Annotated in this window: 55 protein-coding genes (1 of these 55 only partly in view); 33 read left to right on the top strand and 22 right to left on the bottom strand. The window is 63.1% G+C overall.

Annotation, left to right across the window (positions count from 1 at the left end; all coding sequences use genetic code 11):
* The 3 genes from eutC to GJ699_RS25955 form a co-directional block, all read left to right on the top strand.
* Nucleotides 1-645, top strand: a 645-nt coding sequence (gene eutC / locus GJ699_RS25965) for an ethanolamine ammonia-lyase subunit EutC (RefSeq protein WP_154381839.1), incomplete at its 5' end; no start/stop codon positions are given.
* 5 nt (nucleotides 646-650) lie between these two features.
* Nucleotides 651-1,346 (top strand): helix-turn-helix transcriptional regulator, encoded by a 696-nt coding sequence (locus tag GJ699_RS25960; RefSeq protein ID WP_195763650.1) that lies wholly within the window; start codon nucleotides 651-653, stop codon nucleotides 1,344-1,346.
* Between the two features lie 58 nt (nucleotides 1,347-1,404).
* Complete coding sequence (locus GJ699_RS25955) at nucleotides 1,405-2,022, top strand: glutathione S-transferase family protein (RefSeq protein WP_154381837.1); 618 nt, start codon at nucleotides 1,405-1,407, stop codon at nucleotides 2,020-2,022.
* A 129-nt stretch (nucleotides 2,023-2,151) separates the two neighbouring features.
* Here GJ699_RS25955 and GJ699_RS25950 read toward each other — a convergent pair whose 3' ends face one another.
* The 3 genes from GJ699_RS25950 to GJ699_RS25940 all read right to left on the bottom strand — a co-directional run bounded on the left by GJ699_RS25950 (nucleotide 2,152) and on the right by GJ699_RS25940 (nucleotide 3,847).
* Nucleotides 2,152-2,988, bottom strand: a complete 837-nt coding sequence (locus GJ699_RS25950) for an HDOD domain-containing protein (RefSeq protein ID WP_154381835.1) — start codon at nucleotides 2,986-2,988, stop codon at nucleotides 2,152-2,154.
* 96 nt (nucleotides 2,989-3,084) lie between these two features.
* Entirely contained in the window at nucleotides 3,085-3,366 is a 282-nt protein-coding gene (locus GJ699_RS25945) for a hypothetical protein (protein ID WP_154381832.1), read from the bottom strand.
* A gap of 16 nt (nucleotides 3,367-3,382) precedes the next feature.
* Nucleotides 3,383-3,847: a MarR family winged helix-turn-helix transcriptional regulator gene (locus tag GJ699_RS25940; protein ID WP_154381830.1), complete on the bottom strand. Its 465-nt coding sequence runs from the start codon at nucleotides 3,845-3,847 to the stop codon at nucleotides 3,383-3,385.
* A 76-nt stretch (nucleotides 3,848-3,923) separates the two neighbouring features.
* On the opposite strand from GJ699_RS25940, the gene GJ699_RS25935 reads away from it, so the two are divergent.
* The gene (locus GJ699_RS25935; RefSeq protein WP_154381828.1) at nucleotides 3,924-4,838 is read left to right on the top strand and encodes a DMT family transporter; all 915 of its coding nucleotides are present in this window, start codon (nucleotides 3,924-3,926) and stop codon (nucleotides 4,836-4,838) included.
* Nucleotides 4,839-4,842: 4 nt separating this feature from the next.
* Nucleotides 4,843-5,787, top strand: coding sequence for a GlxA family transcriptional regulator (locus GJ699_RS25930; protein WP_154381826.1), 945 nt, complete (start codon nucleotides 4,843-4,845; stop codon nucleotides 5,785-5,787).
* Nucleotide 5,788: 1 nt separating this feature from the next.
* Here GJ699_RS25930 and GJ699_RS25925 read toward each other — a convergent pair whose 3' ends face one another.
* Complete coding sequence (locus GJ699_RS25925; RefSeq protein ID WP_195763649.1) at nucleotides 5,789-7,621, bottom strand: ATP-binding protein; 1,833 nt, start codon at nucleotides 7,619-7,621, stop codon at nucleotides 5,789-5,791.
* Nucleotides 7,622-7,678: 57 nt separating this feature from the next.
* The gene (locus tag GJ699_RS25920) at nucleotides 7,679-7,879 is read right to left on the bottom strand and encodes a hypothetical protein (protein ID WP_154381822.1); all 201 of its coding nucleotides are present in this window, start codon (nucleotides 7,877-7,879) and stop codon (nucleotides 7,679-7,681) included.
* Between GJ699_RS25920 and GJ699_RS25915 the strand changes: the two genes are divergently transcribed.
* The 10 genes from GJ699_RS25915 (at nucleotide 7,878) to GJ699_RS25870 (ending at nucleotide 22,782) form a co-directional block, all read left to right on the top strand.
* On the top strand, nucleotides 7,878-9,116 hold the full coding sequence (locus GJ699_RS25915) for an acetylornithine/succinyldiaminopimelate transaminase (RefSeq protein ID WP_154381820.1): 1,239 nt from the start codon (nucleotides 7,878-7,880) through the stop codon (nucleotides 9,114-9,116). The genes GJ699_RS25920 and GJ699_RS25915 overlap by 2 nt on opposite strands.
* A 94-nt stretch (nucleotides 9,117-9,210) precedes the next feature.
* Nucleotides 9,211-10,245 (top strand): arginine N-succinyltransferase, encoded by a 1,035-nt coding sequence (locus tag GJ699_RS25910; RefSeq protein ID WP_154381818.1) that lies wholly within the window; start codon nucleotides 9,211-9,213, stop codon nucleotides 10,243-10,245.
* Nucleotides 10,246-10,261: 16 nt separating this feature from the next.
* Nucleotides 10,262-11,314 (top strand): arginine N-succinyltransferase, encoded by a 1,053-nt coding sequence (gene astA / locus GJ699_RS25905; protein ID WP_154381816.1) that lies wholly within the window; start codon nucleotides 10,262-10,264, stop codon nucleotides 11,312-11,314.
* The gene (gene astD, locus GJ699_RS25900; protein ID WP_154381814.1) at nucleotides 11,307-12,788 is read left to right on the top strand and encodes a succinylglutamate-semialdehyde dehydrogenase; all 1,482 of its coding nucleotides are present in this window, start codon (nucleotides 11,307-11,309) and stop codon (nucleotides 12,786-12,788) included. Before astA ends, astD begins: the two co-directional genes overlap by 8 nt.
* A gap of 11 nt (nucleotides 12,789-12,799) precedes the next feature.
* Nucleotides 12,800-14,137: an N-succinylarginine dihydrolase gene (gene astB, locus GJ699_RS25895; RefSeq protein WP_154381812.1), complete on the top strand. Its 1,338-nt coding sequence runs from the start codon at nucleotides 12,800-12,802 to the stop codon at nucleotides 14,135-14,137.
* A gap of 98 nt (nucleotides 14,138-14,235) precedes the next feature.
* The gene (locus GJ699_RS25890) at nucleotides 14,236-18,939 is read left to right on the top strand and encodes an NAD-glutamate dehydrogenase domain-containing protein (protein ID WP_154381810.1); all 4,704 of its coding nucleotides are present in this window, start codon (nucleotides 14,236-14,238) and stop codon (nucleotides 18,937-18,939) included.
* A 4-nt stretch (nucleotides 18,940-18,943) separates the two neighbouring features.
* Entirely contained in the window at nucleotides 18,944-19,939 is a 996-nt protein-coding gene (locus GJ699_RS25885) for a succinylglutamate desuccinylase (protein ID WP_154381808.1), read from the top strand.
* Nucleotides 19,940-20,031: 92 nt separating this feature from the next.
* On the top strand, nucleotides 20,032-20,586 hold the full coding sequence (locus tag GJ699_RS25880; RefSeq protein WP_154381806.1) for an EF-hand domain-containing protein: 555 nt from the start codon (nucleotides 20,032-20,034) through the stop codon (nucleotides 20,584-20,586).
* Between the two features lie 308 nt (nucleotides 20,587-20,894).
* Nucleotides 20,895-20,978, top strand: a complete 84-nt coding sequence (locus tag GJ699_RS35355; protein ID WP_371867672.1) for a putative PEP-binding protein — start codon at nucleotides 20,895-20,897, stop codon at nucleotides 20,976-20,978.
* A gap of 343 nt (nucleotides 20,979-21,321) precedes the next feature.
* Nucleotides 21,322-22,782, top strand: coding sequence for an APC family permease (locus tag GJ699_RS25870; RefSeq protein ID WP_371867671.1), 1,461 nt, complete (start codon nucleotides 21,322-21,324; stop codon nucleotides 22,780-22,782).
* Nucleotides 22,783-23,012: 230 nt separating this feature from the next.
* On the opposite strand, the gene GJ699_RS25865 is transcribed toward GJ699_RS25870, so the two are convergent.
* Nucleotides 23,013-23,234, bottom strand: coding sequence for a hypothetical protein (locus GJ699_RS25865; RefSeq protein WP_154381802.1), 222 nt, complete (start codon nucleotides 23,232-23,234; stop codon nucleotides 23,013-23,015).
* A gap of 246 nt (nucleotides 23,235-23,480) precedes the next feature.
* Between GJ699_RS25865 and GJ699_RS25860 the strand changes: the two genes are divergently transcribed.
* A complete protein-coding gene (locus tag GJ699_RS25860; protein WP_229262297.1) occupies nucleotides 23,481-24,800 on the top strand; it encodes a GGDEF domain-containing protein in 1,320 nt (439 codons plus the stop codon).
* On the opposite strand, the gene GJ699_RS25855 is transcribed toward GJ699_RS25860, so the two are convergent.
* The 3 genes from GJ699_RS25855 to GJ699_RS25845 form a co-directional block, all read right to left on the bottom strand.
* Complete coding sequence (locus GJ699_RS25855) at nucleotides 24,801-25,727, bottom strand: EamA family transporter (RefSeq protein ID WP_154381798.1); 927 nt, start codon at nucleotides 25,725-25,727, stop codon at nucleotides 24,801-24,803.
* Nucleotides 25,728-25,762: 35 nt separating this feature from the next.
* Complete coding sequence (locus GJ699_RS25850; RefSeq protein ID WP_154381857.1) at nucleotides 25,763-27,943, bottom strand: FUSC family protein; 2,181 nt, start codon at nucleotides 27,941-27,943, stop codon at nucleotides 25,763-25,765.
* Nucleotides 27,944-28,030: 87 nt separating this feature from the next.
* Nucleotides 28,031-29,707, bottom strand: coding sequence for a M14 family zinc carboxypeptidase (locus GJ699_RS25845; protein ID WP_229262296.1), 1,677 nt, complete (start codon nucleotides 29,705-29,707; stop codon nucleotides 28,031-28,033).
* Between the two features lie 192 nt (nucleotides 29,708-29,899).
* Here GJ699_RS25845 and GJ699_RS25840 point away from each other — a divergent pair, with 192 nt between their 5' ends.
* A complete protein-coding gene (locus GJ699_RS25840; RefSeq protein WP_154381794.1) occupies nucleotides 29,900-30,658 on the top strand; it encodes a hypothetical protein in 759 nt (252 codons plus the stop codon).
* On the opposite strand, the gene GJ699_RS25835 is transcribed toward GJ699_RS25840, so the two are convergent.
* From GJ699_RS25835 to purB, 5 genes are all read right to left on the bottom strand, one after another.
* Nucleotides 30,659-31,225: an NADPH-dependent FMN reductase gene (locus GJ699_RS25835; protein ID WP_154381792.1), complete on the bottom strand. Its 567-nt coding sequence runs from the start codon at nucleotides 31,223-31,225 to the stop codon at nucleotides 30,659-30,661. It abuts the gene before it with no gap.
* 182 nt (nucleotides 31,226-31,407) lie between these two features.
* Nucleotides 31,408-31,974: a YceI family protein gene (locus GJ699_RS25830; protein ID WP_154381790.1), complete on the bottom strand. Its 567-nt coding sequence runs from the start codon at nucleotides 31,972-31,974 to the stop codon at nucleotides 31,408-31,410.
* A 22-nt stretch (nucleotides 31,975-31,996) separates the two neighbouring features.
* Entirely contained in the window at nucleotides 31,997-32,548 is a 552-nt protein-coding gene (locus GJ699_RS25825; RefSeq protein ID WP_154381788.1) for a YceI family protein, read from the bottom strand.
* A 21-nt stretch (nucleotides 32,549-32,569) separates the two neighbouring features.
* Nucleotides 32,570-33,097, bottom strand: coding sequence for a cytochrome b (locus GJ699_RS25820; RefSeq protein ID WP_154381786.1), 528 nt, complete (start codon nucleotides 33,095-33,097; stop codon nucleotides 32,570-32,572).
* 133 nt (nucleotides 33,098-33,230) lie between these two features.
* On the bottom strand, nucleotides 33,231-34,607 hold the full coding sequence (gene purB, locus GJ699_RS25815) for an adenylosuccinate lyase (RefSeq protein ID WP_154381784.1): 1,377 nt from the start codon (nucleotides 34,605-34,607) through the stop codon (nucleotides 33,231-33,233).
* A gap of 104 nt (nucleotides 34,608-34,711) precedes the next feature.
* Here purB and GJ699_RS25810 point away from each other — a divergent pair, with 104 nt between their 5' ends.
* The 6 genes from GJ699_RS25810 (at nucleotide 34,712) to GJ699_RS25785 (ending at nucleotide 42,903) form a co-directional block, all read left to right on the top strand.
* Nucleotides 34,712-35,320, top strand: a complete 609-nt coding sequence (locus GJ699_RS25810) for a glutathione S-transferase N-terminal domain-containing protein (protein WP_154381782.1) — start codon at nucleotides 34,712-34,714, stop codon at nucleotides 35,318-35,320.
* Entirely contained in the window at nucleotides 35,320-36,348 is a 1,029-nt protein-coding gene (locus GJ699_RS25805; RefSeq protein WP_154381780.1) for a LacI family DNA-binding transcriptional regulator, read from the top strand. Before GJ699_RS25810 ends, GJ699_RS25805 begins: the two co-directional genes overlap by 1 nt.
* Nucleotides 36,349-36,478: 130 nt before the next feature.
* Nucleotides 36,479-38,767, top strand: a complete 2,289-nt coding sequence (locus GJ699_RS25800) for a TonB-dependent receptor (RefSeq protein WP_154381778.1) — start codon at nucleotides 36,479-36,481, stop codon at nucleotides 38,765-38,767.
* The gene (locus GJ699_RS25795; protein WP_154381776.1) at nucleotides 38,757-40,640 is read left to right on the top strand and encodes an alpha-amylase family glycosyl hydrolase; all 1,884 of its coding nucleotides are present in this window, start codon (nucleotides 38,757-38,759) and stop codon (nucleotides 40,638-40,640) included. Before GJ699_RS25800 ends, GJ699_RS25795 begins: the two co-directional genes overlap by 11 nt.
* Nucleotides 40,637-41,572 carry a PfkB family carbohydrate kinase gene (locus GJ699_RS25790; protein WP_154381774.1) on the top strand — a complete coding sequence of 312 codons (936 nt, stop codon included), beginning with the start codon at nucleotides 40,637-40,639 and terminating at the stop codon, nucleotides 41,570-41,572. Before GJ699_RS25795 ends, GJ699_RS25790 begins: the two co-directional genes overlap by 4 nt.
* Nucleotides 41,569-42,903, top strand: a complete 1,335-nt coding sequence (locus GJ699_RS25785) for an MFS transporter (protein ID WP_154381772.1) — start codon at nucleotides 41,569-41,571, stop codon at nucleotides 42,901-42,903. Before GJ699_RS25790 ends, GJ699_RS25785 begins: the two co-directional genes overlap by 4 nt.
* 3 nt (nucleotides 42,904-42,906) lie before the next feature.
* On the opposite strand, the gene bfr is transcribed toward GJ699_RS25785, so the two are convergent.
* Nucleotides 42,907-43,383 (bottom strand): bacterioferritin, encoded by a 477-nt coding sequence (gene bfr, locus GJ699_RS25780; RefSeq protein WP_154381770.1) that lies wholly within the window; start codon nucleotides 43,381-43,383, stop codon nucleotides 42,907-42,909.
* 226 nt (nucleotides 43,384-43,609) lie between these two features.
* On the opposite strand from bfr, the gene GJ699_RS25775 reads away from it, so the two are divergent.
* Nucleotides 43,610-44,146: a pyridoxamine 5'-phosphate oxidase family protein gene (locus GJ699_RS25775; protein ID WP_154381768.1), complete on the top strand. Its 537-nt coding sequence runs from the start codon at nucleotides 43,610-43,612 to the stop codon at nucleotides 44,144-44,146.
* 6 nt (nucleotides 44,147-44,152) lie between these two features.
* On the opposite strand, the gene GJ699_RS25770 is transcribed toward GJ699_RS25775, so the two are convergent.
* Nucleotides 44,153-44,845, bottom strand: a complete 693-nt coding sequence (locus GJ699_RS25770) for an energy transducer TonB (protein WP_154381766.1) — start codon at nucleotides 44,843-44,845, stop codon at nucleotides 44,153-44,155.
* A gap of 1 nt (nucleotide 44,846) precedes the next feature.
* Complete coding sequence (locus tag GJ699_RS25765) at nucleotides 44,847-45,068, bottom strand: (2Fe-2S)-binding protein (RefSeq protein WP_154381764.1); 222 nt, start codon at nucleotides 45,066-45,068, stop codon at nucleotides 44,847-44,849.
* 240 nt (nucleotides 45,069-45,308) lie between these two features.
* Between GJ699_RS25765 and GJ699_RS25760 the strand changes: the two genes are divergently transcribed.
* The 5 genes from GJ699_RS25760 to GJ699_RS25740 all read left to right on the top strand — a co-directional run bounded on the left by GJ699_RS25760 (nucleotide 45,309) and on the right by GJ699_RS25740 (nucleotide 48,406).
* Nucleotides 45,309-45,575, top strand: a complete 267-nt coding sequence (locus tag GJ699_RS25760) for a FeoA family protein (protein WP_154381762.1) — start codon at nucleotides 45,309-45,311, stop codon at nucleotides 45,573-45,575.
* Nucleotides 45,576-45,578: 3 nt separating this feature from the next.
* On the top strand, nucleotides 45,579-47,483 hold the full coding sequence (gene feoB, locus GJ699_RS25755; RefSeq protein WP_154381760.1) for a ferrous iron transporter B: 1,905 nt from the start codon (nucleotides 45,579-45,581) through the stop codon (nucleotides 47,481-47,483).
* Nucleotide 47,484: 1 nt separating this feature from the next.
* Entirely contained in the window at nucleotides 47,485-47,760 is a 276-nt protein-coding gene (locus GJ699_RS25750; RefSeq protein ID WP_154381758.1) for a DUF6587 family protein, read from the top strand.
* Between the two features lie 96 nt (nucleotides 47,761-47,856).
* Nucleotides 47,857-48,126 carry a BrnT family toxin gene (locus GJ699_RS25745; protein ID WP_154381756.1) on the top strand — a complete coding sequence of 90 codons (270 nt, stop codon included), beginning with the start codon at nucleotides 47,857-47,859 and terminating at the stop codon, nucleotides 48,124-48,126.
* A complete protein-coding gene (locus GJ699_RS25740) occupies nucleotides 48,110-48,406 on the top strand; it encodes a BrnA antitoxin family protein (RefSeq protein WP_154381754.1) in 297 nt (98 codons plus the stop codon). Before GJ699_RS25745 ends, GJ699_RS25740 begins: the two co-directional genes overlap by 17 nt.
* Nucleotides 48,407-48,409: 3 nt before the next feature.
* On the opposite strand, the gene GJ699_RS25735 is transcribed toward GJ699_RS25740, so the two are convergent.
* On the bottom strand, nucleotides 48,410-50,017 hold the full coding sequence (locus GJ699_RS25735) for an FMN-binding glutamate synthase family protein (protein WP_154381855.1): 1,608 nt from the start codon (nucleotides 50,015-50,017) through the stop codon (nucleotides 48,410-48,412).
* Between the two features lie 155 nt (nucleotides 50,018-50,172).
* Between GJ699_RS25735 and GJ699_RS25730 the strand changes: the two genes are divergently transcribed.
* Together GJ699_RS25730 and GJ699_RS35020 are read left to right on the top strand one after the other, a co-directional pair.
* Entirely contained in the window at nucleotides 50,173-50,844 is a 672-nt protein-coding gene (locus GJ699_RS25730; RefSeq protein WP_154381752.1) for a glutathione S-transferase, read from the top strand.
* A gap of 16 nt (nucleotides 50,845-50,860) precedes the next feature.
* Complete coding sequence (locus GJ699_RS35020) at nucleotides 50,861-50,989, top strand: hypothetical protein (protein ID WP_267877742.1); 129 nt, start codon at nucleotides 50,861-50,863, stop codon at nucleotides 50,987-50,989.
* A 15-nt stretch (nucleotides 50,990-51,004) separates the two neighbouring features.
* On the opposite strand, the gene GJ699_RS25725 is transcribed toward GJ699_RS35020, so the two are convergent.
* Both GJ699_RS25725 and GJ699_RS25720 read right to left on the bottom strand, forming a co-directional pair.
* On the bottom strand, nucleotides 51,005-51,157 hold the full coding sequence (locus GJ699_RS25725; RefSeq protein ID WP_195763648.1) for a PIN domain-containing protein: 153 nt from the start codon (nucleotides 51,155-51,157) through the stop codon (nucleotides 51,005-51,007).
* The gene (locus GJ699_RS25720; RefSeq protein ID WP_154381750.1) at nucleotides 51,114-51,488 is read right to left on the bottom strand and encodes a hypothetical protein; all 375 of its coding nucleotides are present in this window, start codon (nucleotides 51,486-51,488) and stop codon (nucleotides 51,114-51,116) included. The genes GJ699_RS25725 and GJ699_RS25720 overlap by 44 nt, the downstream gene beginning before the upstream one ends.
* Between GJ699_RS25720 and GJ699_RS25715 the strand changes: the two genes are divergently transcribed.
* Together GJ699_RS25715 and GJ699_RS25710 are read left to right on the top strand one after the other, a co-directional pair.
* Complete coding sequence (locus GJ699_RS25715) at nucleotides 51,487-52,260, top strand: 5'-3' exonuclease (protein WP_154381748.1); 774 nt, start codon at nucleotides 51,487-51,489, stop codon at nucleotides 52,258-52,260. The two genes, GJ699_RS25720 and GJ699_RS25715, sit on opposite strands and share 2 nt — an antisense overlap.
* Nucleotides 52,261-52,276: 16 nt before the next feature.
* The gene (locus tag GJ699_RS25710) at nucleotides 52,277-52,726 is read left to right on the top strand and encodes an ANTAR domain-containing protein (RefSeq protein WP_154381746.1); all 450 of its coding nucleotides are present in this window, start codon (nucleotides 52,277-52,279) and stop codon (nucleotides 52,724-52,726) included.
* Here GJ699_RS25710 and mnmA read toward each other — a convergent pair whose 3' ends face one another.
* Both mnmA and GJ699_RS25700 read right to left on the bottom strand, forming a co-directional pair.
* Nucleotides 52,727-53,845 carry a tRNA 2-thiouridine(34) synthase MnmA gene (gene mnmA / locus GJ699_RS25705; protein WP_154381744.1) on the bottom strand — a complete coding sequence of 373 codons (1,119 nt, stop codon included), beginning with the start codon at nucleotides 53,843-53,845 and terminating at the stop codon, nucleotides 52,727-52,729.
* Between the two features lie 3 nt (nucleotides 53,846-53,848).
* Nucleotides 53,849-54,036 carry the end of an NUDIX hydrolase gene (locus tag GJ699_RS25700; protein ID WP_154381742.1) on the bottom strand. 310 nt of this gene lie beyond the right edge of the window, so 188 of the gene's 498 nt are visible here — the last part of the coding sequence; its start codon lies beyond the right edge, outside the window; its stop codon occupies nucleotides 53,849-53,851.

Genomic DNA, 54,036 nt, shown 5'->3' with positions numbered 1-54,036 from the left:
CAGCCGTCCGCCGCCGGCGGGAGCGCCGCCGCGCCGGCCGTGCACCTGCACAGCGCCGCCGACAGCCGCGCCGTCTACCTGCAGCGCCCCGACCTCGGCCGCCGCCTGAACGACGCCTCGCGCCAGCAGCTGCAAGCACTCCCGCGCGACCAGGCCGGCTACGATCTCGCCTTCGTGCTGGCCGACGGCCTGTCGTCGCTGGCGCTGGCGCAAAACGCCGCGCCCCTGCTGCAAGCCCTGCAAGCCCGCCTGGCCGCCGCCACCGACGCCGGTGACGGGCCGTGGCGCATCGCCCCGCTGAGCATCGTCCAGCAAGGCCGGGTCGCCATCGGCGACGACATCGCCCACCTGCTGAACGCGCGCTGCGTGGTGGTGCTGATCGGCGAACGCCCCGGCCTCAGCTCGCCCGACAGCCTGGGCCTGTACCTGACCTGGGCACCACAACCCGGCCTCAGCGACGCCGCCCGCAACTGCATCTCCAACGTCCGCCCGGCGGGCTTGACCTACGACGCCGCAGCGTTCAAGCTGCACTACCTGCTCAGTGAAGCCCGACGCCGCCAGTTATCCGGCGTCGCCCTGAAAGACGAAACCGCCGACCAAGGCGCCAACCTGGAGGCGCCACAGCGCAACTTCCTGTTGGAGTAACACCGATGAGCCGTACCGGCCGCCTCTTCATGCTGATGGACGCCATGCGCGGCTATCGCCGTCCTGTCACCGCCGCCCGCCTGGCTGAACAGCTGGGCGTGTCCGAACGCACCATCTACCGCGACATCCAGACCCTGTCCGGGCTCGGCGCCCCGCTCGAAGGCGAGGCCGGCGTCGGCTACATGCTCAAAGCCGGCTTCTTCCTGCCGCCGCTGATGTTCGGCGCCGACGAACTGGAAGCGCTGGTGCTGGGCGCGCGCTGGGTGCGCCGCCAGGGCGACGAGGCGCTGGCCGCCGCCGCCAACAGCGCGCTGGCCAAAATCGCCGCCGCCACCCCCAAGGACCTGCGCGACGACATGGCCGAAACCAGCCTGTGGGTGCCGATCGGCCAGGACCAGGGCGACGCCAGCGAAATCCACGTCCGCCCGGTGCGCGAGGCGATCCGCTACCAGCACCGGCTGCGCATGTCCTATCGCGACGAGCACGGCACGCCATCCGACCGCATCGTCTGGCCGTTCGCGCTGGCCTACTTCGACGGCAAGCGCCTGCTGGCCGCCTGGTGCGAGATGCGCATGGCGTTCCGCCACTTCCGCATCGACCGCATCGCCGGCGTCGAATCGTTGCAGCAGCGTTACCCGGCGCGCCGCCACGACCTGCTGAAAACCTGGCGCCAGGAAAACGGCTTGCGCGAAGACTCCTGACAAAAACTGTCGCGCCCCGCGCCTACGATGACAGCACCCACTTCATCGGAGACCGACCATGCGCCTGTACCACCATCCCGCTTCCTCCAGCTCGCGCCGCGTGACGCTGGCCGCCCTGCACATGGGCACGCCGCTGGAACTGACCGAAGTCAATCTGATGAGCCAGGAAGACCGCCGCCGGCTGGTACTGCTCAATCCCAACAACAAAGTGCCGGTGCTGCAGGATGGCGACTTCACGCTGTGGGAATCCTGCGCCATCATGCAATACCTGGCCGACCGTACCCACGGGCAAACTCTATATCCCGACAACATCCTGATCCGGGCCGACATCAACCGCTGGATGCTGTGGACAGCGCAGCACTTCGCACCGCCGCTGGGCGTCATCGTCTACGAGCGCATCTGGAAAGGACTGACCGGCAATGGCGGCCCCGACGAGCAGGCCATCGCCCGCGCCGGCCAGCAGGTGGCACAGTTCGCGGCGGTGCTGGAACAGCATCTGGCCGGCCGCGACTGGATCGTCGGCGAGCAGCTGACACTGGCCGACCTGGCGATCGCCCCGTCGCTGACCTACATCGAGCAAGCGCAGCTGCCGGTCATGCAATATCCCAAGCTGAAGGCCTGGCTGGGCCGGGTGGCGCAGCTGGACGCCTGGCGGCAAACCACACCAGTCTGGTGATTGCATAAAACACACGTATATGTGAACTGGCGCACAGAGCGGGAGGGCGGGGCGCGGTATTCTGGCCTCGTCTCCTCTGGAGGAGATCCCTAGTTTTGGACTTTGCCCGCTGCCCAGCGGGCTTTTTTTTTATAGCATCAAGACGGCGTAGAGGGATTGCACTTCGTGCGCGGATTCGCTCATGATGGCGTGCAACGTGCCTTCGCCCACCACGAAGTCGATGGTGCGCGCGCCCTGCAGCGTGGTGGCGCCCGGCCGCTGGTGCAGCGGCGAATGCACCGGCGCCAGATCGTTGGCCAACAATAGCGTGTCGCCCAGCGTTTCCGGCGGCAGCGCCCGCAAGCCCACCCACGTCGATTCGATCGCCTTGAAGACCGCTTCCGGTACCCCCAGCCGGGTCATGACGCCACGCCCGATGTCGATCTCGCCATGCTCGACCCAGTCCTCCGGTTCGCCATCCATCACGGCCGGATAGTCGCCGGCGCAAGCCAGCATGTAGAAGCCGGCCACCTCATGGACGATGCCGGCGAACAGCGCTGTGTCGGGATCGACATGGGTCACGCGCCGCGCGATCACCTGCGCCAGCGCCGCCACGTGGGCGGTGTGTTCCCATAATTGGTTGATTTTGGCGGCCAGCCCCGGATCGGTGACCTGACTGCCGATCTGGCGCACGATCAGCGCCGCCACCAGCGATTGCAGGGTGCGCACGCCGAGCCGCTGCACCGCCGCCCGCACGCTGGCAATTTCAGTGCCGGAACGGTTGTAGGCGACCGAGTTGGCGATCGCCACGCTGCGCGCCGCCAGCAAGGGATCGGCCTGGATCAGCTTGGCCGCCGCCTCGACGTGGCAATCGGGATCGCTCAGCGCCTGTTGCAGGCGCAGCGAGGCGTTGACGTTGGCCGGGAACGTGAGTTCGCCCCGGCTCGCTTGAGCTGCTATCGTCCTGAAGGCGTCGAGTCTGTCCATTGCCAAAAATTATACTCTCGAATATTGCCTTGCGGCATTTTTCTAGAAAATACTTTTGGCGCCGTCTCGTTCCGCCCACACGGGCCGGGTGGGCGCTTATTGCTCGCTGAAGATGGCGTCGCAGCCTTCCACCGTTTCGTCGGTGTCTTGCAGCTCGTCGGTCAGTTCGAGGTCGAACAGCTCTTCCACCGCGTTCATGAAGCTTTTGTGGGTGGAGGCGCCGATCAGGCGGTAGATTTCGCCGTCTTCATTGCGCACGCCGACGATCAGCGCTTCCTGGCGCACTTCGTCGGCTGGCGCCACGTCCAGCAGCAGGTTACCGATGATGTGTTTGTCGAATTTGGCAGGCTTTTTGCCTTCCAGCAGAGAGGTTTTCAAATTTATTTCCTTGGTGTTAATCGCAGTCGCGGGTGGACGGGCATTCGGTGCTGTGGCCAGCCATGATCACAGTTTTAAGCTCGGTCAGGGTTTTTTCAAGGCGCGCGAAGTCGTCTTCGGTGTAAGCCGCAAACACTTTACCGCTTTGTGAGATGACTTCCGGAAACACGGTGCAGAATGTCCGCTCGCCTTCCGCCGTCAGCCGCACAAAGAACGAACGCTTGTCGCAATCGCTGCGCTGGCGTTCCACCAGCCCCTTTTGCTCCAGCCGTTCGATCACGCCGGTCAGCGTGCCCTTGGTGATCAGTGTCTTGTCGCCCAGTTCCTTGTACGACATGCCGGCGGTGTTGCCCAGCGTGGCGATAATGTCGAACTGGGCGTGCGTCAAACCGCTCCGGCGCACGTGTTCGCCGGAGAGCCGTTCGTAACCTTGCATGCATTCCGCCAGCAGCCGGATGCTTTTCAAGTATCGTTCACCCATAAGGCGTGATTATAGCCGCTTCGCATCCGCCTTTCCGCCGGGGTACACTATGCGAAATTACAAATCATAAACAACGATGCCTTTACACCTGCGCGGCGTGCTCGCCCTGCTGCTCGTGACCCTGGTTTGGGGCACGACTTTCCCTGCGATGAAGAATATGACCGGCTACCTGTCGGCCAGCTGGATCGTGCTGTGCCGCTTCGCGCTGGCCAGCGTGCTGTTGCTGCCCTTCCTGTGGCGGGCGCGCTGGCGCGACTTGCGCTGGGGCGTGCTGGCCGGCGCGCTGTTGTTCCTGTGCTACGTGTCGCAGATCGAAGGGCTGGCGCTGACCAGCTCCAACCGCAACGCCTTCATCACCGGCCTCAACGTGCTGGTGCCGCCGCTGCTGGGCGTGCTGCTGGGCGCGCGCCTGGAGCGCCGCATCGTGCTGGCGCTGGTGATGTCGGTGGCCGGCCTGTTCGCGCTGTGCTGGGATGGCAGCTTCAGCTGGGGACGCGGCGACACGCTGGCGCTGCTGTGCGCGCTGTTGTTCGGCCTGTACGTTAAGCTGATGGAGTCGGTGACGCGCAAGGTCGAGCAACTGATGGCGCTGATCGCGTCGCAAATCCTGACGGTGGCGTTGTGCGCGGCGTTGTGGCTGCTGGTCACCGAGGTGCCGCTGGGCATCGTCGAACGCGGCCAGGATTTGCCGCACTACCTCGCCTATATCAGCAAGGGATTGCAGATGTACAGCGTCAACCTGATTTACCTGGGCGTGGTGGCCACCGCCGCCATCATCTCGCTGCAAACCTGGGGCCAGCGCCACAGCAGCGCCAACGAGGCGGCGGTGATCTATGCGTTTGAGCCGGGCTGCGCAGCCATCTTCGCCTTCCTCTGGCTGGGCGAGACGCTGGCCTGGAACGGCTTGCTGGGCGCGGCGCTGCTGATCGGCGGCATGATCGTCAGCCAGTGGAGCAGCGTGCGCCCCGCCGCCGCGCTGGCGCCGGAGTAGCGCGATGTCCGTCGAAACCCTGGCCTCCCTCGCCCGGCAGCGGCCGCTGCGGCTGCTGCTGGTCAATGCCGGCGAGGCCGATACCCTCACCTGGGCCGGCCTGGTGCAGCCGCTGCGGCTGGCCGCCGCCCAGCTCGGCCGCGAGGTGCTGCAACTGGAAACCATGACGCCGGCCCAGGTGGTGCTGGCCCAGCCCGGCTGGCACATTGCCTTGCTGGTGGCCGACGAGCAGCAAGCGCCGCTGCCGCCCGAGCTGGCGCGCGCCGTCATCCAGCGCTGCCGCTCGGCGGAGTACTGGGGCGGCGTGGGCGCCGGTGTGCTGTGGCTGGCCATGGCCGGACTGATGGCGGGCGTGCGCATCGCGCTGCCGTGGGCGCTGTACGCCGAGACCGAAGACATCACCGAGCGCGCCATCCTGACTCCGCATTTGTTCGAGCTGGACGGCCGTCACCTGAGCTGTTGCGGCGGCGCCGCCTCGATCGACTTCGCGCTGACCTTGATTGAGCAGCTGTTCGGCGCCAACGTCCAGGCCGCCATCAAGGAAAGCCTGTGCGTGGAGCGCGTGCGTGGGCCGGAGGAGCGGCAGCGGGTGGCGCTGCAGGCGCGCTTTGGCGCCTTGCAGCCGCGCCTGTCGGAAGCGGTGACGCTGATGGAAAACAATATCGAAGAGCCGCTGTCGACCGACGACATCGCCAATCTGGTCGGCCTGTCGCGGCGCCAGCTGGAGCGGCTGTTCAAGCAATACCTGGGCAGCCTGCCGTCGCGCTATTACCTGGAGCTACGCCTGCAGCGGGCGCGCCAACTGCTGCTGGAAACCAACCACTCGATCGTGCAGGTGGGGCTGATGTGCGGCTTCTCGTCCGGCTCGCATTTTTCAACCGCGTTTGGCGCGCTGTTCGGCAACACGCCGCGCGAGGAACGCCAGCGCAAGCTGATGCCGCCGGCCTGATTTATTCCGCCGGCAGCGGCGCCATGCCGTGCGCGCCGGCCGCCGTATTCTCGGTCAGGTGTGGCGCCACCAGCGGCAGCACGATCTGGAAGGTGACGCCCTGGCTGGGCCGGCTCTCGACCGCGATCTGGCCGCCCAGCACCCCGGTGACCATGGTTTGCACGATGTACAAGCCGAGCCCGGAACCGCCCTGGCCCATGCGGGTGGTGAAGAAGGGGTCATAAATCTTGCCACGATGCTCGGGCGCGATACCGCAGCCATCGTCGGTGTACCGCAGGTCCAGGTGCTGCTCGTCGTGCAGCCGGGCGCCGATCCGCACCAGCCCGGCCTGATGCCCGACAAAGCCGTGGATCAGGGTATTTTCCAGCAGATTGCTCAGCACCTGCGCCAGCGGGCCGGGGAAGCTGTCCATTTGCAACGCGTCGTCGATGTCCAGCTCGATGCGGTGGCCGGACGCCTTCCACGCGTTGTGATGGCTGGCCAGCACTTCCTCCACCGTGCGCCGCACTTGGAAGCGACGGCGCCGGGCGCTGGCCTGGTCCACCGCCAGTTCCTTGAAATTGTCGATCAGCCCGGCGGCGCGCTGGGCGTTGCGCTCGATGATCTCGCACGCCAGCCCGCTCTGGCTGACGAAGTCGTCCACCGACGAGCGCTTCAGCTTGCCTTCGAGCGCGGCGCGGCCAAAGCTGGTCAGGTGCGCCTTCAGCGTGGTGGAGGCGGTCAGCGTGCTGCCCAGCGGCGTGTTCAGCTCGTGTGCGATGCCGGCCACCAGTCGCCCCAGCGACGCCACTTTCTCGGTCTGCACCAGCTGGTCGGCGGCGGTGCGCAAATCGTTGTTGGCCTGACGCAGCTCGGCGGTGCGCTGCTCGACGCGCGCCTCCAGCGCCGCGTTCAACTGCTGGATCTCCGCCTCGCGCGCGCGCCGCACCAGCACTTCCTCGTGCAGCTCGGCGGTGCGGCGCCGTACCATCACCCGCAGCTGGACGATGAAGGCCACCGCGATCGCCACCGCCAGCAGCAGCGCCCACACCGGGCGGTAATCGATTTCACGTTCGAGCCGCACCACGGTCCATTTCTGGCGGAAGCTGTCGCGTTCGGGCTTGGGGATTTCCGCCAGCGCGCGGTTCAGAATCGGCACCAGCTCCGGCCAGTCGTTGCGCACGCCAAAGCCGACCAAATAGGTGTACTCGGTTTCGCCGGACACGCGCACATCGTTGGCGCCGATCGCCGCCATCTGATGGGTGCCGGTCAGCAGCGGCGCCACCAGCGCCTGCACCTGATCGCGGCGCAACATGTCGAGCGCGATCTTGAAATTCTCCGCCTTCACCGGCTCCACCAGCGGCCATTCGCGCGGCAGCAACTCGGTGATGCCGGCGCGGGTGCTGGACGCCACTTTTTTGCCGCTCAGCTGGCCCAGGCTGGAGATCGGCGGCGCGCTGGCCAGCGTGTAGATCACGATCGGTGTGTTGATGAAGGGTTCGCTGAGGGTCATGAAGCGGCGTCGGCTATCGGTCTGCGAGGTGGCCGACAGTATGTCGACCTGGCGCGTTTCCAGCGCCTGCAGCACATTGGCTGCGCCCTGGATCGGCACCAGCTCGAAGCGAACGCCGAGCATCCGCTCGACGCGGTGCAGGAATTCCAGCGAAATGCCGCCTGGCTTGCCATCCTCGCCCACCGACTCGATCGGCGTGCGCGCGTTGTCGACGCCGACCCGTATCACCGGATGGGCCGCCAGCCAGGCATGTTGTTGCGCCGACAAGGACAGCGTTTCCGGCGCGGCCGACAATGGCGCAGCCAGCAGCGCCAGCCACAGCGTGCAGACTATCTTCGTCATCCGGGACCAGCCATCCTGTCGCATAGTGCACCTGGTTAAGTCGCAAGCCGTGTTCAGCTAGGATAAGGTTTCATCCTGGCGAAGACAAGCTGGTTGTTCGTTGTTGCTTGTTGGTGTGAGTGTTATGTCAATCTTACTTTGTGGCCAAATATAAAAATTCTTGTCGCCATTTGAAAAGAGTTTTAGCATGCCGCTTTTTATAATGGGTCCCATGCGGCGTTGTGCCGCGCCTGACCCACCATTGATAGGGAATGCCATGAACGCCAAAGATACGACCGTAACCACCCGTCCTGTGACTCGTCAGACGTTTGATGAAGTCCTGGTGCCAACTTACGCACCGGCAGCGATGGTTCCGGTCCGAGGCGCGGGCCTGGACCTGTGGGACCAGGCTGGCAAGCATTATCTGGATTTCACCTCCGGCATCGCGGTGGCCGCGCTGGGCCACTGCCACCCGGCCGTGGTGGACGCGCTGACCCGTCAGGCCAACACCCTGTGGCACCTGGGCAACGGCTACACCAATGAGCCGGTGCTGCGTCTGGGCCTGGCCCTGACCGAAGCCACCTTCGCGGATCGCGCTTTCTTCTGCAATTCCGGCGCCGAAGCCAACGAAGCGGCGCTGAAGCTGGCGCGCAAACACGCGCACACCAAGTTCGGTGCGCACAAATCGCGCATCATCTCGTGCTACCAGTCGTTCCACGGCCGCACCCTGTTCACCGTGTCGGTGGGCGGCCAGTCGAAATACACCGAAGGTTTCGAGCCACTGCCACCGTCGATCGACCACATCACCTACAACGACATTGAACAAGCGCGCGCCGCGATTGGCGATGACGTGTGCGCGGTGATCGTCGAGCCGCTGCAAGGCGAGGGTGGCGTGGTGCCGGGCGACAAGGCCTACCTGCAAGAGCTGCGCGACCTGTGCACCAAGACCGGCGCACTGCTGATCTTCGACGAAGTTCAGTGCGGCATGGGCCGTACCGGTGACCTGTTCCACTACATGAGCTACGGCATCACCCCGGACATCCTGACCTCGGCCAAGGCGCTGGGCAACGGCTACCCGGTGGCGGCGATGCTGACCACCAACGAACTGGCGCAGACCCTGAGCGTGGGTACCCACGGCACTACCTACGGCGGCAACCCGCTGGCCGCGACCGTGGCGCTGACCGTGCTGGACACCATCAACCAGCCGGCCTTCCTGGCGCGCGTGAAGGAAGCCGGCGCCAAGCTGCGTTCGACCATGGAAAAACTGATCGGCGATTACCCGCAGGTGTTCCAGCAAGCGCGTGGCGCCGGTCTGTTGCTGGGCCTGGTGGTGACCGATGCCTGGAAAGGCCGTTCCAAGGATATCCAGAAGGCCGCTGAAAACAATGGCCTGATGGTGCTGATCGCCGGCATGGACGTGGTGCGCCTGGCGCCAGCGCTGATCGTCTCCGACGCCCAGATCGCCGACGCCGACCGCATCCTGCGTCAATCGCTGGACGGCCTGCTGGCAGCGTAAGACGGCAGCACGCGGCGGACCGGATGTCCGCCGCTTTTCCATCAGCCCAGCGCGTGCGCGTGCCGGGCGTATTCGCATTCTCTGAGGAGTTCTCATGTATGTAGTCCGTCCGGTCGAACTTGCGGATATCGCAGCCCTGGAAGCGCTGGCCGCGGTGCCCATGCCGGGAGTGCATACCCTGCCCAAGACGCGCGAAAAAATCCGCGCCATGGTCGAACTGTCGATCGCCTCGTTTGGCGCGCATGTCGACATCCCCAGCGAAGAGGGCTACCTGCTGGTGCTGGAGTCGCAAGACCGGCACATCGTCGGTACCGCCGCCATGTTCGCGGCGGCCGGCTCCAACGGCACCTACTTCTCATTCCGTAACGACGTCATTCAACAAGTTTCGCGCGACCTGAATATCAGCCACAGCGTGCACGCGCTGACGCTGTGCTCCGAGCTGACCGGCTATTCGCAACTGTCCTCGTTCTACGTCGGCGAGCGCGAACACGGCACGCCGGAAGCGGCGCTGCTATCGCGCGCGCGCCTGATGTTCGCCGTGCTGGCGCCGCACCGCTTCTCGGACCGCTTCTTCGTGCCGCTGGCCGGCGTCACCGACAGCGAAGGCGGCTCGCCGTTCTGGGATGCGCTGGGCCGCAAATTCTTCAAGATGGACTTCCTCGACGCAGAACGCACCATCGGCGGCGCCCGTAACCGCACGCTGATCGTCGAGCTGATGCCGCACTATCCGGTCTACGTGCCGCTGCTGCCGGGCGACGCCCAGGCGGCCATGGGCCAGATCCACCCATCCGGCGAACTGGCGTTCAACCTGCTGACCGCCGAAGGCTTCGAGGCCGACGATTACATCGACATCTTCGACGGCGGCCCGATCCTGCAAGCGCATAAAAACTCGCTGCGTACCTACACCGGCGCGCTGCAGCGCCGCGTCGCCACCTCGGTCGACACGCCGGACCGTGGCCGCGAGCCGCAGCTGCGCTATGCCGTGTCGTCCGGCTCCGAACACGACTTCCGCGCCGTCATCACGCATTGCCCGGCGCTGGATTCGCAACTCAGCGTGGCGCTGTCCGTCGAGGTACAGGAAGCGCTGCACGTCGCTGAAGGCGACACCGTCATCTGCGTCAGAATATAAAAAGAACGGACCACCTATGCTAGTAGTACGCGCTATCCAAGCCACCGACCTCGATGCCCTGTACGTGATGGCCACCCAGGTTGGCAGCGGCATGACCACGCTCAAGCCGGACATGAAGATGATGGGCGACCGCGTGGCGATCGCCGTGGCCTCGTTCGCAGAAACCATCCCGCCCGAACAGCGCGACTACATGTTCGTGATGGAGGATACCGACACTGGCCGCCTGGCCGGCGTGTGCGCCATCAAGGGCGCGGTCGGCCTGACCGAACCGTTTTACAACTACCGCATCGGCACCCTGGTGCACTCCAGCCGCGAGCTGGAGGTGTTCACCCGCATGGACACGCTGTACCTGTCCAACGACCTGACCGGCAGCACCGAACTGTGCTCGCTGTTCCTGCATCCGGACTACCGTACCGGCAACAACGGCAAGCTGCTGTCCAAGAGCCGCTTCCTGTTCATCGCCCAGTTCCCGCATCTGTTCACCGAAAAGCTGATCGCGGAGATGCGCGGCTACCAGGAGGAGAGTGGCCGCTCGCCGTTTTACGAAGGGCTGGGCCGCCACTTCTTCAAGATGGAATTCGACCATGTCGACGCGCTGACCGCAGTCGGCAAGAAGTCCTTCATCGCGGAGCTGATGCCGCGCCAGCCGCTGTACGTGGCCTATCTGCCGGATGATGCGCAGGAAGTGATCGGCAAGGTCCACATCTCCACCGCACCGGCGCGCCGCCTGCTGGAGCAGGAGGGCATGTACTTCGAAGGCTATGTCGACATCTTCGACGCCGGCCCGGTGCTGCAGGCGCGCGTGTCCGAACTGCGGGCGCTGCGCGACAGCACGCTGGCCGACATCGGCCCCACCACCGACTGGGATTCCGCCTGCGCGCCGGAATCGAGCGGCGAGCCGGTACTGGTCTCCAACACCACACTCAAGGATTTCCGCATGATCCTGTCGCAGGCGATTCCGGTCAATGGCGCCATCGCCTTGCCGGAAGCGGAGCAGCAACTGCTGCACTGCCACAGCGGCGACAGCGTGCGCACCCTGACTCTCAACCCGAGGAAGAACAATGGCTAACTCAGTACCGAACATCAGCAATTTCATCAACGGCGAATGGCTGCATGGCAGCGGCGTAGAACTGGTCACCATCAACCCGGCCAACGGCAAGCAGACCTGGAGCAGCAACGAATCCACCGCGCAGGACGTGGCACAAGCCACCACCGCCGCCCGCGCCGCCTTCGACGCGTGGGCACTGACGCCGCTGGAGCAGCGCATCGCCATCTGCACCCGCTTCCGCGATCTGCTGAAGCAGGACGCCGAGGAGCTGGCGCAACTGATTTCCGAGGAAGTGGGCAAACCGCTGTGGGAGGCACGCACCGAAGTGGCCACCATGGCCAACAAGATCGATATCTCGGTGCAGGCTTACAGCGCGCGCACCGGCGAGTCGCACAACAAGGTGGCCGATGGCGAGGCGGTGCTGCGTCACCGTCCGCACGGCGTGTTCGGCGTGTTCGGTCCTTACAACTTCCCCGGCCACCTGCCGAATGGCCATATCGTGCCGGCGCTGATCGCCGGGAACACGTTAGTGTTCAAGCCAAGCGAATACGCGCCGCGCACCGCCGTCAAGACCGTCGAGTTGTGGCAGCAAGCCGGCCTGCCGTATGGCGTGCTGAATCTGGTCAACGGCGGCCGCGAGACCGGCATCGCGCTGGGCCGGAGCAAGCTGCTGGACGGCGTGCTGTTCACCGGCAGCTGCCAGACCGGCACCGCGCTGCATAAACAGTTCGGCGGCCAGCCGGGCAAGATGCTGGCGCTGGAAATGGGCGGCAACAATCCGCTGGTGATCTGGGATGCGAAAGAGATCGATGCCGCCGTGTTCATGGCGGTATCGTCGGCCTTCATCTCGGCCGGTCAGCGCTGCACCTGCGCGCGCCGTTTGATTCTGCCAACCGGTGCCGCCGGCGACGCCATCGTTGCGCGCCTGGTCGATGTCGCCAGTCGTCTGACCCTCGGCGCGCCAGCCGACGAGCCGGCGCCATTCATGGGCCCCGTGGTGTCAGCCGCCGTGGCGCGTAAGTTGGTGCAAGCGCAGGCCGACATGGTGGCGCGTGGCGGCAAGCTGCTGCTGGAGATGAAGCACCTGGAAGCCAATAGCGGCTTCGTCTCGGCCGGCATCGTCGATGTCACCGACGCCAAAGACATTCCGGATGAAGAGTGGTTTGGTCCGCTGCTGCAGGTGATCCGCGTGCCGGACTTCGACAGCGCCATCGACGCAGCCAACAACACCGCCTTCGGCCTGGCCTCGGCGCTGATCTCCAACGATGAAAACCTGTGGAAGATCTTCCAGGTGCGCGCCCGCGCCGGTATCGTCAACTGGAACCGTCCGACCACCGGTGCCGCCAGCACCGCGCCGTTCGGCGGCGTGGGTCAGTCGGGCAATCATCGCCCGAGCGCCTATTACGCGGCGGACTACTGCGCCTATCCGGTCGCATCGATTGAAAACAACGTACTTGAAATGCCGGCCAAGCTGTCGCCCGGCATGCACTTCTGAAGGTAGCGCCCATGTCTGCACGCGAATTCAACTTCGACGGTCTTGTCGGCCCATCGCACAACTACGCCGGCCTGTCGTTCGGCAACGTGGCCTCGTTCAGCAACGTCAAGAGCGCGTCGAACCCGCGCCTGGCCGCGCTGCAAGGACTGGCCAAGATGCGCGCGCTGGCGGCACGCGGCTTCGGCCAGGCGTTGTTGCCGCCGCAGGATCGCCCGAACTTCCGCCTGCTGCGCAGCGTGGGTTTCACTGGCAGCGATGCCGAAGTGCTGGCGCGCGCGGCCAAGGAAGCGCCGGTGATCCTGGCCTGCGCGTATTCGGCCTCGCCGATGTGGACCGCCAACGCCGCCACCGTCAGCCCATCGGCCGACAGCGCCGATGGCCGCTTGCACTTCACCGCCGCCAATCTGAATAACAAACTGCACCGCGCTTTCGAACACACGCAGTCGGCCCGCGCGCTACGCGCCATCTTTAAAGATGAGAAGCACTTCGCCGTGCACGACGCCTTGCCCGGCACGCCGGCGTTTGGCGACGAGGGCGCGGCCAATCACACCCGCTTGTGCAAGGATCACGGCAGCGCCGGCGTCGAAGTATTCGTCTACGGCCGCACCGAGTTTGACGCCGCCGCGTCGGCGCCCAAAAAATACCCGGCGCGCCAGACGCTGGAAGCCTCGCAGGCCGTGGCACGACTGCACGGCCTGTCGGCTGAACGCACAGTCTACGTTCAGCAGAATCCCGACGTCATCGATCAGGGCGTGTTCCATAACGACGTGATCGCGGTCGGTAACGCCAATGCGCTGTTCTACCACGAGCAGGCATTCGCCGACGAAGCCGGCGCGCTCGATCAGCTGCGCCGCGCGCTCGCCGGCGTGGACACGGACCTGAAAGCGATCCGCGTCGATACCGATCGCGTGCCGGTGGCGGACGCCGTGGCCAGCTATCTGTTCAACAGCCAGCTGCTGAGCAAGGATAACGGTAAGATGGCGCTGGTGATTCCGCAGGAATGCCAGGAAGTCGCCTCGGTTGCCAACTACCTCGAAGGATTGGTGGCCGGCGGCAGCGTGATCGACGAGCTGATTCACTTCGACCTTCGCCAATCGATGCGCAACGGCGGCGGCCCGGCGTGCCTGCGTCTGCGCGTGGCGCTGACCGATGCCGAAGCGGCGGCCATGCACCAGGGCGTGGTGATGACCGAAGCGCTGTATCACACGCTGGTGGTGTGGGTGGAAAAACATTATCGTGATCGTCTGGGGCCTGCCGACCTGGCGGATCCGCAGTTGGCGATCGAAGTGCACACCGCACTGGAAGAATTAAGCCGCATACTGGGCCTGCCGGGACTCTACGACTTGTAATTCGAACGGTTGGCCTACATCTATCCGGATAGCGCGCAGCCACAAGCCGGCGCGCTTCCAGCAACACAAAATACCTATAACGTATTGGAGAAGCGAAGATGAAACAAACACCACAAGACCTGCGCAAACAGACGCTGGATCTGGTCCAGGCCAGCAAGCCTGCCAACGAAGTCTCTGCGCTGATCGGCGCCTGGCTAACAGCCATCGATGATGACGACCTGTCAGGCACCGCGCCCGACAGCCTGGCGCCGGTACTGTGGGACGGTTTCACCCAAGCCTCCAAGCGTAAAGGCAGCGGCGCGCAGATCGCCCGCCTGCACTACGACGACGGCCGTGGCGGTAAAGCCACTGCGCTGTTGATCCTGAATGACGACATGCCGTATCTGGTCGACTCCATCGTCATGGCCATGCGCAAATTGCGCGTCAGCGCCAACAGCGTGCTGAATGCCGTGCTGCCGGTGGCGCGCAACGCCGAAGGTGCCGTCACCACGGTCGGCACGGCCGGCGACAAGCTCGAATCCTATGTGCTGGTGCTGCTGTCCGAAGATCTGCCGGACGCGGAAATCGGCATGCTGTCCGAACGTATCGAGATGGTATCGCGCGACGCCGCCATGGTGCGCCGCGACCGTCCAGCCATGCTGGAACACTTCAGCCGCATCGGCGCCGAAGCCGCCACCCATGGCGAAGAGGGCAAGGAAGTCGCCGCCTTCCTCGACTGGGCACGCAACGAAGGCTTCGAACCATTCGGCTACGCCTACTACGCCGTCAAGCCGGGCGTGCGCGAGCTGGAACGCGATATCCCGAGCCGCATTGGCGTGCTGCAGGATACCTCGCATCCAGTGTACGGTACCTGCCTGGCCAATATCCCCGGCGATTTCGATACGCTGTCCAAACGCGGCCACACGCTGTCCATCGTCAAGGCCGACGTGGAAGGTACGCTGCACCGCGATCAACAGCTGGACTTCATCGGCATCCGCCGCACCGATGCGCAGGGCGCCATCCTCGGCGAATACTGCTTCGTTGGTCTGTTCACCCGTGCCGCCACTGCCACGCCGCTGAACCGCCTGCCATTCGCGCGTGGTCGCGTTACGCGCGTGCTGAGCATCGCCGGCGTGCGCCAGGAAGGCTTCCGCGCCGAGAAATTCGTCGAGATCCTGGAATCGCTGCCGCGCACCGAGGCGCTGGAAGCGGAACCGGAATGGCTGGCCGAAGTGTGCGGTGCCGTGGTCTCGCTGTACAAGCAGCCGCGCGCCAAAGTGTTCGCTCGCCGCGACGTCTATGCGCGTCATCTGAACGTGTTGGTCTACCTGCCGCGCGAGCGTTATAGCGCAAGCGTTGGTTCGGCGCTGGCCAAGGCGCTGCAAGCCAGCTCCGGCGCGCACCACGTCAGCTCGCAGACGCTGGTGGCCGATGGTCCGCTGGCGCGTGTGTACCTGATCGCGCATGGCGCGCGCTATCCGCTGGATCTGGAAACCGACATCCAGCAACCGCTGCTGGCCGTGCTGGATGGCTGGCACGACCAGTTCTCCGTGCTGGCCGATGCCGTGAGCGACGTAACGCTGCGCGCCAGCCTGCGCAAGATGTGCGCCACGCTGCCGCCGGATTACGTGGCCGCCACCAAACCGTCCGCCGCCTTCCACGACCTGGGCGCGATTCTGCGCAACGCCGACAAGTCGCGCGTCAGCGTGCGGGTGGAAGCCGACAATGGTTCCAGCACCATCCGCCTGTATTCGGTCGACCGCGTGCCGTCGCTGTCGACCATTCTGCCGGCGCTGCATAACGCCGGCGTGGCGATTGACCGCGAACAGGCGCACTCGCTGCGCGTCAACGGCGAGCGTCACTACGTCACCAGCCTGTCGCTGGATGCCGCCAGCGCGGCCAAGCTGGTCAAGCCGGAAGTGGTGCACGTGGCGGAAGAGCTGTTCGCCGCACTGTTCAACAACGAGGCCGAAGACGGCCGCCTGAATGGCCTGGTGGTCGAAGGCGGCCTGAGTGTGCGCGAAGTACAACTGGTGCGCGCCTACATGAGCTACTGGAAGCAGGCCAGCCCGCGCTTCTCGGTGCGCTACATGGCGGAGACGCTGCGCAAGCAGCCCGCCATCGTCAAGGAACTGGTGGACGCTTTCCTGCAGCGCTTCAACCCCGCACATGACGAAGCCACCCGCGCCGCCGCGCTGGAAAAGATCGCCGATATCCGGAGCCGCCTGCCGGCCATCAATCACGCCGACAGCGAAGAAGTGCTGGGCGCGATGGCCACGCTGATTAGCGCCACGCTGCGCACCAACTACTTCCAGAACGATCAGAAGGGCGACAAGATCATCTTCAAGTTCGACACCAGCAACCTGACGCTGGTGCCGGAGCCGCGTCCGTTCCGCGAGATCTTCGTGTTCTCGCGCCGCTTCGAAGGCGTGCACCTGCGCGGCGGCCCGGTTGCGCGCGGTGGCCTGCGCTGGTCGGACCGCATGGAAGACTACCGCACCGAAGTGCTTGGCCTGGTCAAGGCGCAGATGGTGAAAAACGCCGTCATCGTGCCAGCCGGCGCCAAGGGCGGTTTCGTTTGCAAGCAGATGCCGAAAGACGCCGTGCGCGAAACCATCGCGGCCGAAGGCGAAGCGGTGTACCGCCTGTTCATTTCCAGCCTGCTGGAAGTGACCGACAACCGCGTGCTGGGTAATATCGTCTCACCGGCCGACACGGTCTGCTACGACGGCAATGACCCGTATCTGGTGGTGGCGGCCGACAAGGGCACCGCGACCTTCTCCGACATCGCCAACGGCATCGCCGTGCAGCGCGGCTTCTGGCTGGGCGACGCGTTTGCATCGGGCGGCTCCAATGGCTATGACCACAAGAAGATGGGCATCACCGCCAAGGGCGCGTTCGAGGCGGTCAAGCGCCACTTCTACGAAATGGATCACGACATCCACGCGCAGCCGGTGACCATGGTGGGCGTGGGCGATATGTCGGGCGACGTGTTCGGCAATGGCGCGCTGTTGTCGCGCAAGCTGAAGATCGTGGCGGCGTTCGACCATCGTCACATCTTCCTCGATCCGAATCCGGACATGGAAGCCTCGTTCAAGGAACGGGAGCGCATGTTCGCGCTGACGCGCTCCTCGTGGGAGGACTACAACAAGGAACTGATCTCGCAAGGCGGTGGTGTATTTGTGCGCAGCGCGCGTTCGATCGCGCTGTCGCCGGAAATCCGCGCCGTGCTGGATATCGAGGAAAGCGCGCTGGCGCCGGAAGAGCTGATGCATCGCATCCTGCTGGCGCCGGTGGACCTGTTCTACAACGGCGGTATCGGCACCTACATCAAGGCGTCCACCGAGACGCATGCGCAGGTCAAGGACCGCGCCAACGACAACATCCGCGTCAACGGCAATGAATTGCGCTGCAAGGTGGTGACCGAAGGTGGCAATCTGGGCGCGACCCAGGCGGGCCGGATTGAATTCGCGCTGTCGGGCGGCCGTATCTTCACCGATGCGATCGACAACTCGGCCGGCGTGGATTGCTCGGACCACGAGGTCAACGCCAAGATGTGGCTGGACGTGGAAATGAACGCCGGCCAGTTGAGCGAAGCGGATCGTAACCGCACGCTGAACGAAATGACCGGCGATATCGAACGTCTGGTCCTGCGCGACAACACGCTGCAAACCCAGTTGCTGGTGCGCGAACTGCAGGCACAGACCGATCCGGCGGTGCAGGATGGTTATGCGGCGCTGATCGCATCGCTGGAAGAAGAGGGCGCGCTGTCGCGCGAACTGGAACAGCTGCCGTCGGTGGCCGAACTGGCGCGCCGCAAGGCCGATGGTCGCGGCTTGACCACGCCGGAACTGGCGGTGGTGATCGCCAACGTCAAGAACCGCTACAAGCGCATGTTGTCGGCTTTGCCGCTGACCGGCAATAGCTGGGCCGAGTCCATCCTCAAACCATACTTCCCTGATCTGCTGGTGGCCACCCGACCAGCGCTGGCGCACCCGCTGGCGAATGCGATTCTGGCCACCGTGCTGGCCAACGAATCGGTCAACCGCTGCGGCCCGCTGATGCTGCGCCAACTGGCCGGCGAACATGGCGTCGATGAATCTGACGTGATTCTGGCCTGGGGCCAGGCATGGTCGGCGCTGAATCTGGCGCCGGTGTTCAACACGCTGGATGCCGAGGCGCTGAAGGTGCCGCGCGCGGTGTCGATCAAGGTGGATGCGCACACCCGTGTGCTGCAGAAGGCGGTGATTGAAGGCGTGCTGTCGGTGCCTGGCGATCAACTGCGCGCTGGTGTGGACGAGTTGACGCGTTTGTTCGCCAATCCGGAAACGCTGGCGCAACTGACGCCGGCCAGTGGCCAGTCGGAAGCCGAGCTGACCGCCGGCCTGCACGCCGAGTTTGTGCGTGCGTGGATGGCGGTGGATGCGATCGAAGCGGTGGCGGTGTTTGTGTTTGCGGCGCTGTCGGTGCAGCGTCCGGCGGGCATGGATTTGCCGGCCTTCCTGCAAGTGGGCCTGGCGCTGCGCGCGCAGGTTGGCATCGATACGCTGGAGCGCGGTCTCAAGCTGCCGGCGACGAATCGTTCGCAGGAACAGCTGCGCAGCTACGCGCAGAACGCGCTGCGCCGCACGCAGCAACGCTTGCTGTCGCAGGTGTTGAAGCATGCGACCGGCGACCATTCGGCGCTGGAGGCGGTGGAAGTGGTGGCCAACACGCTGGGCCTGTCCGGCTATGCGCTGGCCACCGATCTTGAACAAGCGATGCTGGATGTGTGGGCGCTGTCCGAAGCGACCAACGCCGGCATGCAGTTAGCGGCAGCATAAAACGATGAGTGATTTACCAGCAGCTTTGCCGCCCGCCGTGCGGGCACTGGCCGAGGCGGATTTCAGCGCCGTGGCGCAGCGCTTCACGGCAGCCGGCTTCGCGGTCGATGAGCCGGCCGACGGCATCATCACGATCAAGGCGCGGCCTTCTGCCGCGCGCCCTGCGGTGCTGATTTCGGTCGGCGTGCATGGCGACGAAACCGGGCCGATCGAAGTGGTGGCTTATCTGCTGGACGCTTTGTCGCATCAGGCTTCCGCGCTGGCGGTGGACCTGATGCTGTGTGTCGGAAACATCGGCGCCATCCGTGCTGGGAAACGTTTCATCGATGCGGATTTGAACCGCATGTTCCGCGAACAGCGCGGCACGCTGGAAGGCACGGCGGAAGCGGCGCGCGCCGATGTGATGATCGCCGCCACCGCGGCCTTCTTCAAGGACGCCGGGCCGCAGCGCTGGCATCTGGACCTGCACACAGCGATCCGTCCATCGGTGTATCCAACCTTTGCGATCGTGCCGGAGCTGATTGCCGAGCAGCCGCGCCGCGCGCTGATCGATTGGCTTGGTTATGCGGGCATTGGCGCCATTATCATGAATCCGGCCTCGGTGGGGACTTACAGCTACTACGCGGCCGAGCATCACGCGGCGGCCGGCACCACGATAGAACTGGGCCGTATCGGCACGTTGGGACAGAACGATCTGACGCAGTTCAAGGCCGCGTCGCAGGCGCTGGACGACTTGCTGCGTGGCGTGCCGTTGCGCGCGGATGCGCCCAAGCCGCATGTGTTCAACACCGCGCGTCAGATCATCAAACTCAGTGACCAGTTCCGCATGGCCTTCGGCAAAGAGACCCATAACTTCACCGCGATGAAACAAGGTGAAGAAATCGCGCGCGATGGCGATACGGTCTACACGGTGCAGCATCCGGAGGAGTTGGTGGTGTTTCCGAATCCGGATGTGCGAGTTGGTTTGCGAGCGGGCTTGATGGTGGTACGGGTCGAATAGTCTTTACTCGCCTTTACACTTGGTGGGGTCATAGTTACACGGAATAGTTCGTTAATAGGAGCAACATTGTCCTTAACCACGGAGTAAGAGCCATGACCTCAGCCATCAGCAGCCTCAGCAGCAGCACCACGACCAGCGCCACCAGCTTCGACCCATCGAAAGGCGCAGCGCGCTTTGCTTCCAAGATTTTCAGCGACATGGATACCGACACCGATGGTTCGGTGACCAAGGACGAATTCGTCAAAGGGCTGGAATCCAAAGGCGTATCGTCGGACGACGCGGCCAAGCAGTACGATGCCATCGACACCGAAGGCACCGGCTCGATCACCAAGGACGATCTGCAATCGGCGATTGAAAGCGGCACCTTCAAACCGCCACGTCCACAAGGCGGCCAGCCACCGAGCGGCGGCGAGAGCGGCGGCACCAGCGGCGTGAGCGGCACCAGCAGCTCCTCCAGCAGCGCCAGCGCGGTGGCATCGAGCAGCAGCACCACCAAAACCTACGAAGCTGCCGATACCAACGAGGACGGCACCGTCACCCAGCAAGAACAGCTGGTCTACGACCTGTCGCAAGCCCAATCGTCGTCGTCTTCTTCGTCCTCGTCCAGCTCCTCCAAAGTCGGCACCAACATCGACGCCATGGCTTAAGCTCAGCGCGCATCGATAGCAGCAGCACTGCTATCGATGCCTGCCCCTGCCAGCATCTTGTTTGATGCCTCTCAATTGAGAACCACGCGCGCTTGCATTCTGTTGGCGGCAGCCTATCTTGCTCAGTCGAAGAAATGGTAGAGCTTGCCGCCAGGCGGGCCGTGGCTGCAAGCAAATGATAGGGTTGCTTAGGTGCGGACCGGCAGCGGCGAGCGTGTCATCGCTACCACGTGGTCGTCTCGGTCGGCGCGGTATAGGATTCGGTCAGTTCCAGCGGCCGGCCTTCGGCGGAGAATGAGCGGCGCTCGATATGCAGCACCGGCTCGCCGCATGCGGATTTCCTCTCGGTCGGCACCAATGACCTGACCCAATACCAACGGGCCGTAGAGTAAGCGATCAGGCGCGGATGATCAGCGCGGTGATGGTGATGGCCAGGCCGACCAGGACCATGGCTGCACCAGTCACGGCGGCGGGATGGAGGCGGCGGGAGACGGTAGGAATTTTCTTGATCGGCATGGCTTATCTCTCTTTATTGGCTACGGGTAATACTTGCCTCAAGCGTAACCCGCTCGCTGTTTCCAATCTATACACGCCGCTGTATCAAAAGTAAGCACTTGTAACGTCTTGGTAAGGCAGGTTGTATTTCTGGCACAAAAAACCGTTACCGGCGGTGGCCCGGATGGCCCTATAATCGCTGTGTTTTTGCCCGAACATATACTCCCACAAGGAATGCCTGTGAACCAAACGCTGGTCCAGAAACTGACCCGTACCAAGTCGGTCGACACACATAAAAACGCAGAACACGCTAACAACAGCAACAGCCTGCACCGTTCAGTAGGCTTGTTTCCCCTGACAATGATCGGGGTCGGCGCCACCATCGGCACCGGTATCTTCTTCACCATGGTCGAAGCCGTACCCAAGGCTGGCCCGTCGGTGATTCTGTCCTTCCTGATCGCGGCGATCACCGCTGGCCTGACCGCGCTGTGCTATGCCGAATTGTCGTTCCGCATTCCTGCTTCCGGCTCGTCCTACTCGTTCGCCTACGCCACTGTGGGCGAATTCCTGGCCTTCATCATGGCCGCCTGTTTGTTGCTGGAATATGGCCTGGCCGCCAGCGCGGTGGCGATCGGCTGGTCGGACTATCTGAATAATTTTTTAAATAACGCCTTTGGCTGGCACATCCCCGAGATGCTGCGTACGCCGAGCATCGTTTCCACTGCGCATGGCATCGAATTCCATGGCGGCCACATCAATCTGCCGCCGATCATCCTGGTCTGCCTGTGCTGCCTGCTGCTGATACGTGGTGCCAAGGAATCGGCGCGTACCAACGCCATCATGGTGATGATCAAGCTGGCGATTCTGATCTTTTTCGTGGCGATCGCCTTCACCGGCTTTGATATAAACAATTTCCATCCATTCTTTAGCCCGGACGGCGGCACCCACTTCACCGGCATGACTGGCGTCACCGCCGCCGCCGCCACCGTGTTCTTCTCCTTCATCGGCCTGGACACTGTGGCCACCGCCGGCGAAGAAGTGCAGAATCCGAAACGCAATGTGCCGATCGGCATCCTGGCCGCGCTGGGCATCGTTACCGTGTTCTACATGCTGGTGGCGGTGGCGGCGATGGGTGCGCAGCCGGCCGCCAAGTTCGCCGGCCAGGAAGCTGGCCTGGCCGTGATCCTGCAAAACGTCACCGGCCAGACCTGGCCGGCACTGGTGCTGGCGGTCGGCGCGGTGATTTCGGTATTCAGCGTGACGCTGGTGACCATCTATGGACAGACCCGCATCCTGTACGCGATCTCCAAGGATGGCCTGATTTCGCCGGCGTTCCAGAAGGTCAGCCCGCGCACCGGTTCGCCGGTGCAGAACACCCTGATCGTTTGCATCGTGGTCGGCCTGGTGGCTGGTTTCGTCGACGCCACCTTCCTGTGGGATATGGTAAGCATGGGCACGCTGACCGCGTTCAGCGTGGTGTCGCTGGCGGTGCCGGTGATGCGCCACAAAGCCGGTCCGACGGCGGAGAAGGGTTTCCGCGTTCCAGGCGGACCGTATCTGGTGCCCGGCCTTAGCGTCGCGGCCTGCGTTTATCTGATGTTCGGCCTGTCGCTGACCACCTACACGGTGTTCGGTATCTGGATGGCGGCGGCGATTCTGACCTATCTGCTGTACGGCATGCGCCATTCGCGCCTGAACTGATCCAGGCTGCAGACGTTAAAAAGCCCCGGTCGCTTGCGCGTGCCGGGGCTTTTTGCCATTTTGCTTACTGATTGTGCAGCTTATTCCGCGCTGTCGGTTTCTGGCTTGGCACCCAGGTACAGGCGCAGTACCAGACCGGACAGGGCGATAGCGGCAGGCAGGTTTTCGATGATGGTCAGCATGGTTTTCTCCTAGAGGTAGATTCAGTAAATTTGTTTCAGTAAATTCGATTAGCCGCGGAAGGCGATCACGCGCAGCTCTGCAGCCAGGCTAGGCGAGTGGCTTTCGCAGTCCTTGGCCATTTGGCGCAGTTCCGATGCGGTTTCTTCCTTGTTGCACTGCGCAACGGCTGGCTGGACGGCAAACACAGCGGCGATCAGCTGGCGTGCAGCGTTGGCAATGTTGGTGAAGTAGCCAGTAGTAGCAGTATTGGTGTAAGTCAGTGCGCTCATCGGAAGCTCCATAATTCGTCGTTTGTTGCGTTGCAGTATGCGCCGCTTTCAGTAATAAGAAAACTTTTGATTTGTGATACGTGCGATAAATTATCAATATAACTCTATGTTTCTCCTATGAAGAAACGCTGCTCAGGGGCAACAGAAAGCCTGGAATTTTTAGCGCAATGAAACTTCATTCAGGTATCATCCCTGTCCATTTGGCAATGTTCTAACGGGGTTGGAATGTCTTTGCGCACGAAATTCATGCTTGCGTTGTTGTTGACCGGATTGGCGGCGGTAGCCATGGTCGGTGGTCTGGCCTATGTGGGCATGACCAAGAAGGTGGACGGGCTGCGGCGCGAGCGGGCGGCGGAACAGTTCCACGAGGCCGTCACCGCCTATATGCAAAAGTATGGCGACTGGCAGGCCAGTCCCGGCAAGGATGGCTTCGACCAGTTCATGGCGGAGCGCCAGGTCGGCAGCCGGCCGGTGTTGTCGGATGGCGCCCAGGACGAGCAGCGCCGCCCGGAGGACGAGCGTCGCGCGCGCGAGGAAGGCCGCCGGCCGCCACCGCCGGGGCAAGGGCCGGCGCGACGCCTTGGCGAGCCGCCGTTCCGCTTTATTCTGGCCGATCAGGATTACCGTGTGCTGCTCGGTGCCGGCGTCTACGAACACGGTGAACCGCTGCCGGAGGCGGCGCGCAAGGATGCGCGCGTGGTCAAGGTCAATGGCCGCATCGTCGGCTATGTGTCGCCGGAGGGCGTGATCACGCCGAGCAAACAGGAGCTGCAATATCTGGCGGCGATGCGCGAGGCGCTGTGGTACGGCGTCAGTGGCGCTGCGCTATTGGCCGTGGTGCTGGGCGTGCTGCTAAGCCGGAGCCTGGGCCGCACGCTGAGTCATTTGACCGGCGCGGTGCGCGCCATGCACGGCGGCTCGCTGCTGCAGCGCGTGCCGGTCGAGGGCAAGGATGAAGTGGCCGAACTGGCCGTCGCCTTCAATGCGATGAGCGAGCAGTTGGCGCGCACGCACGAGGAACTGCAGGAGTCGCACCAGACCATATTGGTGCAGGCGGAGCAGATGCGCGAGTTGAGCGTGCGCGACGCGCTGACCAAGCTGCACAACCGCCGTCACTTCGATGAGCAGGCCAACACGCTGTTCAGCCACGCGGTGCGCCACAAGCGCCCGCTGGCGATGGTGATCGGCGATATCGACCACTTCAAGCGCATCAACGACACCTTCTCGCACGCCACCGGCGACGTGGTGCTGCGCCAGGTGGGCGAAATCCTGCGCAGCCACATGCGCCTGAGCGATCTGGTGGCGCGCTACGGTGGCGAGGAATTCGTCATCGCCTTCCCGGAGACCGAGCTGCCGCAGGCCGCCGCGCTGTGCGACAAGCTGCGCAATCTGATCGAGTCCTTCCCGTGGCACCAGGTGCATCCGGAACTGAAGGTCACCATGAGCATGGGCGTGTATGCCGACGTGGCGGCCGGCACGGCGGAAGCGATGCTGCAAAAGGCCGACGCGCTGCTGTACCGCGCCAAGGAGACGGGCCGCAATCGCGTCTGCTTCGCGGTCGCCTGATTACAAAGCGCGGCGGTCCAGCCAGCGGCCGCCGAACATGGTGCATATCAGCGCGGCGACGATTAGCGCGATGCCGGTCCACTGCCAGCCATTGATGGTGTCGCCCAGGATCAGCATGCCGGAGGTGATGCCGGCCACCGGCACGCCCAGACTGAACGGCGCCACGCGGTTGACCGGATGGCGCTTCAGCAATCGGGTCCACATGGCGTAGCCGAGGATGGTCGCCATCCATCCCAGATAGGCCACCGCGATCCAGGTGGTGAACGGTGCGCCCACCCATTGCCAGCGCGTGGCCGGATCGTCAAACGTCAGCGACAGCAGCACGAAGGGGATGATGGGCACCAGGCTGCACCACACCATGAAGCTGATGACGTCAAATCCCGGTGCGGTTTTCTGCGCCTGGCGCACCACGATGTTCGACACCGCCCACATGGCCGCACCGGTCAGGCACAGCGCGAAGCCGCCGGGCGTGATGGCGCTGGTATGGCCGCTTTCGAAGAAGTTCATGGCAAAGCAGCCCAGGCCCAGCGCGGCCAGCGTCAGGCCGGCCAGCAGCGCGCGGCTGGTGCGCTCCTTCAACAACATGAAGCCGAAGATGGCGGTGAAGAATACCTGCGTCTGCAAAATCACCGACGCCAGCGAGGCTGACATGCCGACCTTCAGCGACAGGAACAGAAAACCGAACTGGCCGACGCCCTGGCTCAGGCCATAGGCGATCACCCACTTGGCCGGCAGCTTGGGCGGCTTCACGAACAGGATCAGCGGCAGCACCGCGAACACATAACGCGCGGCGCCCATCTGGAACGGCGTCAGGTTGCGCAAGCCGACTTTCATCGCGACGAAGTTGGTGCCCCAGATGATGACTACGATGAGGGCCGATAGCAGATCGCGGGTGCTGAAGGTGGAGGTGGTGGTATTGGTCGTCATGCGACCAATGTTAGCAGGGTTCGTGCCAACACCACCTAGGCGATATCGCGCAGGATGGCGGCGCGGTGGGTGATGATCTGCACCGCGTCGGCCTGCAGCAACCGGATGCGGCGCTGGACCAGCGGCCAGCCGGACCACGGCACCAAGGCCGCCGCGCGTGCCGCCGCCGTTTGTGCCGACAGCGTGGCGGCCGACATCAGCGCATCTTCACCGGCCTGTCCTGCATCGCCATGCGGCGCCAGCGCCTGCGTCAGCACTTCCACCACCTGGTCGTGGCTCTCGGCCAGCATGGCGTTCAGCGCATCCACCGGTATCTCGTGCGGATGGCGGCGCACGATGGCGCGCAGCGCCGCCACATGCGCCATCAGCAGGTAGTTCTGCACGATGAACAGATTGATGTCTTCCACCGCGCGCTGTTTGCTGGACGGCTCGTCCAGCATGCGCATCAACGCGGAGCTGAGCGCGGCCAATGCATCCATCAGGCGCTTGCGTTCGATGCGGTAAGCGAAATCGTCCTTGCCTTTGCCTTGCAGCAGATCGAAGCTGGCCTGCATGTAGCGCAGATTCGTTTGCAGCACCTCACTCACCAGGCGCGGCAAGGTCTGATACTCCCAGTTGGCCAGCACGAAGCTGAACGCGGTGGCCACCGCCGCACCGATGAAGGTGTCGATCAGACGCTCCATGATGAGGTCATTGTTACCCGGTGCGAGCAGGTGCATTTGCAGCAGGATCATGATCGACACCGCAATCGCCGTGTAGCGATAGCGCAGGTAGATGAAGGTCGGCGTGGCGACGGTGGCCAGCACCAACACCGCCAGTATCAGCGCCGGGTAGTCGAGGTAGCGGATCACCAGCGCCGTGATGACGCAGCCGATCACGGTGCCGATGATGCGGTCGCTGCGGCGCTGCTTGGTCATGCTGAACGAGGGCTTCAGAATAATCACGATGGTCAGCACGATCCAGTAGCTGTGCGCCGCATACGGCAGCCACGCCGCCACCGCTAGCCCGGCCGATATCGCCATCGCCACCCGCAGCGCGAAGCGGAAGATCGGCGAGTCCCAGCGCAGGTGCGACAGGATCATGCGCAGTTCGTACTTCTGCTGCGACAGGAACGGCCCCATGTCGGCGTCGGCCCAGAACGGTGTGGTGTCGTAGGCTTTCTGGCTGGCGCTATGCAGCTCGCCCACCATCTTGATGATGGCGCGGATCTTGTTGCGCTGAGCGCGCAGCACCGCCAGCGCTTCGTGCTGCGGCTGCCCGGCGTCGATGCGCTGCTGCAGCGACGCCAGTTCGGCTTCGATCGCATCCAGCTCAGGTTCGTATGAAATCTCCGGCCAGGACGCCTTCTTGCGCGTGACGTCGTAAGCCACCGATTCGATATCGCGCGCCGTCTTGTAGGCCAGATCGTGCAGCGCTTTTAGCACCGGCGAATCGGCCAGGTGCAGGCGTAGCTGGGCGTAGTCGGTGTGGGTGGACAGGATCTGTTCATACAGGTCCAGCATGCAGACGTGAACCTGCACCACGATGGCGTCCTTGGCGTTGTTATGCGCGCGCAGGATCAGGTCGCGCGCAGCCTGCTGGCGATCGGCCAGCAGGCTTTGATGGCGTATCAGCCGGTTGAACTGTTCGCTGAGGTTATAGCGCGTGTCGTAGAACTGTGCCTTGATGTCGATGTAGGCCGCCAATTCGAACAGCGCTTCCGCTAGCACCTGCTGCTTGATGCGGTGGCGCAGTATCCATGATATGCCCATCGCGTACGCCAGGTAGGCTAGCGCGCCCAGCGTGAACAGACCGGTGTGGATGAAGGACTCGCGCACCGTCATCGAGTGTTCCATCGACATGGTCATGATGAACAGCGTGGCCAGTTGCAGCGGCATCGATTTGCGGCCATACACCACCATCATGCAGGCGGCAAAGCTGACCAGCACCAGTACCGTCATCAGCAGCCAGTGATAGGGCGCGCACAAAGAGACCAGCAGCGTGACGAAGCCGCACAGCAGCACCGAGGCGCTCATCTCGTTGAACTTGTGGCGCAGAGGACTGGGCATGTCCATCAGCGCGGTGCACAGCGCGCCGATACAGACCGTCATGGCGGTGGCCATGCCGGCAAATTGAAGTGTAATCAGCGTGACGCCGACCAGACCGGCGGCGAAGCGCAAGCCAAGATAAAAGTAATGGCTATAAAAGAAGGTGCGCAGATTGAGTGCGTAATGCATGGCTTGGGCCTTGTGGGCAGCTTGCATGCGCGCCGCAGGATCGCCACGGCGCGCACGTTGAATGACGCGGGAACGACTAGCTAAATTTTAGAAGACGGACAGCACCGGGTAACGGCGCCATTCCGGCTCGGCGTGGCGTTGGCCGTGGGCGAAGATGAAGCCCAGTACCGCGTCCTGATCGGACAGCAGCGCCGGATTGGCGGCCTTCCAGGCTTCGAAGCGGGTCTTCAGTTCCGGTTCGGCTTCCAGCATTTCCAGCGCCAGGTCTTCGAACACGTAGTCGGAGTAGTTTTCTTTTTTCTCCAGCACGCTGTTGAAGAAGCCCCAGCGGAAGAAGGAGTCGTGGCCTTGCGGTTCCAGCGTTTCGACCGCGTAGCGGGCGGCGGCCTGCTTCAGCGGGATGAACCAGTCGCCCGGCTGCACGGTGAAGCTGGCGGTGCGCGCTTCCAGCTGCACATCGTCGTGGTACATATGGCCTTCGTAGGCGGCCGGGCGCGAGGTCACGGAGACGATATGGTAGTACTGTGCTTCCACCGTCGAGGCTTCGTCGAAGCGGGCCATTTCAACGCCGTTCCATTGCAGGCGCTCGATGGCTTCGCGCCAGGCTTGCGGCACGATGTAGCCTTTCGGCGCGCGCACGGTGGCTGCCGGCACGAAGCTGTTGTAGTAGGCGATGTCTTTTTCCCACGGCTGGCTGCGGTCGTAGGACAGGCGCTGGTAATTGCCCAGCAGGCTGGCGCTGCGCTTGGCGGCGTAACCCTTGAAGCGGAAGGTCGATGGCTTGGTGTCGTCCAACTGCCAGGCCACGGTCCATTCCTTGGCGCTGGCGGCTTGCTCTTTCGCTTTGGCGCGCAGCTGCTGGATTTGTTCGGCGTGCTGCACGGTGAAGGCCATGGTCACGTCCAGCAGGGCGCGCATCGAATCGTAGCGGTCCTTGAAGGGCTTGAGCATATGTGTCTCCGGCATGAAGCCGATCACGTGGTGCAGGGCGGCGAAGCCGGTCGAGAAGCGTGGCACTTCGAGGAACTCGGCGATGCCGTCGTCCGGCGTGTCCTGGACCGGATTCACATACGGGCAGGTCGGCCAGCCCTTGGCTTCCATCTCTTGGTAGATGTGCGGCAGCATGGTCTCGCGCAGGAAGGGACCGAGGCCGTAGCCCAGCTTGTCCGCTTGCGTGTGGATCAGCGTCATGGTGTACGGGTAGTCGGCGCCGTTGGAGGTGTGGGTGTCGACCATCACGTCCGGGTCCCAGCTGGTCAGCAGCTGGTTGAACAGGCGGGCGTTGAGCGTATCGCACTTGATGAAGTCGCGGTTCAGGTCGAGGTGGCGGCTGTTGCCACGGAAGCCGAACTGCTCCGGGCCATCCTGGTTGACGCGCGAGGTGTTGGCGCGGTTCAGCGCGCCGTCAACGTTGTACAGCGGGACGAACAGCAGCACGGTGTTGCCGAGCGCCGCCAGCTTGGCTGGATCGAAGCACAGATCGCGCACGATGGCCATGCAGGCATCCACGCCTTCGGGTTCGCCGGGGTGGATGCCGTTGTTGTTGAAGAAGACCGGGCGGCCGGCGGCCTTGATCAGGCTGCGGTCGTGCACGCCATCGGCGCTGACCACACCGGCATGCACCGGAATGCCGCCGTCGGACACGCCGATCTGTTCAAACCGCAGCACGTGCGGGAAGCGCTGCGCCAATTCTTCGTAGAAGGCGATGCATTCGCTCCAGGTAGTGGTCTGGTTTTGATTGCCTTTTTCATAAGGCGTTGGCATGTCTGGGTGCATGGTCGTCTGGATCTCAGAGGGTATGGGTTGAAGGCGGACTGGGTAAGCCGCGCGGTCGAGGGCGAGATTGTATCACCGTGCCCGTTTTTTGAGCGCCGGCAGCCGGGGGCTTGCGTTGCTTCAAGGCAAAGGTTGGAATGCGGTGTTTTACTGGCTGTTCCATCTTGGCGGGAGGCGGCGATGCGGAACAGACACGGTTTGCGGGCGATTCTGGTGGTGCTGATGCTGGCGCTGGTGTGCCGTTGGGGCGTGGCGCAGATCGGGCCGCGCTATGTGATCGATGCCAGTGGCAATGGCAATGGCGGGCCGGCTGGGACGTCGTCGTCGACGCAGGGCCGGGTGCAGCCGATCGGCAAGGGCCTGTTGCTGATCAGCTTCCAGGGCTTGACGCTGCTGGCGGTGGATGCCGACGCCGAGGCCTACAGCCCGGAGCTGGTGCGACAATGGCCGGCGGCGGATCTGCTGCTATTGACGCCTGCCAGCGCCGGCCGCTACGACGGGCTGGCGCCGCTGTGGGCCTTGCGCGATGGCTTGCCGGTGGTGGTGACGGAGCCGGCTGGCGGCATGCCTGCGGGCGCGGCGGCAACCACCGGCGGTCCGCGCCTGTATCCGCTGCAGGTATGGAACACGCTGGACTTGCGCAAGCGCGGCACGCGGCTGCATGTGACGGCCATGCCGGGTGGCAGCGGGACGGCGGCGGTGGCGGGGTATCTGCTGGAGCTGGGTGACAGCCGCGCCTCGTACCGGCTCTACCTTGGCCGTTCCGGCGTGGTGGAAGGGGCGGTGCAGTTGGCGCAGCGGCTGCCGGGAGCGGATCTGGCGCTGTTGCCGGGACGCGAGGGCGCGCTGCTGCTGCGGCTGAATCGCGGCGCGCCCAAGCCTGTCGATCCGGTCGCGCTGACGGCGACCGGCTATGCCTTCAAGGCGATCCGGCGCTGATTACTGCTTGCCGGTTTTCTCGACCCAGGCGGCGTAGGCGTCGATGAATTTCTTCAGGAACTGCTTGGTGCTGTCGTTGTTGAGCTTGCCATCCGGACCAAGCAGATTGGCGGCACCGCCGATATACGCTTCCGGCTGCTGCAGCAGCGGCATGTCGAGGAACACCATGGTCTGGCGCAGATGGTGGTTGGCGCCGAACGCACCGGTGGCGCCGGGCGAAATGCTGACGATGCCGGCCGGCTTGCCGCTCCACACACTGCTGCCGTACGGGCGCGAGCCGACATCGATAGCGTTCTTCAGCGCGGCGGGCAGGGAGCGGTTGTATTCGGGCGTAAAGAACAGCACGCCGTCAGCTTCCTTGAGGCGCTGGCGGAACTGCGTCCACGCCTGCGGCGGCGTGGCGCCGTTCTCTTCCAGATCCTGGTTATAGATGGCCAGCTCGCCGATTTCAACGATTTCCAGTGCCAGCGACTCGGGCGCCAGCGCAATGATTTCGTGAGCAAATTTACGGTTGATCGAATCCTTGCGCAGACTGCCGATCACGACGGCAATTTTCTTGGCGGGCATGGCATCTCCTTCAGTGTGTGGGCGGAAGCAATAATGTAACCCATCCAAAGAAAAAGCCACGCCGCGTTTCCGGGGCGTGGCTGATGTCCTCACTTCGGGGTCAGTTCTAAAAATCGGACATTGCGTCGCGCGCGACGCAATGTCCGATTTTTAGAACTGACCCCGAAGTGGACACGAGCTGGTCACTCGGCTTTGATGGCTTCGATCTGGATCGCCAGTTTGACTTCAGGCGAGAAGTTCGGCAGGCCGTAGTTGAGGCCGAAGTCGCTGCGCTTGAACTCGGCGCTGGCGTCGGCGCCGCAGACTTCACGCTTCAGGCGCGGATGGATGATGCACTTGAACTTGGTCACCTTCAGCGCCACCGGCTTGGTCACGCCCAGCAAGGTCAGTTCGCCGTCCACCGCCACCAGCTTGTCACCCTCGAATTTGAAGGATTTGCTGGTGTAGGTGATGGTCGGGAACTTTTCGGCATTGAACATGTCCGGACCCTTGGCGTGGGTGTTCATCTTGTCGAAGCCGAAGTCGATCGAGGCGGCGTCGATTTTGACGTCCAGGCCACCGGTCTTGGCAGCAGTATCCAGAGTCACCGTGCCGCTGGTTTTGTCGAACTTGCCGCGCCATACCGACAGGCCCATGTGGTCGGCCTCGAAGCTCGGATAGGTGTGCGTCGGGTCGATGTTGTAGGTGGCGGCAATCGCGGACGTGGCCGAGGCGGCCAGCAGCGTGGCGATCAGGATCTGTGCTTTCATCGTGGTGTCTCCAGTGGGTTAATTATTGTGCGACGACGTGGAATTTGATGGCGACTTCGTCGGCCACCATGCTGGTGTCTTTCCATTCGCCTTCGCCGATGTTGTAGGTCAGGCGTTTGATCGGCAGCACGCCGTCAAACACTTGCGTCTTGCCGTCGGCTTTGACGGTCAGCGGGAAGCTGACGTCGCTGGCCTTGCCTTTGATGGTCAGCTTGCCGGTCACGGTCAGCTTGCCGGCGCCGGCTGGCTTGATCGAGGTCGAGACGAAGGTGGCTTTCGGGAACTGGGCGGCGTTGAACCATTCTTTCTTCGCCACTTCCTTGTTGTACTCGGCATCACCCAGGTCCATGCTGCCGGTGTCGACTTCGACGGTGGCTTTGGCGGCATCCGGCTTGGCGGCGTCGTAGTCGATGTTGGCGCTGAATTTCTTGAACTTGGCATCCACCGGCACGTTCATTTGCTTGAAGGTGGCGGTCACGGTGCTCTTGGCCGGATCGGTTTTGAGCGCGGCGGCGCTGGCGGCGAAGGCAACACCCAGCAGGGATACGAGGGCGATTTTTTTCATGGTTTTCATGTGAGGCTCCAGTGGGTGAGGTTACAGCGGCAGCATGCGTTTCAGCGTGACGTCGCGGTCGACAAAGTGATGCTTGAGTGCGGCCAGGGCGTGCGCCACCACGGCGGCGGCCATCGTCATGGTCAAAACATAATGAACAGTTTTTAAAGTTGCCTTAAGTTCAGGATCTGGCGCGAACGGCGCCGGCATTTGCCACAGGCCCAGATACACCACCGGCACGCCGGCGGCGTACGAGTACAGATAGCCGGAAATCGGCACCGCGAAGATCAGCAGGTACAGCAGGTGGTGCATGCCTTCGGCAATCTTGTGCTGCCAGGCGGGAATCGAGGCCAGCGCCGGCGGCGGTTTGTGGGTGACGCGCCACAGCACGCGCAGCACGGCCAGGAACAGCACCGTCACGCCCATCCATTTGTGCCAGGAGAAGTATTTCAGCTTGGTCGGCGAAAAGCCGGGGATGGCGACCATGGACAGCCCCAGGAAGAAAGTGGCGATGATGAGCAAGGCGACCAGCCAGTGCAGCAACATTGCGGTTTTGGTATAGCGTGGCATAAAGCGGCTCCGAAATTAGTACGTATTAGGACTAAATATAGCAAAGAAATCCCAGGCGCGCTTGCCGGAGCAAAAAAAAGCCCCGGGACGCAGGCGTCGCCGGGGCTAGTGTATTGCAAATTTCTAAATTACATCAGATGGCTTTTGCCAGAGCTGCGGCGATACCGGTGTAGTTCGCAGGGGTCATGGCCAGCATCAGGTCTTTGGCTTCCTGCGGCACGGCCAGGCCGTTGATGAACTCTTGCAGCGCGACTTTGGAGATGCCTTTGCCGCGGGTCAGCTCTTTCAACTGCTCGTATGGGTTCTCGATGCCATAGCGGCGCATCACGGTTTGCACCGGCTCGGCCAGCACTTCCCAGTTGGCGTCCAGATCGGCTTCCAGACGGGCTGGGTTGACTTCCAGCTTGTTCAGGCCGCGCAGGCAGCTGTCGTAGGCCAGCAGGGCGTAGCCGAGGCCGACGCCGATGTTGCGCAGCACGGTGGAGTCGGTCAGGTCGCGTTGCAGGCGCGAGACCGGCAGTTTTTCCGACAGGTGTTTCAGCACGGCGTTGGCCAGGCCCAGGTTGCCTTCCGAGTTTTCGAAGTCGATCGGGTTGACCTTGTGCGGCATGGTCGACGAACCGATTTCGCCGGCTTTCAGCTTTTGCTTGAAGTAGCCCAGCGAGACGTAGCTCCAGATGTCGCGGTTCAGGTCCAGCAGGATGGTGTTGACGCGGGCGAAGGCGTCGAACAGTTCAGCCATGTAGTCGTGCGGCTCGATCTGGATGGTGTATGGGTTGAACACCAGGCCCAGGCGCTGCTCGATCACGTTCTTGGAGAACGCCGGCCAGTCGAACGATGGGTAGGCCGACAGGTGGGCGTTGTAGTTGCCGACCGCGCCGTTCATCTTGCCCAGGATCTCAACTTGCTCGATACGCTTGATGGCGCGTTGCAGACGAGCGACCACGTTGGCCATTTCCTTGCCCAGGGTGGTCGGGCTGGCGGTCTGGCCGTGGGTGCGCGACAGCATCGGCAGTTCGGCGTTGACGTGGGCGATGTCGGTCAGCTTGGCGATCACGTTGCGCAGCGATGGCAGCATTACGTTGTCGCGCGCGGCCTTCAGCATCATGCCGTGCGAGGTGTTGTTGATGTCTTCCGAGGTGCAGGCGAAGTGAATGAACTCCGACGCCGCCACCAGTTCCGGCACGTCCTTGACTTGCTCCTTGAGCCAGTATTCCACGGCTTTAACGTCGTGGTTGGTTACGGCTTCGATTTCCTTGATGCGGGCGGCATCTTTTTCGGTGAAATCGGCGGCCAGCTTGTCCAGCAGGGCGGTGGCTTCGGCCGAGAACGGCTTGATTTCAGCGAAACCGGCCAGCGACAGCGCTTGCAGCCAGGAGATTTCTACTTTGACGCGGTGGTGCATGAAGCCCGATTCGGACAGGATAGGGCGCAGCAGATCGGTTTTACCGGCGTAGCGGCCATCCAGTGGCGACAGCGCCGACAGCGTGGAGTAAGGAGTAGTGGTCATGATCAAAAGAACGGAAGTTGAGAGAGCAGACCGCGATTTTACCATTGGCCGGCCGCCAACCCGCCGATGTTATACTGAGCGTTGTTCTTCCTCTATGAGCCTCTATGAAACTCATCGGTTCCCTCGCCAGCCCTTATGTCCGCAAGGTTCGTGTCGTTCTGGCGGAAAAAAAACTCGATTACCAGTTTGAACTGGAGAATGTGTGGGCCGCCGACACCACCATCAGCCAGCTGAATCCGCTCGGCAAAGTGCCCAGCCTGGTCATGGAAGATGGCACGGTGATGATCGATTCGCGCGTGATGGTGGAATACCTGGATACGCTGACCCCGGTCTGCAAGCTGCTGCCGCCCAACGGCCGCGACCGCGCCGACATCAAGTGCTGGGAAGCGCTGGCCGATGGCATGCTGGACGCCGCCGTCAGCGTGCGCCTGGAGCGCACCATGCGGCCGAAGGAACTGCAGAGCGAAGACTGGATGGCGCGCCAGATGCGCAAGGTCGACCTTGGCCTGAAGTCGCTGTCGGACCAGCTGGGCGAGCAGGCTTACTGCGCCGGCATCCATTACTCGCTGGCTGACGTCGCGGTCGGCTGCACGCTGGGCTGGCTGTCGTTCCGCTTCCCGGAAATCAGCTGGCGCGACGATTACCCCAATCTGGCCAAGCTGTACGACAAACTGTCCGAGCGCCAGTCGTTCAAGGACACGGTTCCCGCCTGATGCCCAAGTCGCCAGAAGCGGATAGCCGACGCCTGCAGATGGCCGACATTGCGCGGCTGGCGGGCGTCTCCACTTCCACCGTGTCGCGCGCGCTGGCTGGCAGCAAGCTGATCAGCGAAGAAACGCGCAGCCGCGTCATGGAACTGGCGAGATCGCTCAATTACAGCATCAATATCGGCGCGCAAAACCTGCGCATGAAGCAGAACCGCACCGTGGGCGTGGTGGTGCCGTATGACCCGGCCACGCGCCAGCATCTGTCCGATCCGTTTTTCCTGTCGATGCTGGGCAGCCTGGCCGACGCGCTGACCGAGCAGGGCTTTGACATGCTGGTGTCGCGCGTCGACGCCGGCACGCTGGACGCGGCCGCCACGCCGTTCGATACCGGCCGTGTGATCGGCATCGTGCTGATCGGCCAGTGGCGTCATCATGATCAACTGAACCAGCTGGCGGCGCGCCATGTGCCGATCGTGGTGTGGGGCGCGCAGCTGCCGCAGCAGCTGTATTGCACCGTCGGCGGCGACAACCTGGCCGGCGGCGAGCTGGCCGGCGCCCATCTGCTGGCGCAGGGCCGCAAGCGAATCGCCTTCTTTGGCGACATCAACCTGCCGGAAATTGGCCAGCGCTATCAGGGCTTGTGCCAGGCGTTGACGGCGGCCGGCATCGCCGCCGATCCGGCGCTGCTGGTGCCGGCTTCCTTTGTGCCGAACGGCGGCCGGCTGGCGGTGGATGAACTGCTGGCGCGCAAAGCGCCATTCGACGCCGTGTTCGCCGGCAGCGACCTGATGGCCATGGATGCGATCAACGCTCTGCGCCAGCATGGCCTCGATGTGCCGGGGCAGGTGGCGGTGCTTGGCTATGACGATATCCCGCTGGCCAGCTATTTCCATCCGCCACTGACCACGGTGCGCCAGCCGATGCAGGAGGCTGGCCGCGCGCTGGTCGCCGCGCTGCTGGAACTGGCCGAGGGCGGCGTCGCCCCCTCGGTGCAACTGCCTACTCAACTGATTATCCGCTCCAGTACTGTCTGATTTGTGCAACCGATTGCATTGCGATGATTAAGCATCGTAAAAAAGTATTTTGCAGTTTAATGCAATCGATTGCATAATGCGTTCCATCTGCTCAAGAAAGCAGCAACAACGACAATATTGGAGACGATTCATGCAGCCACGCACCTTTAAATTGGGCGGTATTGCCGCCGCCGTCGCAACCGCAGTTCTGCACATGGGCACTGCCGCCGCGCAGGAAGCCACCCCGGCAGACGGCTTGAACATGGAGCGCGTGGTCGTCACCGGCACCAGCACCGCCTCGTCCAAGATGAAGACCAGCGTGTCGATCTCCACCCTCGAAGGCGATGCCATCAAGAACGCCGCGCCTTTGAGCGCGGCCGAAGTGCTGCGTTCGGTGCCGGGTGTGCGTTCGGAATCGTCGGGCGGCGAGGGCAACGCCAACATCACCGTGCGCGGCGTGCCGATCTCGGCCGGCGGCGCGCGCTATGTGCAGATTCAGGAAGATGGCCTGCCGGTGCTGCAATCGGGCGACTTCAACTTCATCACGCCGGACAGCTATGTGAAAATCGACGGCACGCTGGACCACCTGGAAGTGGTGCGCGGCGGCTCGGCCTCGACGCTGGCGACCAATGCGCCGGGCGGCATCATCAACTTCATCAGCAAGACCGGCGAAGAGAAGGGCGGCCACATCGGCATCAGCCGTGGACTGGGCTATGACGAAACCCGCTACGACTTCGACTACGGCGCGCCGATCTCGGACAAGACCCGCTTCTTCATCGGCGGTAACTACCGCAGCGGCGAGGGCGTGCGTAACACCGGCATGAGCACCGAAGGTGGCGGCCAGATTCGCGGCAACATCACGCATGAGCTGGACAATGGCTGGATCCGCCTGTCCTTCAAACACGTGGACGACAAGTCGCCGACCGCGCTGCCGGTGCCGGTGCAGGTGGTGAACCAGCAGATCACCGAAATCCCGGGCATCGATCCGCGCACCGTGAGCTTCTATTCGCCGTACTGGGTGCGTGACGTGGTGCTCACCAAGAACAACACCACCGAGTCGACCAACGTCAACGACGGCCTGCACGTGAAGAGCGACAGCATCGGCCTCGAAGGCCAGCTGAATCTGGGCGATGGCTGGACCTTGAGCGACAAGTTCCGCACCTCGAACAACAGCGGCCGCTTCAGCGGCGTCTTCGCCGGCAATAACGGTACGGTTGGCACTTACACCATCGCTACCGGTCCGAATAAAGGCCAGAGCTGGACCGGCCGCGCCTTCTCGGCGGTGGTGTTCAACACCTCGATCGATGATGCCGGCAATACGCTGAACGACACCAAGCTGGCCAAGACTTTCAAGCTGGCCGATGGCAGCAAGCTGACCACCACCGCCGGCCTGTATCTGTCGAACCAGAAGCTGGGCCTGACCTGGAACTTCAACGAATATCTGATGCAGGCTACCGGCGACAAACCGGCGCTGCTGCAAACCGCCAGCGGCACGCCCGGCCTGGTCGGCCCGGCCTTCGGCGGCTGCTGCTCGCGCGCGGTGGACGTCGAGTACAAACTCACCTCGCCATATCTGAACGTCGGTTATGAAGCCGGTCCGGTCAACGTTGACGCCAGCGTGCGTAACGATCGCCAGCGCGCCAGCGGCACCGCCAATATCGCGACGCTGAGCAACGGTTCGCTGCGCTATGACGCGGCCACCCAGCAGTTTGTCGACTACAAGATCAACCACACCTCGTACTCGGTGGGCGGCAACTACGCCTTCAATAAAAACCTGTCGGCGTTTGCCCGCGTCAGCGATGGCGTGTCGTTCAATGCGGACCGCATCCTGTTCGGCACTCCGCTGGATGGCAGCGCGCCGATCAACATCAACACCGTCAAGCAGCTGGAGGGCGGCGTGAAATGGCGCAGCGGCGGCATCAGCACCTTCGTCACGCTGTTCCAGGCCAAGACCGACGAGAGCAACTACGAAGCCACCACTCAGCGCAGCACTTCCAACAAATACGACGCCAAGGGCGTGGAGCTGGAAGGCGCCTACAGCGTCGGCGGCTTCCGCATCACCGGCGGCATGACCTACACCGATGCCAAGATCGTCGGCACCGCAGCGGCCGATGTGGCCAACATCGGCAACACGCCGCGTCGCCAGGCCAAGTACATTTACCAGCTGTCGCCGAGCTATACTTTTGACGATGTGGTGGTGGGTGCGAGCCTGATCGGCACCGGCAAGTCGTGGGGCGATGATGCGCATACCATCATCCTGCCGGCGTATGAGGTGGTGAGTGCCTTCGTCAACTACAGCGTTACGCCGAAGACCACGCTGTCGCTGCGCGTGAATAATCTGTTCAACAAGATCGGTTACACCGAGGTGGAAAGCGATGGCCATGCGGCGCGTTCGATCTCCGGCCGTGCCGCACAACTCAGCCTGTCCTATGCCTTCTAAAGTAATGTCGGACCGCATGCTGGCGGTCCTGCCCGACGAGCTGCTGCCGCAAGCGGCGCAGCGCCTGGCCGCACACGCGCCGGTGCTGCGCCAGCTGCTGAGCGGCTTGTATGGCGAGCACGCCAACTTCGACGCCTGGATGGGGGAGTTGATGGCGGCGCTGGGCGAGCTGCTGGCGGCGCGTCCGGCGGCACTGCGCGCGCAGGATGAGCAGCGCGCCGCGCAGCCGGAGTGGTTCCTCAGCCAGCGCATGCTGGGCTACTGCGCTTATGTGCAGAACTTCGGCGGCAATCTGAATGGCGTGGCGGAGCGTATTCCGTATTTGCAGGAGATCGGCGTCAGCTATCTGCATCTGCTGCCGTTCCTGCGCGCGCGCGCCGGCGAGAACGATGGTGGTTTCGCCGTCTCCAACTTTGACGAAGTGGAACCGGCGTTCGGCAGCAATGCCGATCTGGAGGCGCTGACCGCGCGGCTGCGCGAGGCCGGCATCAGCCTGTGCTCGGACTTTATCCTGAATCACGTGGCGGACGATCACGCCTGGGCCGTCGCCGCCAAAGCCGGCGATGCGCAGGCGCGCGACATGTTCCTGGTTTATCCCGACCGCGAGCTGCCGGACCGCTACGAGCGCACGCTGGGCCAGGTGTTCCCGCAGGTGGCGCCGGGGAACTTCGTTCAGGTGGACGCGATGGGCGGCTGGGTGTGGAGCACCTTCTATCCGTATCAGTGGGATCTGAACTACGCCAATCCGGCGGTGTTTGCCGAAATGGCCAAGACCTTGCTGCGACTGGCGAATCGCGGCATCGAAGTATTCCGTCTCGATTCCACCGCCTTCCTGTGGAAGCGCGAAGGCACCAACAGCATGAACCAGCCGGAGGCGCATCAGATCCTGCAAGCCTTGCGCGCGATTGTCGATATCGTGGCGCCGGGCGTGCTGCTGAAAGCGGAAGCTATTGTGCCGACGCGCGAGCTGCCGGCCTATCTGGGCAGCGCCGAGGCGCGCGAGTGCCACATCGCGTATCACAGCAGCTTGATGGCCGCCAGTTGGCTAGCCTTGTCGGAGCAGGACACCAGCGCGCTGCGCGAAGTGATCCGCAACACGCCTGCCCTGCCGCCGGCCGCGACGTGGCTCAGCTACGTGCGCTGCCACGACGACATTGGCTGGAACGTGCTGCGTGCCGAAGTGGCGGCCGGCTGCGACGCCAATGCCGACGCCAGCGCCAAGGCGCGTCTGGCACGCGCCTCGCGCTTCTTCGCCGGTGGCGAAAACAGTTACGCATCGGGTGCCGCCTTCCAGAGCACCGATCCGAACGCGGCGCACGGCAGCAATGGCATGGCGGCCTCACTGGTCGGCCTGCAGACCGCCGACAATGAAGAGGCGCGCCAGCTGGCGATGCGCCGCCTGCTGCTGCTGCATGGCCTGGCGTTGAGCTTTGGCGCGCTGCCGGTGTTGTACATGGGCGACGAGCTGGCGATGGAAAACGACTACAGCTATCAGCAGCGCCCGCAGCATGCGATGGACAGCCGCTGGCTGCAGCGTCCCGTGTTCGACCGCGCGCGCTGGAAGGGCCGTGACTACACCGGCGGCAGCGCGGGTCAAATGTACCAGTCGCTGATTCGCCTGGTGCGCGCCCGTCGCCAGCACGAGGAACTGGCCGCCAACGCGCCGCGCACCTTGCTGGCTGATGCGCCGGACGCGGTGCTGGCGCTGGCGCGCGGCGAGCGTTTCCTCACCTTGATGAACTTCTCGGCCCAGCCGCAAACCTATGCGTTGCCGGGACCATGGACCGACTGTCTGGACGGGAGCATACTGAATGGCGCGCTGACGCTGGCGCCGTATGCGATGCACTGGCTGGAACGTGGAGCGACAGCATGAGCAAACAAACCATCGCCGTCTTCGGCGAGGCACTGGTGGACGACTTCATCACCGAGCAGGTGGTGGGCGGCGCACCGTTCAATGTGGCGCGCAACCTGGCGGCGTTTGGCGTCGCCACGCTGATGGTCACGCGCATCGGCGCCGACAAGAACGGCGCCAGCATCTGTGACGAGTTTGCACGCTTCCGCATGAGCGAAAGCGCCTTGCAGGTCGACGAGCATCAAGCCACCGGCCGCGTGGTGGTCGAGCGCAATGACGGCGGCCACCGCTTCATCATCCTGCCCGATCAGGCATACGATTATGTGCAGACCTCGCCGGCATTGGCGGCGTTGGCGATAACACAGCCGGCGGTGATCTACTACGGCACCATGGCGCAGCGCCATGTGCAATCGCGCGCCACCTTGCGCGCCATGCTGGAGGCCAGCGACGCGCAACGCTATCTGGACCTGAACGTGCGCGAAGGGCAGGTGACCGAGCGCATCGCCCACGAGTCGCTGAAGCTGGCGGATGTGGTCAAGGTCAACGAGGACGAGCTGCAGGACCTGTTCAAGTGGTACACCCACGCGCAGCCTTCCGACATGGAGGAAGCCTGCCTGACACTGATGCGCAGCTTCGAACTGAAACAGTTGATCGTCACGCTGGGCGAACGCGGCGCGCTGCATTTCAGCGCCGACGGCACCGTCACCGCTAACCATGAGTGCCACGCACCGGCGCGCATCGTCGACACGGTGGGCGCAGGCGATGCGTTTTCCGCAGTGTTCCTGTTCGGCCAATCGCAAGGCTGGCCATTGCCGCTGACAATGGCGCGCGCGAATGCCTTTGCCGGCGCCATTTGCGGTATCTCCGGCGCGGTGCCGGCCGATATCGGCTTCTACGCGCCGTGGCTCGACAGCTGGCAGCGCGGTGCCGTGCATCCGGGAGCGGCATCATGAAAGCGCGCCTGTCGTTCTGGCAGATCGTGAACATGAACATCGGCTTCTTCGGCATCCAGTTCAGTTTTGGTCTGCAGCAGAGCAGCATGAGCCCCATCTACAAATACCTCGGCGCCGACGAGGCCAGCTTGCCGTATCTGTGGCTGGCGGGGCCGATGACCGGGCTGCTGGTGCAGCCGCTGATCGGCGCCATGAGCGACCGCACCGTCACGCGCTGGGGGCGGCGCACGCCGTACTTCCTGATCGGCGCCATCCTGTGCAGCCTTGGGCTGCTGGCGATGCCGTTCAGTCCCACGCTGTGGATGGCGGCCAGCCTGCTGTGGATACTGGATGCGGCCAACAACGTCACCATGGAACCGTACCGCGCTTTCGTCAGTGACAAGCTGGCGCCGGAGCAGCATTCGGTCGGCTTCCTGACGCAGAGCGCTTTCACCGGACTGGGACAAACGCTGGCTTATCTGACGCCATCGCTGCTGGTCTGGCTGGGCATGAACAAGGATGCGGTCAACGGCAGTCATATTCCGCACATCGTCATCGTCGCCTTTCTGATTGGCGCGGTGTTCTCGATCAGTTCCGTGCTGTGGACCTTGAAGACCACCAAGGAAAATCCGCTCAGCGAGGAAGAGCTGCAAGCGATGCGTGAGCGGCCAGCCGGCTGGCGCCATGCGCTGGGCGATATCGTCATCGCGATACGTGAGATGCCGGCCACCATGCGCCAGCTGGCGTGGGTCAAGCTGTTCCAGTGGTATGCGATGTTCTGCTATTGGCAGTACATCATGCTGTCGCTGGCCACCACGATCTATGGCACCACCGATCAGGCTTCCGAAGGCTTCCGCGATGCTGGTCTGCTGGCAGGGCAGGTGGGCGCGTTCTACAATTTCATCGCGTTTGTCGGCGCGCTGGCGCTGGTGCCGTTCACGCGCCGCTATGGCCCCAAGCTCACGCACAGCGTGTGCCTGGCGCTGGCCGGGGTGGCCATGTTGAGCATCCCGCAGATCCATACCCCGGCGCTGCTGTATGTGCCGATGCTGGGCATCGGCCTGGCCTGGGCCAGCATCATGGGGAATCCGTATGTGATGCTGGCAGGTTGTATACCGCCGCAGCGCACCGGCGTCTACATGGGCATCTTCAATATGTTCATTGTGATTCCGATGATTATCCAGATCTTCACGCTGCCGCTGTATTACCGCAGCCTGCTGGGTGGGAATCCGGAGAACGTGATCCGGCTGGCCGGGGTGCTGATGCTGTGCGGCGCGGTGGCGGTATTGGCCGTAAAAATAAAAAAACCGCAAGCTGCGGACAGCTTGCGGCCTCTGAATGCGGCAACGTAAAACTTATTCTTCTTCGCTCATCTGGCTTTGCAGGTAGTTCTGGATGCCCACTTTGCCGATCAGGTCCAGCTGGGTTTCCAGCCAGTCGATATGTTCTTCGGTGTCTTCCAGGATCATCAGCAGCAAGTCGCGCGACACGTAGTCGGCGGCCTTCTCGGCGGCGGCGATGCCTTCCTTGACGGTGATCTGCGCGCCGCGTTCCAGTTTCAGGTCGCAGTTCAGGATCTCTTCGGTGTTTTCACCCACTAGCACCTTGTGCATGGCTTGCAGGTTAGGCAGGCCATCCAGCATCAGGATGCGGTCGATCAGTTTGTCGGCGTGCTTCATTTCGCCGATCGATTCTTCCCATTCCTTCTTGCCGATCTTCTCCAGGCCCCAGTGCTTGTACATCTTGGCGTGCAGGAAGTACTGGTTGATCGCGGTGAGTTCGTTGGTCAGCTGTGCGTTCAGCAGACGAATGACTTCTTGGTCGCCCTTCATGGGAGTCTTTCTGTGTTGGTTGCGAATGGCGCCATTGTGCCACGAATCGATAGCGGATGTGTAGCGAATGTCTGATAATTTCGTCGAAATAGTGGCTAATTTCTGTTATTGAGAGCATTGGTGCAAATGAAAACCATTAGCATTCTGACTCCGTCTGTGTGAGGCAACCCACTGTGGCCGGCGGCGCCCGGCATTACCATGAAAGCTCAACTACAGGAGCTATGCCATGGATTCCATCAACGCCCACCAACCCGAAAGCAATCACCAGGACTTGATCGGCGAGGACGCCGTGCGCAAGATCCGCGATTTCGTCGACAGCACGCCCGGCTGCTTCTTCTGCACCAATGACGCCGAGGGCGGTCCCGGCGACGCGCGGCCGATGACGGCGCTGCAGGTCGATGAGCTGGGCAATGTCTGGTTTGTCTCCGCCAGCGACAGCCTGAAGAATCAGGAGCTGGCGGCCGATCCGTCGGCCACGCTGTACTTCCAGGGCTCGGCGCATGCCGAGTTCATGCACCTGGAAGGCATCGCCACCGTGTCGCGCGACCCGGTCAAGATCAAGGAGTTGTGGAGTTTTACGATGAAGACCTGGTTCACCGGCGGCGAGGACGACCCGCGCATCACGGTGATCAAGTTTGCGCCGACGTACGGCTACTATTGGGATACCAAACACGGCAGGGCGGTGGCCAGCGTCAAGATGCTGATCGGCGCCGTAATCGGCAAAACCCTCGACGATTCGGTCGAGGGCAGGCTGGATCTGTAAGGCAGTTTAGCCGAGCTGGAAGTTAATCGGCACCAGCGCGTACACGGGGATGGCTTTGCCGTCCTCGACATGCGGCTTGTACAGTGCGCGCAGCACGGCCTGGCGGCCGGCTTCATCCAGGTTGGCCGAGCCGGACGATTTCTGCACCGTCACCTGTTCGGCCGTACCCTTTTCCCCGATCAGCACGCGCAACGTCACGGTCCCGCTCTCGCCCATGCGGCGCGAGATGCTTGGGTACACCGGTTGCGGCACGCGGATATATTCCACCCCCGATACGGTCTTCGGCGTCGACGGTTGCGGCGGCGCCGGTGGTGACACTTGCGCCGATGGCACGGCGTTGGCCGGTGCCGGTTCGCTAGGACGCGGCTGTGGCGGCGGCAACGTGATGGTCGGTTCGGTCTGAACGATGTTCAGCTGCGGCAGTGGCGGCACAAAGGTCTGCTTGGGCGTGACCAGCGGCACTTCCTTCGGTGGCGGCGGCGTCTTGAGCGGCTCCGGCGAGGCCACGAAGGTGACGTTCACCACCTGCGGCAGAATGGCATGCGTAACGGTGCGCAGCATGCCGGAATAGGCGAGATAAAACAGAACCACGTGACCTACAACAATCCCGGCAAGCGGGGCCATCTTGCGGCTGCGGCGCTTGAACGCCAGCGCCAGGCCGGCGTCGTCTACCGACGCCGTGTAGGTCATTGTATTCATATTAGTTAGTGAAAACGGGACGTTTCAGCACGGTTTCCTGAATCTCGCTGGCGGCTTGCGCGGCCAGGTGTTCGTTCAGGATCTCTTCAGCGCAGGAGAAGCATTGGCCACAGCAGGTGGCAACGCCGAGGGCGCCACGCAGCTCTTCCATGGAAGTGATGCCGAATTCCATGGCTTGACGGATTTCGCGGTCGGAAATGTTGTTGCAAACACAAACAATCATTGATGCACCTTCTGGCTGGGCTGAATAAGGCTGGATTAAGTTCTTTCTGACATGATTGATAGCTACTTAATGCGAATCATTATCATTAATCGTATACTGCCGTAAACCGCAGCGGTATGCAAGCTAAATAGTAGTCATTCGCATTACCGTTTATAATGCTACTATCTTATATCTGACGAGAATGCCTCGTTAGCCACGCCGCAGCCCGCAGCCAGCGGCGTCCACTGACCGGATTTGCTCATGACGCACGCTGTTCCCCTGATGACCCTGGATGCACTGCAAGTTGGCGCGATCGCCACCGTGGTTCATATATCCCCTGGCTCCGCCGACGAAGGCGGCCCCGCCCTGTCGCGCCGCCTGATGGAGCTGGGCTTTGTGCCCGGTGAAAAAATCCGCATGCTGAAGCGCGGCATGCCGGGCGGTGAACCGTTGGCGATCAAGGTCGGCAACTCCACCTTTGCATTGCGCCGCTTTGAAGCAGCGCTGGTCTCGATTCAACCGGAATAAATAATGGGTGCAGTAGAAAACGTGGCGCCACAAGCGCAAGTGTTGTCCCGGGCGCCGATGATGGCCTTGTTGGGTAATCCGAATTGCGGCAAGACCGCGCTGTTCAACCGTCTGACCGGCGCGCGCCAGAAGGTCGCCAACTATGCCGGCGTGACCATCGAACGCAAGGAAGGCGCGTTCACCACCGGTGGCGGCAACGCCTTCCGCGTGCTGGACCTGCCGGGCGCCTATAGTCTGAGCGCCCATACCCCGGACGAGGAAATCACCCGCGACGTGGTGGCCGGCCTGCGTGCCAACGAGGCGGCGCCGGACGTGGTGGTGTGCGTGGTTAATGCCACCAATCTGCGTCTGAATCTGCGCCTGGTGCTGGAGATTAAACGTCTGGGCCTGCCGATGATCCTGGCGCTGAATATGGTCGACGTGGCCAAGAAGCGCGGCATCATTATCGACGCCGAGCGGCTGTCCAAAGAGCTGGGCATGCCGGTGGTGGAAACCGTGGCGGTGCAGGCCGGCGGCGAGAAGTCGCTGCTGCGCGCGCTGGACCAGATGTGGCCACTGGCCGAAAGCAAACCGCATCCGCTGTCGGCCATCGACGCCGTCAGCGTGGAAGACACGCAGCGCGAAGTGCGCCGCATCCTCGACCTGGTGGTCAGCGCGCCGGCGCATACCGACGATACGCTGTCGGAAAAGATCGACAACGTGGTGCTGCATCCGGTGGTCGGCCCGATCATCCTGGCGGTGCTGATGTTCCTGGTGTTCCAGGCGGTGTTCACCTGGGCCGCGCCGCCGATGGACTTCATCAAAGACAGCGTCGACCATCTGGGCGGCGTGGTGCGCGACCTGATGCCGGACGGCGTGCTGCGCGGGCTGGTGGTGGATGGCATCCTGAGCGGCACCGGCAACGTGCTGGTGTTCCTGCCGCAGATTCTGATCCTGTTCTTCTTCATCCTGGTGCTGGAAGACTGCGGCTATCTGCCGCGCGCGGCCTTCCTGCTGGATCGTCTGATGGGTGGCGTTGGTCTGTCGGGCCGCGCCTTCATTCCGCTGCTGTCCAGCTTTGCCTGCGCGATTCCGGGCGTGATGGCGGCACGTACCATCCAGAATCCGCGCGACCGCCTGGTCACCATCATGATCGCGCCGCTGATGACGTGCTCGGCGCGGCTGCCGGTGTATGCGCTGATTATTGCCGCCTTCATTCCGGAACGCGAAGTGTATGGCTTCCTCAGCCTGCAAGGGCTGGTGCTGTTTGCGCTGTACTTCGCCGGCATCTTCTCGGCGATGGCAGTGGCTTACTTCTTCAAGCGCACGCTGGGCGCCAACCAGAAGCAGCCGCTGATGCTGGAACTGCCGGCCTATCACTGGCCGCACATGCAGAATCTGGCGCTGGGCTTGTGGGAGCGCGCGCGCATCTTCCTGACCCGCGTTGGTACCGTGATTTTGACGCTGATGGTGCTGCTGTGGTTCCTCAGCTCCTTCCCGGGCGCACCGGAAGGCGCGACCCATCCGCCGATTTACTACAGCCTGGCCGGCCTGTTGGGCCGTGGTCTGGAATACATCTTCGCGCCGATTGGTTTCAACTGGCAGATCTGCATCGCGCTGGTGCCGGGCCTGGCCGCGCGTGAAGTGGCGGTGGGCGCGCTGGGCACGGTGTACGCGCTGTCGCAGACCGGTGAAGAGCTGGCGCAGTCGCTGGAGCCGATCATCGCCTCGTCGTGGGCGCTGCCGACCGCGCTGTCGCTGCTGGCCTGGTATGTGTTTGCGCCGCAGTGCATGTCGACCTTGTCGGTGGTGCGGCGCGAGACCGGCAGCACGCGCTATGCGTTGCTGATGGCCGCTTATATGTTCGCGCTGGCTTACATCGCTTCGTTCCTGACTTACCGGATTTCGCTGGCCCTTGTGGGAGGCTAATATGTGGCAAGAGATTATCGTTGCACTGATTGTGATCGCGGCACTGGCGCACTTCTGCACCAAGTACTTGCCGGAGGCGCTGCGGCGTCAGATTGTTATTGCACTGAGCAAGCGCGGTTACGATGAGGCCAAGCTGTCCAAGGTCTTCAACCTCAAGTCCGGCTGCGGCGACGATGGTGGCGGCTGCTCCAGCTGCGGCTCGTGCGACACCACGCCGACCAAGTCCAACCCCGCCACCCCGCATCAGCGCGTCATCAAGCTGCACGTGCAGCGCTAAGTCCCATCCCCTGCGGCGGCGCAAAGCCGCCCGCTGCCGTCCGTTTTAGTCTTGTCCGCAGATGATTGATTTCTCAATTTCTGCGGATAAGATGAAATGGCGATCACCTTCGATCCCAAGAAAGACAAGCTCAACCGGCGCAAGCACGGCATTTCGCTGTCGGCCGCGTCTGGGTTTGACTGGGACAACGCGGTTGTTTGGACTGACGACCGGTATGCTTATATGGAACTTCGCGAGTGTGCGATAGGTCTAATTGGATATCGTTTATATCATGTGACGTTTGTGGATCGCGGCGATATGAGGCGTATCATAAGTTTGCGCAAAGCGAGTCCAGAGGAGGAGTGTCGATATGTTGGACAAAAGTAAAATCATTCTGTCGACGCCAGAGGAGTCGGCGGCTATTACTGCGGCGGCGTTGTCCGATCCGGACGCGCAGCCGTTGACGGAAGAAGAGCTGGCGCAATTTCGGCCGTGGCGGGCGCGCTTGTTGGCGCCACCCGGCTCGCCGATGGTGACGCTGACGATGGAGTTCGATGCCGCCACCATCGATGCGTTCAAGCGCCAGGGTGACGACTGGCAGCAGGGCATTAACGCCGTGCTGCGCGAGTGGGCGATCCGGCGCGGCTATGTGCCGTTTCCCGCCTGAGCTTCAACCGCAATACGGATCGAACGATTCCGCTTGCGCCATCGGCCAGTACTGGCCGAACACTGGCGGCAGGCGCGCCAGTTGGCTTGGGTCGAGCAGCTCGCCCGGCTCCAGATAGGGCAGCAGCGCCGAGGCCAGCTTGACCTGGTTGGACGAGATGCGCCGCACCAGGTGGCGCGGACGCAGTTGCGATGGATGCGTCATGCCGGCGGCGGCGATCAGCTGCGCCAGCGCCTTCATGGTGTTCTCGTGGAAGTTGGCCACGCGCTGGATTTTGTCCGGCACCACCAGCGCGCGCTGGCGCGACGGGTCTTGGGTGGCGACGCCGGTCGGGCAGCGGTCGGTATGGCAGCTTTGCGACTGGATGCAGCCCAGTGAGAACATGAAGCCACGCGCCGAGTTGCACCAGTCCGCGCCCAGCGCCAGCGTGCGCGCGATGTCGAACGCGGTGATGATTTTGCCCGAGGCGCCGATCTTGATCTTGTCGCGCAGATTGGCGCCGACCAGCGTGTTATGCACCAGCAGCAGCGCTTCCTGCAGTGGCGTGCCGATATGGTCGGTGAACTCGACCGGCGCGGCGCCGGTGCCGCCCTCGCCACCATCGACCACGATGAAGTCGGGCACGATGCCGGTGGCCAGCATGGCTTTGACGATGCCGAAGAATTCCCATGGGTGACCGATGGCCAGCTTGAAGCCGGTCGGCTTGCCGCCCGACAGCTCGCGCAGCCGGTCGATGAATTCCAGCATTTCAATCGGTGTGCTGAAGGCTGAATGGCGCGATGGCGACACGCAATCCTGGCCCATCGGCACGCCGCGCGTCAGCGCGATCTCGGGCGTGATCTTGGCCGCCGGCAGCACGCCGCCGTGGCCGGGCTTGGCGCCCTGCGACATCTTCAGCTCGATCATCTTGACCTGCGGCGCGGTGGCGTTGGCGACGAAGCGCTCCTCGGAGAAGGTGCCGTCGGCATTGCGGCAGCCGAAGTAGCCGGAGCCGATTTCCCACACCAGGTCGCCGCCGTTCTGGCGGTGGTGCGGGCTGATGCTGCCTTCGCCGGTGTCGTGCATGAAGCCGCCCTGTTTGGCGCCGCCGTTCAGCGCCAGGATGGCGTTGGCCGACAGCGCGCCAAAGCTCATCGCCGAGATGTTGAACACGCTGGCCGAATACGGTTGCGCGCGCCGGCAGTCGGGATGGTTGCCGATCTCGATGCGGAAGTCGTGGTGCTGTTCGGGCGCCGGCGCGATCGAATGGTTGATCCATTCGTAGCCGGCGGCGTAGACGTCGAGCTGGGTGCCGAACGGGCGCTTGTCGGTGTCCTGCTTGGCGCGCTGGTAGACGATGCTGCGCTGGTTGCGCGAGAACGGTTCGGCCACCATGTCGTCTTCCAGGAAGTACTGGCGGATTTCGGGGCGGATCGATTCGAAGAAGAAGCGGAAGTGCGCCAGGATCGGGTAATTGCGGCGCAGCGCGCGCTTGGTTTGCAGCAGGTCGGTGATGCCGACAATGGTCAGCGCGGCGGCGACGGCGGCGATTTCCCACGGTGCGTGCAGGGCCAGCGAGGCCAGCAGGGTGACAACCGAGGCATTAAAGGCAAGGTAACGCGGTGACAGCAGATTCATGTACTCTCCGGCGGCGGCTCTGAAATATCAGTGTACTGCTGTTTCCCGACGGAATCCATATCCGCTTGGCGGGAGCGGGCACGGTGGCGGCAACAATGCTAAGCTAGCGGTTTGCGGCGCACGGCCGTTCTTTTTTCGGGATATCCACCATGATCGTTGTCCATCATCTCAACAATTCACGTTCGCAGCGGGTGCTGTGGCTGTTGGAGGAGCTGGGGCTGGAGTATGAAATCGTGCGCTACCAGCGCGATCCCAAGACCATGCTGGCGCCGCCGGAGTTGAAGGCGATTCACCCGTTGGGCAAGTCGCCGGTGATTACGGATGGCGAGGCGGTGGTGGCCGAGTCGGGCGCGATTGTCGAGTATCTGATCGAGACGTACGGCAATGGCCGCTTGATTCCGCCGGCCGGCAGCGAGGAGCGTCGCCGCTGGCGTTATTTCCTGCACTATGCCGAAGGCTCGGCGATGGCGCCGCTGCTGATGAAGCTGATCTTTGACCGCGTCGAGAGCGGCCCGGCACCGTTCTTCGTCAAGCCGATCGCGCGCGGCATTGCGCAAAAGGTCAAGGGCAGCTATATCCAACCGCAGATCAGCACGCACCTGGATTATCTGGAAGCCGAGTTGGGCAAGTCAGCCTGGTTTGCCGGCAGCGAATTCACCGCCGCTGACATCCAGATGAGCTTCCCGCTGGAAGCTGCCGCCGCCCGCGCCGGCCTCAACGACAGCCGACCTAAGCTGATGGCCTTCCTCAAACGCATCCACGCCCGCCCAGCCTTCCAGCGCGCGCTCGAACGCGGCGGCCCCTATGAGCTGCTGAAATAGCGCGATTACTCAGACGGTGAAGCCGGTTGGCGAAGCGTTGTATGACGCCAACCGCGCTGGCCTGAACACCGGCAAGTTTATCGATGCCGACAAGAAGATCCGTGAACTGGCCGATCAACTGTTCCCTGGCGGCGCCGGCCTGTAAGCGCTCGATTCGCGCCTACCAGATCGTTTGCACATGCGGGTAGGCCCGCATGGCGGCGTCGATGGTCACCAGCGGGACGTTCAGCTGCATGGCGGTGGCCACGATGATGCGGTCGGCGGGATCGTTATTCAGCCTGGCGGAACGGATCTTCCGCCGGCGTGACAACATCACCGCAGTACAGCACGCTACCGCGCAGTTTTTCATCCGGCCCGGAGCGCCACGGTCGGACGTCCAGTATGGGCTCGCCGTTTTCGGTGATGAAATAAATTTTCTCCGAGGCGGCGATTTCGCGGATCGCGGCCAGTGGATTGGCAAGGAACTCTTCAAGGGACATAGTGGGCCACATGGCTTTCTCCTTTGCGAAAACAGGAGTCCATGGTACGCCGCCGGCAGCGCGCCGCAAGCGCGCTCCGCCGCCGCCTTGCGCTGCCTCATGCGGTAATGGCGGTCTGGTCGGGTAGAATGGCGGCTTGACCAAAGCCCGGATGAAGTTGAACATGGGTAGACTCCTTGCCATTGACGGCCTCAATATTGTGCGCCGTGTCTACGAAGCCAGCCCCGAACCTGATAGCCCCGAAAAGGCCGAGATCGCGCTGCGCCACGCGCTGTCCTCGTTCCGCACCCTGGTCAACGACCACGAACCGACCCACCTGCTGCCGGCCTTCGATTTCGGCGGCCGCACCTGGCGCCACGATCTTTACCAAGGCTACCGCGAGGGCCGCGCGCCAATGCCGCAGCCGTTGCGCGACGCGCTGCCAGCTTTCTACGACAAGCTGCGCGGCATCGGCATGCATCCGGTGTCGCTGCCGGAAGTCGAGGCCGACGATGTGATCGGCACCGTGGTGCTGCGCTGGCTGGCCGAGGGACGCGGCGAAGCCACCGTCGCCAGCACCGACAAGGATTTGCATTGCCTGATCGCCCAGGGTGCCCGCGTCTGGGACCATTTCAAGTCCGAATGGCATGATCACGGCTGGGTCGAAAAGAAGTGGGGCGTGCCGCCCGATCAGCTGCCGGATCTGCTGGCGCTGATGGGCGATGTCACCGATTCCATTCCCGGCGTGTCCAAGGTCGGCGTCAAAACCGCCGCCAAACTGTTGCGTACTTACGGCACTCTGGACGGGATTATGGCCGGCGCTGGCATTCTGAAAGATACCCTTGGAGAAACACTACGAAAAGAACGAGAAATGCTGTATCTTTCTCGACAACTAGTGCAGTTAAAAACAGATGTGCGTATCGGCGTCACTTGGAACATGCTGGCGTGGTCGCACTAAGAACAAGGTTTGCAAGATGTTAAAAGCAGTCATCATCGACTCCAGCGCCGTCGCTCGCGGCCTGCTGAATACCGTGCTGCTGGATGGCGGCTACGACGTCGCTGGCCAGGCCCATACCGTGGCGGCTGGCGTCACGTTGCTGATCAAGTACAACCCGCACATCGTCTGTATCGCCAAGGAATTGGTGCAGGATGCCGAAGCGGAGGTGCGCGAGCTCCACGCCAAGTGGCCGAAGGCGCTGATTTTCATGATTTCCAGCGAGTTCGATGCCGCCACCATTCAGTCGGCGCATGCGATGGGCGTCAGCGGCTTTATCGTCAAGCCGTTCAAGGCCGATACCGTGCTGAATACGATCCGCAACGTGGTGATCGCCATGGTCAAGCGCCAGCGCGCCGCCATGGCCAAAGCGGAAGCGGCGACTGAAACGCCGCCCGAGGAAGAAGGCGGCGAACCCGCCGCCGGCTGATTACGCGCCGAAGCTCGAGCTGTCGATGATGCCGCCGCCCAGGCACACATCACCGTCGTACAGCACGGCCGACTGACCCGGCGTCACCGCCCACTGGGCATCCATGAATTTGAGCGCGAAGTCGGACTCGCCTTGCGGCGCCACTTCGCACGCCACGTCGGCCTGACGATAGCGGGTCTTGGCCGACAGCGCGCGCGCTTCCGGCGCCACGCCAGCGACCCAACTGGCCTGGTCGGCGCGCAGCGTCGACGACAGCAGCCATGGATGGTCATGGCCCTGCACGATGTACAGCACGTTGTTGACCACATCCTTTTTCGCCACATACCAGGCGTCGCTGGAGCCGTCGGCGTTCTGATACGACTTCACGCCGCCAACGCCGATGCCCTTGCGCTGGCCCAGCGTGTAGAACGACAGGCCAACGTGCTCGCCCACCACCTTGCCGTCCGGGGTCATCATCGGACCGGGCTTGTATGACAGGTAGCGGTTCAAGAATTCGCGGAACGGGCGCTCGCCGATGAAGCAGATGCCGGTCGAATCCTTTTTGGCCGCATTCGGCAGCTGGAGTTTTTCAGCGATCTTGCGCACTTCGGTTTTCGGGATTTCGCCCAGCGGGAACAAGGTCTTCGACAACTGCGCCTGATTCAGGCGGTGCAGGAAGTAGCTCTGGTCCTTGGTATGGTCGACCGCCTTCAGCAGCTCGGCCTTGCCGTTGTGCTGGCGCACGCGCGCGTAGTGGCCGGTGGCGATCAGGTCCGCGCCCAGCGTCATCGCATGGTCGAGGAAGGCTTTGAATTTGATTTCGGCATTGCACAGCACATCGGGATTCGGCGTGCGGCCGGCCTGGTACTCGCGCAGGAAGTCGGCAAACACGCGGTCCTTGTATTCGCTGGCGAAGTTGACCGCTTCGATGTCGACCCCGACCACGTCGGCCACCGAGGCGGCGTCGATCCAGTCCTGGCGGGTGGAGCAGTATTCGGAGTCGTCATCGTCTTCCCAGTTCTTCATGAACAGGCCGATTACCTCGTAGCCCTGTTCCTTCAGCAGCCACGCCGAGACCGAGGAATCCACCCCGCCCGACATGCCGATGACGACTCTTTTTTTGCCCGACCCGTTACTCATTACTTATCCATTCGCAGTGCTAACCGCTTCCTTGTAGACGGAAGCGTGTGTTTGTATCAGTTCCAGCGGCGCGCGGCGGCCCGCCAGGTATTCGTCCACGCATTGCAGCACCGTTGGGCTGCGGTGACGGTCGGCGCAGGCGGCCAGTTCGTCGCGCGTCAGCCACATGGTGCGCAAAATGCCTTCGTCCA

Origin of the sequence: Duganella guangzhouensis (genome assembly GCF_009674535.1) — a bacterium.
Classification (GTDB): Bacteria; Pseudomonadota; Gammaproteobacteria; order Burkholderiales; family Burkholderiaceae_D; genus Rugamonas; species Rugamonas guangzhouensis.
The sequence above is the reverse complement of the archived record's forward strand: the minus strand, read 5'-3'. Positions and strand labels throughout refer to the sequence as shown.

Excerpts from the sequence above, each read along its gene's own strand:
- GJ699_RS25960 (WP_195763650.1), top strand. The coding sequence starts at position 651 with ATGAGCCGTACCGGCCGCCTCTTCATGCTGATGGACGCCATGCGCGGC.
- GJ699_RS25955 (WP_154381837.1), top strand. The coding sequence starts at position 1,405 with ATGCGCCTGTACCACCATCCCGCTTCCTCCAGCTCGCGCCGCGTGACG.
- GJ699_RS25950 (WP_154381835.1), bottom strand. The coding sequence starts at position 2,988 with ATGGACAGACTCGACGCCTTCAGGACGATAGCAGCTCAAGCGAGCCGG.
- GJ699_RS25940 (WP_154381830.1), bottom strand. The coding sequence starts at position 3,847 with ATGGGTGAACGATACTTGAAAAGCATCCGGCTGCTGGCGGAATGCATG.
- GJ699_RS25935 (WP_154381828.1), top strand. The coding sequence starts at position 3,924 with ATGCCTTTACACCTGCGCGGCGTGCTCGCCCTGCTGCTCGTGACCCTG.
- GJ699_RS25930 (WP_154381826.1), top strand. The coding sequence starts at position 4,843 with ATGTCCGTCGAAACCCTGGCCTCCCTCGCCCGGCAGCGGCCGCTGCGG.
- GJ699_RS25925 (WP_195763649.1), bottom strand. The coding sequence starts at position 7,621 with ATGACGAAGATAGTCTGCACGCTGTGGCTGGCGCTGCTGGCTGCGCCA.
- GJ699_RS25915 (WP_154381820.1), top strand. The coding sequence starts at position 7,878 with ATGAACGCCAAAGATACGACCGTAACCACCCGTCCTGTGACTCGTCAG.
- GJ699_RS25920 (WP_154381822.1), bottom strand. The coding sequence starts at position 7,879 with ATGGCATTCCCTATCAATGGTGGGTCAGGCGCGGCACAACGCCGCATG.
- GJ699_RS25910 (WP_154381818.1), top strand. The coding sequence starts at position 9,211 with ATGTATGTAGTCCGTCCGGTCGAACTTGCGGATATCGCAGCCCTGGAA.
- astA (WP_154381816.1), top strand. The coding sequence starts at position 10,262 with ATGCTAGTAGTACGCGCTATCCAAGCCACCGACCTCGATGCCCTGTAC.
- astD (WP_154381814.1), top strand. The coding sequence starts at position 11,307 with ATGGCTAACTCAGTACCGAACATCAGCAATTTCATCAACGGCGAATGG.
- astB (WP_154381812.1), top strand. The coding sequence starts at position 12,800 with ATGTCTGCACGCGAATTCAACTTCGACGGTCTTGTCGGCCCATCGCAC.
- GJ699_RS25890 (WP_154381810.1), top strand. The coding sequence starts at position 14,236 with ATGAAACAAACACCACAAGACCTGCGCAAACAGACGCTGGATCTGGTC.
- GJ699_RS25885 (WP_154381808.1), top strand. The coding sequence starts at position 18,944 with ATGAGTGATTTACCAGCAGCTTTGCCGCCCGCCGTGCGGGCACTGGCC.
- GJ699_RS25880 (WP_154381806.1), top strand. The coding sequence starts at position 20,032 with ATGACCTCAGCCATCAGCAGCCTCAGCAGCAGCACCACGACCAGCGCC.
- GJ699_RS25865 (WP_154381802.1), bottom strand. The coding sequence starts at position 23,234 with ATGAGCGCACTGACTTACACCAATACTGCTACTACTGGCTACTTCACC.
- GJ699_RS25860 (WP_229262297.1), top strand. The coding sequence starts at position 23,481 with ATGCTTGCGTTGTTGTTGACCGGATTGGCGGCGGTAGCCATGGTCGGT.
- GJ699_RS25855 (WP_154381798.1), bottom strand. The coding sequence starts at position 25,727 with ATGACGACCAATACCACCACCTCCACCTTCAGCACCCGCGATCTGCTA.
- GJ699_RS25850 (WP_154381857.1), bottom strand. The coding sequence starts at position 27,943 with ATGCATTACGCACTCAATCTGCGCACCTTCTTTTATAGCCATTACTTT.
- GJ699_RS25845 (WP_229262296.1), bottom strand. The coding sequence starts at position 29,707 with ATGCCAACGCCTTATGAAAAAGGCAATCAAAACCAGACCACTACCTGG.
- GJ699_RS25840 (WP_154381794.1), top strand. The coding sequence starts at position 29,900 with ATGCGGAACAGACACGGTTTGCGGGCGATTCTGGTGGTGCTGATGCTG.
- GJ699_RS25835 (WP_154381792.1), bottom strand. The coding sequence starts at position 31,225 with ATGCCCGCCAAGAAAATTGCCGTCGTGATCGGCAGTCTGCGCAAGGAT.
- GJ699_RS25830 (WP_154381790.1), bottom strand. The coding sequence starts at position 31,974 with ATGAAAGCACAGATCCTGATCGCCACGCTGCTGGCCGCCTCGGCCACG.
- GJ699_RS25825 (WP_154381788.1), bottom strand. The coding sequence starts at position 32,548 with ATGAAAACCATGAAAAAAATCGCCCTCGTATCCCTGCTGGGTGTTGCC.
- GJ699_RS25820 (WP_154381786.1), bottom strand. The coding sequence starts at position 33,097 with ATGCCACGCTATACCAAAACCGCAATGTTGCTGCACTGGCTGGTCGCC.
- purB (WP_154381784.1), bottom strand. The coding sequence starts at position 34,607 with ATGACCACTACTCCTTACTCCACGCTGTCGGCGCTGTCGCCACTGGAT.
- GJ699_RS25810 (WP_154381782.1), top strand. The coding sequence starts at position 34,712 with ATGAAACTCATCGGTTCCCTCGCCAGCCCTTATGTCCGCAAGGTTCGT.
- GJ699_RS25805 (WP_154381780.1), top strand. The coding sequence starts at position 35,320 with ATGCCCAAGTCGCCAGAAGCGGATAGCCGACGCCTGCAGATGGCCGAC.
- GJ699_RS25800 (WP_154381778.1), top strand. The coding sequence starts at position 36,479 with ATGCAGCCACGCACCTTTAAATTGGGCGGTATTGCCGCCGCCGTCGCA.
- GJ699_RS25795 (WP_154381776.1), top strand. The coding sequence starts at position 38,757 with ATGCCTTCTAAAGTAATGTCGGACCGCATGCTGGCGGTCCTGCCCGAC.
- GJ699_RS25790 (WP_154381774.1), top strand. The coding sequence starts at position 40,637 with ATGAGCAAACAAACCATCGCCGTCTTCGGCGAGGCACTGGTGGACGAC.
- GJ699_RS25785 (WP_154381772.1), top strand. The coding sequence starts at position 41,569 with ATGAAAGCGCGCCTGTCGTTCTGGCAGATCGTGAACATGAACATCGGC.
- bfr (WP_154381770.1), bottom strand. The coding sequence starts at position 43,383 with ATGAAGGGCGACCAAGAAGTCATTCGTCTGCTGAACGCACAGCTGACC.
- GJ699_RS25775 (WP_154381768.1), top strand. The coding sequence starts at position 43,610 with ATGGATTCCATCAACGCCCACCAACCCGAAAGCAATCACCAGGACTTG.
- GJ699_RS25770 (WP_154381766.1), bottom strand. The coding sequence starts at position 44,845 with ATGAATACAATGACCTACACGGCGTCGGTAGACGACGCCGGCCTGGCG.
- GJ699_RS25765 (WP_154381764.1), bottom strand. The coding sequence starts at position 45,068 with ATGATTGTTTGTGTTTGCAACAACATTTCCGACCGCGAAATCCGTCAA.
- GJ699_RS25760 (WP_154381762.1), top strand. The coding sequence starts at position 45,309 with ATGACGCACGCTGTTCCCCTGATGACCCTGGATGCACTGCAAGTTGGC.
- feoB (WP_154381760.1), top strand. The coding sequence starts at position 45,579 with ATGGGTGCAGTAGAAAACGTGGCGCCACAAGCGCAAGTGTTGTCCCGG.
- GJ699_RS25750 (WP_154381758.1), top strand. The coding sequence starts at position 47,485 with ATGTGGCAAGAGATTATCGTTGCACTGATTGTGATCGCGGCACTGGCG.
- GJ699_RS25745 (WP_154381756.1), top strand. The coding sequence starts at position 47,857 with ATGGCGATCACCTTCGATCCCAAGAAAGACAAGCTCAACCGGCGCAAG.
- GJ699_RS25740 (WP_154381754.1), top strand. The coding sequence starts at position 48,110 with ATGTTGGACAAAAGTAAAATCATTCTGTCGACGCCAGAGGAGTCGGCG.
- GJ699_RS25730 (WP_154381752.1), top strand. The coding sequence starts at position 50,173 with ATGATCGTTGTCCATCATCTCAACAATTCACGTTCGCAGCGGGTGCTG.
- GJ699_RS25725 (WP_195763648.1), bottom strand. The coding sequence starts at position 51,157 with ATGTTGTCACGCCGGCGGAAGATCCGTTCCGCCAGGCTGAATAACGAT.
- GJ699_RS25715 (WP_154381748.1), top strand. The coding sequence starts at position 51,487 with ATGGGTAGACTCCTTGCCATTGACGGCCTCAATATTGTGCGCCGTGTC.
- GJ699_RS25720 (WP_154381750.1), bottom strand. The coding sequence starts at position 51,488 with ATGTTCAACTTCATCCGGGCTTTGGTCAAGCCGCCATTCTACCCGACC.
- GJ699_RS25710 (WP_154381746.1), top strand. The coding sequence starts at position 52,277 with ATGTTAAAAGCAGTCATCATCGACTCCAGCGCCGTCGCTCGCGGCCTG.
- mnmA (WP_154381744.1), bottom strand. The coding sequence starts at position 53,845 with ATGAGTAACGGGTCGGGCAAAAAAAGAGTCGTCATCGGCATGTCGGGC.